The following is a 57,671-nucleotide window of genomic DNA, read 5'->3' as shown; positions in this document are numbered from 1 at the left end:
TGCTGCCCGATTAAATAGCGCACCGTTACGCACTTCTTCGCAAAACCATTTGAACATCTCATCATTCCAAGAGCGATTTTCCGCTAGCTCTTTCACAATGCCAAGATGCCAGCCAATCGATAATGCTGTAGCCCCGCAGCCTTCTGCGATTTTCTCTTGAAATAAAACGAAGTCATATAAAGAAATCGCACTACCACCAAATTCCTTCGGTAACGTTAATTTCGTATATCCGATATCTTTCAAATCACTCATATTTTCATACGGAAATGATCCTAATTCACTTAGTTGATGCTCCCTTTCCATGAACTTCGGAATCAATTTATTTATTTGTTCAATAATGAAAGATTGTTCTTCTGTTTCAACAAATGAGAGTGCCATACTATAATCTCCTTTATGTTCGATTCATCAACCGCTCACTTTTTCATTATGATTATATGAAGCTACCTCTCTATTGTTTCACTATTCCGATAAAAATACAATGTTTTTGACAAATAAGAAAAGCTCCTATTTTAGATGGGCTCTTTTCTTATATTAGTCTCCCTTCAATGCCTTTAATGGCAAAGAGGTTACATATCCAATATACGAGAATAATTCTTTAAAGAAGAATGGAATTTCTGTATCTAGCGTTTTATATGCTGATGTCGGTGTTGGTGAAGCATATGCTTCAATATTAATATGTTTTGCGATTCTCATTGCGCGTTTCATATGAAGTGGATCACTTACAATCGTGTATGTGCGTATTCCGTTCTCTATTCCAACTTCCTTCGCATTCTTTAAATTTTCTTCAGTGAAAAGAGATTTTGTTTCAATTAAAATATCTTCTTCTTTTACACCTTGTTTCATAGCATACACTCTAGCAGTACTTGATTCCTCAAGCTCTGTCTCAAACTTCGTACCACCTGTGAAAATAATCTTTTTAATGTTGCCATTCTTATATAAAGAAATCGCATGATTTATTCTTTCTTTAAATACAGGAGATGGTTTTCCGTTCCAGGCAGCTGCCCCTAATACAATACCAGCATCCGTTTTCACGTCATCACTTGTTTTAAAGCGATAACTCCAAATATCGTAAGCTGCGTAACTTACATATAAAATAGTAGAACAAATCATTAGTAAAAATACTTGAAAGATTCGTCTTTTCTTACTCTTCTTATTTTCTTTCATTTGTAATTGCCTCCGTACATCATCCATACTTCTATAAAAAACATTTATATCAAATCGTTTTGTTTGAGTTTGTTTACAAGAAGGAATTTTACTTGTTATTTATATATAAAAGGGTTTTCATTTAAAATTGAGGATTATCAATTCATTTTTATTTGCGGTTTTCATTACATATTTTAAATTCATAAGTTTATTACCATACAACTACATTGTAACGAATTTTTTCTCAGAAGGGAACGATGAAACAAAAGTAATTAAAATAAAGTAGCGTTTTGTAAGAAAAAAGGTATATTTTTCTTACATCTCGAACAATATACCTTTCAAAACACGAATTATAACTTTTCTTTATACAATTCTAATTTTTCCAATAAACGAGCTTTCACTACTGGCCATTCGCTTGCGATAATACTATACACAACTGCATCTCTCACATGACCACTTGGCAATTTTCTTTCATTTCTAAGCACCCCTTCTTTAACTGCACCTAACCTTTCAATTGCTCGTTGTGCTTTTTCATTTCTTGCATCCGTCTTAATTTGCACCCTCAGCATATGCAGTTTTTCAAAAGCATACTGGAGAAGCATATACTTACACTCTGTATTGATACTCGTACGTTGCACACTTGGATGATACCATGTTTGCCCTAACTCGACTGTTTTATCTTCTACTGAAATATTATATAAACGTGTACTTCCTACAATCGTATTCGTCTGTTGATCCACTACAACGAAAGGGATTTGAGTCCCCTTTCCATAACTCTGTATCGCTTTTTGCACATATTGCTGCATATCTTGCGCAGTATCCATTTTAGAGATTAAATACGCCCAAATATCCCGATTTCCTTCTACAATCGAAAACAAAGTTTCGACATCATTACTATCTATTAACCGTAACTTTGCTCTTTCGTGAATGATTTCCATTTGAAAGACCCCCTTTGTTGTTACTATAACATACGAAACAGAAACGTTTTATAAGAATAATAGAATATTTTTAAAAGAATTCCTTTTCAAATATAGTCTTCTCGTATAAGGTGGGAAGGCTCATCAACAACATTTAAACAGGAAAATTTTGATAATTCCCAATAAATGCTATATAATGATGAACGGGAGGGGATAAAAATGCTAGATCAAATTACTTGGGGAACGCCAGGCAGCTTATTATGTTTAGGATTCTTTTTTGCAGGGTTAGGAATTTTCTTAAGAAGCATGACGTCATATTCAAAAAATAAATAAAAGCATCCCAAAAACAGAAAATAGTACATTTTCATGTTTTTGGATATTTGATTTTCTTAGCTTGATAGTGAAATGGGAATACCTCGCTTTTAAACAAAAGAAGCCTTTCTTTTACAGAAGGCTTCTTTTGTTATAGATTTATCTTATTAAAACTTTAAAGCAACAAATAAGCAATTGGCGTAATAATAAGTAACGTTAATATCGTTCTTTGTACGTAGAGAATAATAAGTTCCGATACTTTTAACGGAATGTCTGTCGATAAAATACAAGGAATGGAAGCTGAGAAAAACAATATAGATGATACCGAAACAACCGCAATGACAAACTTTGTTACGAGCGGTGCACTTACAACTAAAAGAGAAGGTAAAAACATTTCTGCGATACCAACGGATGCCGCTTTAGCAGCTAGTTCTGCTTCTGGAAGCTGTAAAGCCCACGTAAATGGATAGAAAATATAACTAATCCAATCAAATATTGGCGTGAATTTCGCTAAGACGATACCAATTAATCCTACTGACATAATGGATGGCAAAATTCCCATCGTCATAATAAATCCATCTTTTAAATTCACTGCGATATTTTTCATAATACTCGGTGCAGATTTCGATACTTCTAACGCATCTTCCCAAGCGCGTTCTAGCATTTTTTCTTTATACACAGGTTCTGGGAACCCTTCTTCTGTTACATATGTATCTGGTTTTCTACTAAGTGGTGGGATTCTTACGGTGATTGCAGTTACGATGAATGTTACAACGAGAGTAGTCCAAAAATAAACATTCCATAAATGCATAATGTCTAATGTTTTTGCGATGATGATCATAAAGGTTGCGGATACTGTAGAAAAACCTGTAGCGATAATGGCAGCTTCTTTTGTCGTATACTTTCCTTCTTTATACACGCGATTCGTAATAAGAAGTGCAAGCGAATAACTCCCCACAAAGGAAGCGACCGCATCGATTGCTGATCGTCCAGGTGTTTTCCATAACGGTCTCATAATCGGACGGCAAAACGTACCGATAAATTCAAGTAATCCGTATCCGACTAATAACGCTAAAAAAGCCGAGCCAATTGGAACGAGTAAACTTACCGATATTACTAGTTTTTCATACAAGAACGGCCCTACATCTTGTGCAAAGAACCAAGCTGGCCCTATTTTCAAACAATATAATACACCAAAAACGACGCCAACTACTTTTAAAATAGAAAAACAAATGTCTACGATAGATGCATTCCACTTTTTCGTATAAAATGGATAAATCGCCCCCATTATCATAACGAGTAGAGCGTAATAAGGTACTGCGCTCGGAACCGAAGTCCTGATCCATGATACGATATGATCAATCATAATGGAAGAAGCACCATTTATCGTAACTGGTACGAAAAACATAAACACCCCAACTAGACTAGCGAGTATAAACCGAAGAATAATCCTCTTCTCACTCCCTGTCTTAATTACATTCCTTTTTAATTCAATTTCACTCAAAATTCGACACCTCCTATTATCTAAATATTCTGTATAATTATGTTAGATTCCTTCTTTCCATTTCTATATTTAATCATATAAAAAAAACCTATTTAAAAAATAGGCTTTTTCTACTACCTCTCATAATCATCCACAATTACTTGAATAACACGATACGATTCTTCTGCCACTATTTTATTACTAGTCTTATTCGCATCATATGTAATTAACGCTTTCCAAAGTGCCCATCCTCTCGCTCTATTCCACGTTTCTTCATCTATGCACAATACTTCTTTAAATACGTTTCTACTACTTTTATCAAAAAACGTCCAAGCCATCGCCGCATCGCAAGCAGGATCCCCTACTCCTAAAATACCAAAATCAATTACGGCGCAAAGCTTTCCGTCCTTAACGAGTAAATTTCCTGGTGCAACATCTCCATGAATCCAAACTGGTTTACTATCCCACGTTGACTGAAGTGCTACATCCCAAAGATGCTTTAATACTGTTTCATCAAAAACATTCTTATTATTTACAATAGCACCTCTCGCCTCTTCATCATATACAGCTATAAGCCCGCCTCGGTAAAAATTATGTGCTCCAGCTATCGGTCCGTTACTCGAATCAATGGATTGCAATTCTACTAAAAATGCTCCTAAGTCCGCCGCAAATTCATTTAAGTCACGGACATTTTGTTTCGTAACCGTTTCTCCTTCTATCCACTTATTAATAGACCAAGGCCATGGATACGATTCAGATGGATTACCTTTTGCAAGTGGTGTAGAAATCGGTAAAGAAAGTTCCTTACTTAATATAGGTAGCCACTTATTTTCTTTCTCTACTTGCGGTGCATATGCTGCATCACTTGGCAATCTGACACTCATCTCCTTCCCTAGATGAAACGTTCGATTATCATGCCCACTAAACTTTACAGGCTTCACTTCTAAATGTGCCCATTTTGGAAACTGTTCTTGTACTAACCTTTTAACTAACTCTGTGTTAATTAAATTCATTCACTTACCCCCTTCTCTTTTGAAACTTACTAAGTCCATCTGTACTCCCAACATATTCAAAACCATTTTTCTTATAAAAATTATTCAACGTACGATTATGTCCCACACAATCTAGCTTCAAAAACTCTTTTTCATGTTGTACATTCTCATCTACCCACTGTAAAATCCATTCTCCAATTCCATTTCCCTTATACTTCCGTTTCACCGCAAATCTATGAATATATAATGAATTAGAAACTTCCTCTTTACCAAAAATATGTTCATCCCAATCATTTTGTTTAGGAGATGCTGTAACTGTACCGACAATTTCATCTCCTTTCGTAACCACATATGTATATTTCCCTCTTATACCTTCTAATATTTCAGCCGTAGCCTCTCCACCTAACAAATACTGCCATTGATCTACTTCTTTATGTTGTAACCACTGTGCTACTTCTTTTAATAGAGTGATGATGCTATTGCTTTCCTCTTCAGTAGCAGTTCGAATTGTATATTCTTTAACTGTGTTTCTCTCCATATTGCCGTCCCCCGTTCAAATTACTACCATACTGATAATCGCGTTCTACCGTCATTTTCGTCTGTAACGTATTCTACATAAAAACCTTGATTCCGTGCGTTTTCATACATCAGTTCCATCGCTTTTTGGTCTTTCGCATAAATGTGTATGTAATCACCATCCGCTACTAAAACGACTACTTCACACTTGCTTTCTTTAAACTCTTCATATGTTTCAATCTCTTCTAGTACTTCTCCTTTTGGATATGCTTTTAAATCTGCAAAAACAAGATAATATATGTTGTCTTTAACTAACCTTTTTAACTCTAATCCTTCCACTACACTTGGTTCTTCTGGAAATAATGCCTCATCCAATCCACCACGTGCTACCAAGTATGACTCCTCACTCCCCACCCACCAATCAAATGAAGAAATATGAATTGTCTTTAATACTTTCCAAAGTAAATTATCATATTCATTTGGAATTTCTACAAAGATTCCTCTTTTCATATGTTTACTCCTAACGTATTTGTTTTCATTTTCGTTTCATACATTATATACGAAATTTAGCTACTATATATAACTTGTATTTCATCACAAAAACCGCTTCACTACTAGTGAAACGGCTTTTCTTTTTAAGCATGTAATTCTGTTTCATGTTCCTTTATCGTACTACGCTTCAATGCCGTTGCTAGTATAATAACCATACTTACTACGCCAATCCAAACGAGCACTGTTACAGGTGTACTCCAGCTTAACCCTTTTCCGAAGAAGAATATTTCTCTCAGCCCTTCAATCATAAATCGCATTGGCAACCATGCGTACACCCAGTCTTGGTAAAATGGCGACAACATTTCAGGTGCTAATGATAATAACGGTGCCCCGAAGAATAGTAAGAGTGCGAATACACCAATTCCTTTTAACCCAACTATTGAAAGTACCGCCGATATCATTAAGAAGAAACTAAAGGACGTAATAGTTAAAAACAGTGCCGTATCAGTGAAATTAGAAATATTTAATCCTACCATTCCATCCGCAATCCATGTAAGACCGAACCCAATGACAAATGCTGCGACAGCCCCTGTTATGATTTGTTTTAGTTTTAATACGAATTTTTCTTTTCTTGTACCTACTGGCATTTTACTGATCGCAATAAAGATAATTGCTGCGCTCGCTAAACTTGCAATCCATAACGGTTGGAATAAAGAAATTGGCGAGTTACCGTTCGCACTGTTTTTGCCAATTTCATTTACATTTGTTACTTTCTTTGCAATCGGTGTGACTACATTTGAAACTTGATCTGCTGTTAACGTAACTCCTTTTGCTTTATATCCTTCTAATAGTTGCGCGCGAACAGTATTGTTCATATTATCAACTACCCCATTTAACATTTGCCCTGCCATAGTTGATGCTACTGTATTCATTCCTTGATTTATAAATATTTCTACCTCTGGCGAAGATGGCTGTGGTGTTCGTAATGATGATTGTTTTGCGCTAAAGTCTTTCGGAATGACTAATGCTGCGTAATACTCTTGATTACTTAAACCTTGTTGCACAGATTCCTTATCTTTTACTTCTACCCACTTGACCGCAGGTTCTTCCTCTAATTTTGATGTCTTTTTCATATTATCAACAATCGTTTGCCCCATATTCATTTTCGGTTGATTCGGGATTTCTACTCCTTGGTCCTCATTTACGATTGCGATTGGTAAGTTTTTCGGCTTAGGTTGAACGGTTGGAAATAACGTTAATGAAAAAATAAAAACTACGAGTAGTGCAATAACTGGTGAGAACAATAAAAGTTTATTTTTTAACATTTTCTTTTCTCCTCCTAGAATTTGATTTATAATAACCAACAACGTGTTGTTTATTTATATTTGAATTATATGTTCGAGTTGAACCTTATACAATAATCAAAAATCGTGAATGTGTCGGTTATAAGACACATCCTTGAAATGTGTTGGCTAAAATGAAGGAGAGACATGCTTTGCGCGATAGTAATTTAGATTTACGTGTCATTCGTACGAAAACTGCCATACGAAATGCATTTGTCGAACTAATTGAAGAAAAAGGCTTTGACGCCATTACAGTCAAAGATATTACAACGAAAGCAAACATTAATCGTGGTACTTTCTATGCACACTATCAAGATAAATTTGATTTAATGACGAAGTGCCAAGAAGACATTATGTATGAGTTTTCCAGCATTGCCAAAAGGAGATTTATCTTTCCAAACAAAACTGAAAGACTTTATGTGGAAAACAATATTTGAAGATACGAATGGCGCTCTCATAAATAAAGAGAATTTACTTGTCCCAAGCCAATATCTAGCTTCTTATATGGCATCTGCTCATATTGGTGTTATACAGCAATGGTTAAATAACGGACAAAAAGAAACACCTGAGGAAATTGCTCGTATTTTATCAACAATCGCTGTTCATGGGCCTTTTTATGCGGCCGGTTTAAAGAAATAAGTCAACTATATAATAAAAGATCATCCACGATAATAGCGGATGATCTTTTGTTTCATTACAACACTTCAATATACCCTTCTGTTCCATGTACCCGAATTCGTTGTCCGTCTTTTATTAATTTCGTAGCATTCTCTACCCCGACGACTGCTGGTAATCCGTATTCACGTGCGATAACTGCGCCGTGTGTCATAAGTCCGCCAACTTCAGTGACTAACCCTTTTATAGACACAAACAATGGTGTCCAGCCAGGGTCAGTAAAGGCAGTAACTAATATATCTCCCTCTTCTAAAGTCGCTTCTTCCATGTATAAAATAACGCGAGCTCTTCCCTCTATAACTCCTGAAGAAACAGGCAAACCTACAATTGCGTCAGCTGGGAGGTTTTCTCGTTTATACTTACCTGTAATAATTTCTCCATCAGACGTCATTACACGAGGAGGCGCTAGTTTTTCATATAATTTGTACTCATTTTTTTGTTTATGAATAACCTTGTAATCTAGTTTATTCGTGCGGACGACTTCGTGAAGCTCTTCAAAAGTTAGATAGTATATATCATCGACTTCATGAATGACACCGCTCCGCACAAGTTGCTCAGCTTCTTTCAATAATGCCTGCTTATATATGAAATAACGATTAATCATGCCGTATTTTGGATATTCACGATAACCGATAAAATTACGGATGTTACGAATCATCTGCTTCGTCTCTTCTACTTTTTGTGTACCATCCGGCAAATGCTGCAATCGACCTACTAATTCTTCTTCTTTTTTCAAAGCTTCTTGCAGTCCTTCTTCAAACTTCCTCTTACTCGCACCGTATTCAAAGTCTCTTATATTATTTAAAATCATCGGGATAATGGTTGTTGGCTTTTCACTCCAGCGCGTTTTCGTAATATCTATTTCTCCGCTACATCTCATTCCGTATTTTTTTAGAAAAGTTAGAATGGCATCTCGAGCTTTTTCTCCGCCTTTAAACTGAACTAGTTCATCTAAAAAGCTATCATTTTCTACATGTTGTAAATACGCAATAACTTCTGGGTATGGCCGAATCACATCTGCAACATCGAGTAATGCTAGCCCCATTTCAGATGTAATATTATTTTGTACGGATTGAGAAAGTGTGTCTGCTGCATTCTTTTCGCCTAGCCATTGCTCCATTTTTTCATTCATCCATGTTGAAGCATTCATACCTGCCATAATGACAGCCATACTTTGCGGATGAAATAATATTTTCTTTAATTGCTGAATATCTTCCAAAATAAAATCAAGTACATCCCCCCCTGATTTCATTTGCATATTTCGTTTTAATTCTTCGATTGATGCTTGATTCTTCTTTATTAAATCCGTAACGATTGCTGGATTGTTTTCGATTTGTGGTTGCGAACTTGCAGGTGGACCACTTTTACCAACGCTCTTTTCTTTTTCACCATCTGGTAACAATTTAATAAAATCATCTCGCTCGATTATAGTCGTTAATGCATCTCTTACGAGCGGATCAGATTTTCCTAAAGTGTTTATTAAGTAATCTCTGCTAGCAGGTGAAGCTAATTGTTGCGTAGCATCAACAAATAGCCTGCCCCCCGCTTTACGCATAGGAGCACTAGTCGTTAACAGGAAAAAAGATAATCCTAGTGGTTTCATCGCATCGGTCATCATTTGCTGGTGACCAACCGATACATACACATGATTCTCCCCATCATTTGCTTCAGGTATTGGATATAAAGTCGTGATTGGGCGACTTTGAACAATATAAAATGTAGCATCCACTAAACACCATTCAATATCTTGGGGACAACCAAAATAAGCTTCAATCTGTCTTCCAATCTGTGCTAGTTGTAATATTTGTTGTTCAGACAATGTTTGAGTTTTTTGCTGAGCCAGATCAATCTGTTTCGTTTCTGTTCCGCCCTCTTTCAAAGCATAAATAGCTATTTTTTTAGTCGCTATCATCGTTCCAGTAATTTTTCCTTCTTTTACTTTATAATTATCGGCAGAGACCAGTCCTGATACTAATGCCTCACCAAGTCCAAAACTGGCATCGATTGATAATACCTTTCGGTTAGAAGTAACCGGATCAGCAGTAAATAAAATTCCCGAAGCCTCAGGGAAAACCATTTTTTGAACGACAACACATATAGAAACTTGATTATGTTCAAAACCATTTTGCATGCGGTACGTAACTGCTCGCTCTGTAAATAAAGACGCCCAGCATTTTCTTACATGCTGCAAAATTGCTTCTTCTCCGATAATATTTAAATACGTATCTTGTTGACCAGCAAACGAGGCATACGGTAAATCTTCAGCCGTAGCACTAGAACGCACGGCATACGCATGTTCATTTCCGAAACGTGAGAGATAATGAGCTACCGCTTCCACTACATCAATAGGGATTTCTACTGCCATAATGACTTCCCTAATCTTCTTACTAATTTCACCAATTTTATTTCGCTCTTCCATTTTTAACTTTGTTAACTGTTGCAACAAAGTTTGAAACTTTTTATTTTTCTCGATAGCCTTTTCATATCCTACCGTTGTAACACAAAATCCTTCTGGCACTTGTATACCTTGAATTTTGGATAACTCCCCTAAATTCAAACCTTTTCCACCGACAAGTGAAAGCTGCATGTTTTCTATTTCCTGAAAATCGAGAACGAAAGAACTCAAGTAACATCTCTCCTTACTTTGCATGTATTCTTGATTGTAGCAGTAGTCAATACGAATAAACAGTCTATTTCGAACTTGATTTACATGATATAATTAAGTTAGGAAGAGATAATTATTTATTTCTCTCCCTCTAATTCACTTCAATTACCAAAGCAATATTATTAGATAAAATCTGGTTCCTCCAACATTATATAAAAGTACAGAATAAGCATATTTATTCTATAGGCGAATATCTTATTGCAGGGGCAATCTTTATTTAAATGGAGGAGTCTGCATGGGATACTTTATTACTGTAGAGCCAGGTGTAAGAATAAATGTAGAAGATGTAAACCCAAAGGGAAATAAAACAATTCTATTTATACATGGATGGCCTTTAAACCATAAGCAATTTGAATATCAATTTAATATTCTTCCTGCGATGGGATATCGATGTATAGGCGTTGACTGGAGAGGCTACGGTGATTCCGATAAACCATTCAGTGGTTACAATTTCGATAGATTGGCAGATGATATACGTGTAGTAATTGAGACGTTACAGTTAAGAGATTTCACACTTGCAGGACACTCCACAGGGGGAGCAATTTCCATTCGATATATGGCTCGACATCAAAGTTTTGGCGTATCCAAACTAGTCCTTATAGACGCTGCATCTCCGACCAGTGTTGAAAAAGAAGTGGCAAATAAGTTCATTACAGAAACACTTAATGATCGTCCTAAAATGTTGCAAGGTGTAACGGACCTCTTTTTCTTCCAGAAAATCACTGAACCATTCTCAGATTGGTTCTCCCAACTAGGATTACAGGCCGCTAGTTGGTCGACAGTTGCAATCATGACCTCATTAAGAGATGAAAATGTATACAATGATCTTAACAAAATATTTATACCTACGTTAATTATTCATGGTATCCATGATAAAATCGTTCCCTTTACCAAAGGTCAAGAAACAAAAAAACTAATAGCAAACTCACAACTTGTACCATTTCAATACAGTGGTCATGGTCCATTTTGGGAAGAACGTGATAAGTTTAACCAGCTATTAATACAATTTATTGGATAATAGAACACTCTAGATAACAGTACTTGAATTGAATAATTCATTTAAAAAGAACGTACATTTTAGACATATCTATTATATACGTTCTTTTAATTTTTCTATTTTTATTTACATGTGAAACACTTTTCAACGACTTTCCTAGCGTTCAACATGATAAAAAGTAAAATAATTGAAATTATGGTAAATAAGAATCTTTCTTTTTTATCAAATATAATTTAGTATACTTATATTTAAAGAAATTATTAATGATAGATAAAGAAAGGAATATAGAGAGTGAAAAAATTATTTCAGACAAAAAAATTGTTAATATCAGTTCTAACATTAACCATAGTAGTCAGTCTTTATTTTGTTCTGCAATCCACTACTTCACTTGCAAAAGATATAGAAAATCAAGACAATCCAATTCAACTTGTAAGTGAACAACCAAATGTGGAGTTAAGAAAAACAATTCCTAATCAGTTTAATGGTCAAGTAAGAAAAGTGGCATATCTTACATTTGATGACGGACCAGGAAAGTATACAGCCGAGCTTTTAGACATACTGAAACAACATAACGTTAAAGCAACATTTTTCTTAACTGGTAATCCTGTAAAAAAATATCCTGATTTAGTAAAACGGGAAAAAATCGAAGGACATTACGTTGGTATGCACAGCATGACACATGATTTCAAAAAATTATATACAAATGGTGACTATGTAAATGAAATGAAAGCAAACCAAAGTTTAATAGCTGACCTTATTGGTGAAAAACCACAATTAACAAGACCTCCATATGGTTCCATGCCTGGATTAAACGAAGGACTTCGTAATAAAGTTGTAGAAAATGACTTTAAAGTATGGGATTGGACAATTGACTCTTTAGATTGGAAGTATAATAACGTACCATTAGAAATAGCTTCCAAAAACATTGCTCAAAATGTACTTACTAATGCAAATAAGTCCCAAGAAGTTATACTAATGCACGACATTCATCCTCAAGCTGTTGCAGCTGTATCAGCCATTATAGTAGGATTGAAGGAAAAAGGGTATGAATTTGAAGCGTATCACGAAAGCAATCACTTCCCTTTAAATTTTTGGCAAGATCCACGCATTTAACTTTTAAAGAAAATTAAGTTGTATTTAAAAATGTTATAAAATTAAAAGCGATAAAGACTCACCAGTAATCTAAGAAACTCTAAAGGCCTCTGACTTATACACCAATACATTGTCAGAGGCCTTGTAATATACGTATTTTATGATGTGGTACTACTCTTTATCAATACACTAAAGAAAATGTAGAGCCTAAGCACACAATAACATTAGGTATCCTGTAAATTTTTAAAATTCAATATTCCTGTTACAGAAGCAAGTATGTCGACATTTATAGATACATTGTAATCATTCCAGATTTTTTTACCAAAACTAATTTTCTAAATCCTAAGCGTTATTTAACCTCTTCAACTATTTTTTTTAAGCAGTGTGTGAAACCTTCGAAAACTCTTTTATGTTGTTCTCCAATGATAAGCAAATATAATCATCACGGCACCCAAAATAGCACAAATCATATACATAAATGAATAAGAAGAGAAATCAGCTATCGGCCCCATAATAACACTACCTAGCGAAACACCTAAATCAGCCATGGCAATAAATAAACCAATTAACACATTACGACTCTTTTCAGGCAAGACAAATGTCAAATATGTTGTTAATGTAGGATAGAGAAGCGCTTGAGGTATTCCCATTAAAATTGCACCCATATAGAAAAAAACTGCTCCACCCGTTATCGAAAAGCTTACACACTGTGCACCTATTGCTAATAAAAGCATAGTTCCCATAACAAAAGACGCATGCCATTTACCATCTGAAGGAATCTTTTTTCTTAAAGAAAAACGAACGAAGACAACAGTAGCCGCTTGAAGCATGAGATAAATTCCAGCATTACCACTTTTTAATTGGGAAGCGTATAGTGGTATAAAGGTAGTTATAGCTCCAAATACAATTGAAGCAACTAACATTAACACACTACATTTGAATAAAATTGGATTTTTTACTAACTGTTTAAAAGATTTAAAAATACTTACTTCTTGCTCAGCATTATCTGAAACAGGTTGACTCTTTATTTTTTCCATTTTAGCACTATATCCAAACATTGCTGTAGAGATCGCAATTGATATTAGTACCACTATAAAATAATCCATCCCTCCAGCCTCCCAAATGCTGTATGCCACTACGGGCCCAATAATCCCTGGCATATTAGCAAATAAAGAGTATAGTGAAATCCCCTGAGAGCGATCCTTATCTGGCAGTGCATCAATTATACCCATCTGTAATGTCATTGAGAAAAAAGCTGTTGAAACTCCTTGTAAAATACGTGCAATTAAAAACCCACCTAACCCCGTAACAGTATAAAGTATTAAAGCAAAACCATTAAGGATGAGAATAATACGTAATACTTTTACCGGACCGTGCTTTTGAATAATATGACCTGCCCATGGGCGAAAGAACATAGTTGTAAATAAATATCCCCCCATAATCAAACCAATTGTTGTATTGTTAGCCCCTAATATTCCACCTTGTAGAGGAATAATAACGTTTAATATGGCATTCGCACTAAAATAAAGAAAAACTAATATATACAAACGTAAAAAAGGCCAAGACATAGCTCCATTCACAATTTCTCCTCCTAATTCTATAACTCTGAATATCGCAAGATACTTATTTTATACTTACAATATAGTAATGAAGTATTTTTATCGTTAATACTGTTAAAACGTTACTACCATCTCTAGTAATTTCCTTGCATATTCTGACCGAACATCTTTTAATTGTTCAATCTCGGCTATTTCTTCAATCTGACCATCTTTAAAGATTATAATTCTATCGCATATGTAGGCAGCAGCCTGAATATCATGCGTTATAAATATATAACTCGTGTTATATATTTTTCTTAATTTTTTTAATAAATCAAGTACTTGTTTTTGAACAGATACATCTAAAGAGCTAATCGCTTCATCTAATAAGATACATTTCGGTTCTATTGATATAGCTCTTGCAATACATACCCTCTGAATCTCTCCTCCTGATAACTCATGCGGATATTTCTCTCTATACAATGGATTTAATCCAACTTGAATTAATAAATTATCAATCTTGCTATTGTATTCTTTTCGATTCTTTTTTTGAGTTTTTAATGGCTCCATAATTGCTTCTTCAACAGTATAAAACGGATTAATGGAAGAAGTATAATCTTGAAAGACAGCGCTCATATTACCTAGATTTACTTTTCTGCTCTCTACACGCTTCCCCTCAAATAAAATTGTTCCACGATCAGGTTTTTCTATTCCTAATATCAAACGTCCTAACGTTGATTTTCCACTGCCGCTTTCTCCGATAATACCAAGGCATTCACCATTCTCACATTCAAAACTAACTTCTTTTAAGATTTTCTGTTTTTCTTTAGAAAATAATCCGCCTTTATTATAGGACTTATCAACGCGATTAACTTTCAACAATTAGAACTCCTCCCCACTATTTTCTTAAAGTTATTACTTAGTGCTAATCTAGTAGACACTAAATATCTTGTATATTCATGTTGCGCTTCTGAAAAAATAGTTTGGGTATTTCCCTTTTCAATAACTCTCCCATCTTTCATTACTAAAACGTTATCAGCAATTTTTTTTACAATACCTAAGTCGTGGGAAACAAAGATCATTGAACACCCCATTCTTTCTTTTAATTTAATAAATTGTTCAACGACCTCAAATTGTGAAATTGTATCTAATGCTGTAGTCGGCTCATCGGCAATAATAACATCAGGTTCTAATACTAATGCCAACGCAATCATAATTCTCTGTAACATCCCACCGGATAGCTGATGTGGATACTTATTCATAATCTCTATTGGAGCTTTTAACATGACACTTTCCATGGCATGTTTCATTTCTTTCTCTATTTTGCTGTTATTCCAACCAAAATGTTGAGCAAGTGTCTCTCTTAGATGGGTACCAATCACACATGAAGGATCAAATGCCCCCATGCCATTTTGTAGAATCATACAAAGCTGTTTTCCTCTTTTTTTTCTCATCTCTTTCTCAGAAAGACTATTTAAATCTTCCCCTTTAAATAGAATATCTCCTGATTGATGAACCCAAGATTTATTCAATCTCATAATTGAACGACAAGTTACAGACTTGCCACTGCCACTTTCTCCTACAATTGCTAAACAGCTTCCTTGTTTTAAATGAAACGAGACATTATCAACAATCACTCTACCATTGTTATTGTCCCAAGTTCTCAAGTTTCTAACTTCTAACAGGTTCATAAATTTATTTTGCCCCCTCTTTTTCTTTGAGCTTATTTTTAAAGATATTCCCGTTTTCTTGAGCGTGATGATTAGAAGCTCTTAGTGTCGGATCTAAAGCAACCTGGAGTGCATCCGATAAAAAATTAAAAGCCGCTACGACAATAATAATAGCTAACCCAGGTGCTAACATTAGCTCTGGTTTTGAAAACATAATCCTTCTCGCCTCATTTAACATCATTCCCCATTCAGCATTTGGAGCTTGAACTCCCAAACCTAAAAATGAAAAACCAGATATTTGTAAAATCATTGAGCCAATAGAACTACTTGAAATAACTACTATATTAGGCAATGTAACAGGAACAATATGCTTACATATAATTTGCATATCACTAATACCCGATACTTTAGCAAACTTCACATAGTTTAATCCCGAATACTGCATAACAGATGTTCTAATTACTCGAGCAAACCATGCCCATTTAATTAAAAGAAACGCGATTAATATATTCTTAAAGCCCACGCCTAAAATCCCCACAACTGCCAATGCCATAACGTACCCTGGAAAAGAAAGCATAATATCACAAACCCTCATAATAAAAGCATCTACTCGGCCTCTAAAGTAACCGGCTATAAGGCCTAAAATAGTTCCAATTAAAACAATTATCAATAGCACAACTAAAACCCATAGAATGCTAGGACGAACTCCATAAATCAATCTAGATAAAACACATCTTCCTAAGTGATCATTACCAAGTAGGTATTCCCACGATGGGTTCGCATACCTAAGTTTCATATTTACTCCCTCAGGATCATGTGGTGCAAGTAAAGGCGCAAAAATACCAGCAACAATTGTCATAACAATGACTACTAAAGAAATAATAGCTAACTTATCTTTACTTAAAGCTTTTAATATTTTCATTTAGAGATCATTCCTTAATTTAGGATTCATTACAGCATTTATAATGTCAGAAATCATATTAAACAATACAAATGCTACTGCTAGTATGAGGACATATGCTTGAATAACCGGTAAATCTCGACTTAAAATAGCTTTCACACTCAGACTTCCTAACCCCGGCCATGCAAACACATTTTCTATCACTACCGTGCTTCCTAATATAATAGGTATAGACATACAAAATATTGAAATGACAACTTGCAAAGAATTTCTTAAAACATGTAGAGTAATTTGTCTCTCTGTTAAGCCGCAAGCTTTCCCATATAGTACGTAATCTTCATTTAAATTACTTAACATTGAGCTTCTAACAATTCGAAAATAAATGCCTGCATAACTTATTGTAATAACAAGAACTGGAAGAAAATAACTTTTACAGGAATCCATCCCACTTGTTGGTAGAAGATCTAATTTCACAGAAAAATACCAAATCATAATAGCAGCAAGAAGGTATGACGGCATTGCTGTTAGGAAAAATAAAATCCCTCTTATTGATTTATCAATTCCCCTGCCTTCTTTCATTGCACAGATAACACCTAATACTATTGACAAAATAATAATAGAAACAGATGACACTAAGGTTAGTTTTAATGTATTAAGAAAAGCAGGTCCTATTAATGACCAAACTGGTTTTCCTGTGACGTATGAGTTCCCAAAATCTAATTGCAAGCAAGCTATGGTCCAATGTAAATATTGTTCTATTAATGGTTTATCCATACCTAACTTCTCTTTCGTTTGTGCAATTAATTCATTTGTTATTTCTGGAGTATCTTGTGCACGTAGTACCACTTCTGCTGGATCTAAAGGGGAAAGATGAATTAAAAAAAACGTAACCAATGAAATAACTAAAAGCAAAGGAATCGATATTAATAGCCTTTTAATGATATATCTTCCCATAGAAACTCTCCTTTGAATAAAAAATTAACCAATAAAAAGGGGGGAATCCCCCTTTTTATCCCTATTTAAAGTTCATTCTTTCAAATGGTAACTCATATTGTGTTTGCTTAAATGAGATACCTTTTAAATTTTTAGGAGAAACTACAGTAACACGTCCATATGATACTGGAATAAAGACTGCTTCATCATGAACAGTTTTTAAAATATCCGCATACAATGATTTTCGTGCTTCCTCATTAGTAGATACCATAACCTCAGCAATTTTATTGTAAAGCTGGTCTGCCTCTGCAATACCACTTGTAGTATGCAAATAAGAAGCATTGGAAGTAAAAGCAGCTATTGTGCTTTGTGGATCATACGCCAATCCCCATGTTTGATTAAATAATAAGTCATAGTCCCCAGTTGACCTTCTATTAGCGATTGAAGTGGATTCTTCACCAATAATTTTCAATTGAATACCTATACTTTTTAACGAACTTTGGATAAACTCAGCTTCTGCTTTTTGAGAAGGAGAATTACTATCATAATAAAGGTTCATTTCTAGTTTTTTACCTTCTTTCGTTCTAACGACAGCATCACCTTCCAATTTCCAGCCAGCTTCTTTTAAAATTTCCTTTGCTCTTTCTAAATCATAGCTACGCTTCTTCAATGGAACATCTGCGTAATTAACATTAGAAGAAAATAGCGTATGAGCTACCGTTTCCGTATTATTTAAAATATCCTTAGTAATTGTTTCTCTATCAATAGCGTACCAAATGGCCTCACGAATGGCCTTTTCGCTTACTGGATTATCAGTTTTACTACTATTAGCCACAATCATCTTCGTATTCATTGCTTCACTTCTAGTAATTTGATATTTACCAGAATCAATCAATTGATTCATTGCCTCGATATCGATACTATCTGCCCCTCTATCATCTGTGAAAGCAAAATTAACTTCTCCTTTTTGTAATGCTAAAAATGTTGTTTCCCCTGCTGGCAGAACTTTTGAAGTAATCTTCTTAATTTTAGGTGAGCCACCCCAATAGTTTTCATTCGCTTTAAAAGTTGCAGATTCATCGGTTTTATGTTGATCGAGAATATATGGACCTGTACCGTTATAGCCATTTACGCCACTTTTTGTGCCTCCATTAACAAAATTTTTAGGCGATATAAATACATAAGGTCTAGTCATGGATAATTCAACTAGCGTTGGATAATATGCTTCTGATAGTACTAATTCAATTGTATATTCATCTATCACATTACAAGATACTATTTTGGTTGATAGTTTAATCCAAGAATGCTTTTGTGCATTATCTTGCACAGCATCAATATTTTTCTTCACTGCTTCTGCATTAAATGGTTCACCATCATGAAATTTCACATCTTTTCTTAGATGAAAAGTATATATTTTTCCATCTTGTGATATCTCCCATGATTTAGCAAGTAGAGGCTTAATGCCTTCTTTAGTATTTTCAACTAATGATTCATATATCATTCCTTGAGCAGACATGGAACCTGTATATAAATGCGGATTCATATCATTAATATCTTTAGATACTGCATAAGTTAATGTGTTTTTGTCACTTGTTGAAATATTACTTTTCTTCTTGCTATCTGAGCTTTTTAACATTGCAAAGCAGGTAGCTAGAACGCATAAGAAAAGAAAAACTAGAGTCATGATTTTAAATCTTTTAGTCAACAAATTATTTTCCTCCTTTTGTTCTTCTTACTTTTGATATAATTTACTTCGGTTATTTAATACTGTTAGCTGTTTCAAATATATTAAAAGATTAATTGAAAACAGTAATCATTACGATTTATATATTGTAGTAAGGTCAAGTTTATTCCACTATTTTCTCTCTACTATCTTTTTCTATTTCACTACAAATCATATTTAAATCCTCCTCGAAACTTTGAGCATAATATGCATTCGATAATAATTTACCTTTACAAGATTGAGCAATCTTTTCAATTTTATTCTCATAAATCTTAATAAATTTATCAACTGTTGGACAATGTACACCTAATTTTTTTGCAATTCCCTGTATTATTTTAATACGATAATAGTCTTCCTTTGGCATTCTAGGAATATCCCAATACCCTGAACTGTTGACAAATATTTTTCTAAACGGAACAGCAGAAAAATCAAAATACTCCCCTTCCTTATTCGGTTCAGAAAAAGGGTCAATTAATAGTGAAGTATAACGAATATATAATAAATATTCTTGATGGATATTTTCTAGATGATTAAAGTTTTCTATATCATGCCGAGATAGATTTTCCAATCTTACTGGATAATTATCATCTGTCATAAATTGCAACAGATTAAGTCTTTTAATCTTCATTTTTTCTAAAACATTCATTATTTCCTTCCATTGTGCCAACATATCACGTATTAAATATTGTGTAATTGGACCCTCAGGATAAATTTTATATACAAATTTTTGCACATCGAATTCTCCGAATATCGCACTTAAAGAAAAATCATTCATAAATAATGGTGGATGAACATATAAAGAAATATTTCTCGTTTCCGCCTCAAGTGGAGATTTCATGACTTCAAGAGTAATTTCTAATTGTTTATACACCTTACAGAGTATATCTATATTTTCAGATGGACACTCTGTCGATCCTATATAAATTTTTTTCTTAACTGCTGTTGTCAAAACATGATTAGAAGGACTACCTTGTATCCATCGTGTATCCCCATAATATGTAGAAAAACTAATAATTTCTGCTTCTGGATTAATACTGTTCATATAATTACTTATTAGGCTGTTTGAACCAAAAGTCGGAGAAATTAAAACAATACACCTTACTTGTTTCAAAAAATCTTTATTAATCTTCTTTATTACTTCAATATACGCATCCGCTGTTACAGAGAAAATAATGGTATCCCAATTCCCTTTAATCGTTTCATATCCTTTAAAGACTTGATCGACGGAGCAAACACCTTCCATATTTCTATGTTTTTCATTTTGAACGCTTACATGAACTAGATGATTACTTTGCTTAATAGCTGAAAATACTTCCTCTGAACGAGCAGATTCTCTTCCAGCAATCCCAACCTCACTTTTCAATTGCCTTTTTAAATTTACAGCAAGCTGGATCGCAGTAGGGCCAGTTCCTAACACTAAAACACGCTTAAAAGCACTCATAAAACCCTCCCTTTCTCATAAGAATGTAGGTTATACTTTTCTATATAACTCAATATCAAACACATCATTTGGGCGCAATATATCATCAATTTTATTCCATTTTTGTTTATCAACTTCCCTCGAAGGATAATTAAATAGAGACTTTAACTGATTACCATATCGTATAGCTACCACTACATTATCATTTGTTAACGTATGTAATTGCTCTAGTATGTTATATTTCTCTTTCACGGTTGAACTAAAAATGATATGAGTCGCGTCTTTTGTAAAATCAAGATTTTCTACTGGTACTTTTTCCAATCTAATATTTAATCCTGTACCTAGTCTTTCTACAACGCTTACTCCCAGTTTAATAGCTTCATCATCAATATCTATGCCAACAACCTCCGCTCCAGTTCTCTGAGCAACTAATAATGGTGTCATTGGAAATGAACCTGATCCTACTAGTAATACTTTTGAATTAGAAGTAATTTGAAAACTACCAAATTCTTTTTCAATACATGATTCAATATTCTTAAAGTAATCTGTTATTTCAGCAACCCCACTTAGCAATTTCAATGCACGATATTTTTCCATAATAGCTACACAATGTGATGATTTTTCTCTTAAAGATGCTATAAGTTGATTCAAATCACAGTTTTCTTGTTGCTGCAATTTCTCCCACATTTCTTGGTTCCTTGTGTTTACAATGAAGTTTGAATAATCATCTATCAAGCTCTCTAACTCCAAATAATTATTGATAGTGTGATTATATTTTCCTGACAAAGTATTAAACTTCTCTAAATAATCATTCAAAAATTTCAAAAAAACATCTAAATCATTCATTCCTTTTTCTCTCCAATACAATGTAATAGTTAAACAGTTATAAAAGCTTTTCCTTGTGCTACTATCTCAACACCCCCTTCAATTTTAAGACTTGTTATCTCTTCTTTATGACATTTGGCGAAAACAGTAATAGTTCCACCAGGCTGTTTTACATGTGCAACCACCTCCTCTTGATTTTTCCAAGCTAAATAAGCTCCTAAAGAGGCAGTACCTGAACCGCATCCCCGTTCCCATACCATACTATTAAGATGTGGAACATAGATTAGTGGTTCTAATTCATTAGAATTTGATTTATACAATAGGATACCTACCAATTTAGTATCTAGAGTTAATGCCAATGATTTGGCTAATGTTTGGGCTTTCTTTCTCATTGCTTCACTTATTGCCTCTACTTCTATGACAATATGGATAGAATCATGATAATTTATCATAACAATGTCCAAATCATTTCCTTCATGCTTTATAGTTTTCTGTTCTATCTCTTTAGGAATAGGCATCGTAATTTGGCAATAATATTCCTCTAACTCTCTTCTCACCTGACACACTATGAGTTCGTCTGTTCCTGAAACTTCTAGTAATATTTCTGTTAAGTTATTATGTTGTGGTGCTTTTTTAGACGTAATAAAAGCAGCCAATGCCATACAAGCATTCCCACAAAACTCTCCCCCAGCCATTTTTAAGTGTGCATCAGCCTCCTGCCTTGTAGATTCCTCTATAAACCCTACTTGTTCTGCATACACGTTGTCATATGACATAATTTTTGTTGCAATCATCTTATGTTCTGTAACTGGATGATTAGTGTTTACAAGAATCGTCATATTTTGAGTTGGATTACATTTTATAAAATCTATCTCCTGTATCATCACAACTATCCTTTACAATGTTTTTTATTTCCTTCGTTTAATTTAAAACGTAATCATTACGATTTACATTACATGAGATAGATTATATCATAACGTTTAATGGCGTCAATACAATTTTATTCTTTTTAAACTATTTCTTTTTCGATTTAAAAGCAGGATTTTATACGTACTCGTATTTTACTCCTAGATGTATCTTCATCGGTTGATCCAGGTAGAAAAGTAACTGCCCTACAGTCGGGATAAAATTTCAACTTGAAATTCAATAAATTAACTATTGCACTCTCCTTTTTTGAAATCATATAGGATACATACTTCCATCATAGAAATCTACCGCAACATATTTTTTGGATTCTACATATATATGAAAAGAAAAGGAAGCAATTACTGAATTTTAATTATTGTCATCCTGTTTTATTCTTGAGTCTACAAACGCTTTTTCTTGTTGATTTCAAAAGAAATTGATACTTATGATCCCTCCTATAGTAAATAAAGCCAAGGGCAATTCCCATTATTTTATATTTTTAAACTCTCTTACCTTACTCATTTCCATTTCATTAAAAAGTCGATTCTGCTGCAATGTTGCTTATTATTTAAAACTTGAAACGTTATAACTATATGGTGGCTATAACTCTTTAAATATGAAACGAAACTTAAATATACCTTACAAACTCGTGTTTTATGTAAAAAAACATTTTGAAAAAATGTTCAAAATCGATTTATCTTCAGCAGTGTAGCGATAATAATGTTATTTAATTTCCCTCTAAAAATGTAACAACCACCTACGGATTAACAGCGTAGATGGTTTTAAAATCATTTAAAAATGTAGTTAGTATTCTATAACCAGAACTTCAAGAAAATAATAAAATCGTTTAATTCACACACTCTTCAAAATAGTACATTACTATATGAGGTACCGCCAGCATTTCGGAAAAAAACACGCTAAGCAAATTCATATAAGAAAATGGCCGCATTTTACCCCGTTAAGAGTAAATCGGCTCTTTATATCAAAAAGAAATGTGGTCATTAATCATTATAGCAATTGAATTTTATTCCTTTAATAAGAACCATTAATCCTATTATATAAGTTGTTCCCTATAATCATGAGCAAACTGCTTTAAGGTGATTGGTTTTCTTCCGAGTAACTGTTCTAAGTCTAGTGTAATTTTTTTAGCCAAACCTAATCGCGCTGTAGTATAAATGCCAATCATCACCATAATAAAATCATTTTTTAAACCTTTTTGAATCATTCTTTTTCTGAAAGTAAAAATATTAGGGTTTGTATATATGATATGTTCGTTCGTTTCCTTTGAAATAATTTCAGCAACTTCATAATATGTCAATGCTTCACTTCCAGTTAAAGCATAAGCTTTGAATCTATGTCCATCTTCAGTTAACACTTTTGCAGCAACTTCTCCAATATCCCGCACATCTATAAAGCTGGTTTTTCCTCTACCAGCAGGTACCTCAATTATTTTATCTTTCCTTAATTCATCACCATGTTGAGATAATAAATTTTGCATAAAAAAACTTGGTCTTAAAAATGTATAAGGAATTCCAGAATCTTTTATGATTTTTTCAATTTTAGCATGAGGTACGATTAGATTTTTTTCTACACCTAACAATGATAAGAATACGATATGTTTGATACCTACTTCTTTTGCAGCATCTATAACAGGTTGAAAATACTTTTTGGCATCAGCAAGATGAGGTGGACGTAGAAGAAATAATTTCGTAACACCCATTAAAGCAAGTTTTAATGATGAAGGGTTTTCAAAATCAAAATAAACACCTTTGCTTTCTTTTCTATGAGTTGCAACCTGAAAATTAGCACTTCTTTGTATTAACGCCTTTACAATCTCTTTCCCAACATTTCCTGTAGCACCTGTGACTAAAATCATTTTCATCATCCTTTATTTTCTTTTAAATTTTGAATCATATTTTTTAAAACACACATTGTTATTTCTACCTCATCTTTTGGAATATTCATTACAGCAATTTTTATCACATTATCACTTACATGCTCTATCTCATGTAGTAATGAACTTGCTTTATCAGTTAAGAATACTAGTTGTGAGCGTTTATCACTTGGATTATGCTTAGTAACAATCCAACCTTTTTGCACTAATCGTTGAATGATTCCTGTTACTGTTGGCCGATCAGCTAATAATCTGTCTGCAATCACAGCAGGTGTTGTTCCATTAGGGTAAAATGATATGTCCTTTAAAACTGACCATTGTTGAGCGGTGATATTATATTCTTTTAATTGATTTGTTAATTCTGTTTTCGTCATTACACTTATTTTGTGTAACAAATATCCTAAATTATCCATATTACCCTCCAAATAGTTAGTACACTAATTATATAATTAGTGTACTAACTATTTGATTGTGAATCAACTTAATTACATTATGTGGATTGGAATATACAAATACCTTTAAAGGGCTAGTGACATGGGTACTTTCGTAGAATGTAAGGTAAAAACATGTGTATGACGACGAAGGTAATGTTAACCGACATTATTACGAACTTGCAGCATTAACAGAGTTGCGAAATTACATAAGATCAGGAGATATATTTGTTTCAGGAAATAGACAGTATAAGGCATTTGATGATTACTTAATATCTGAAGAGGATTGGAGAAACATAAAAAATGTGGAAAATTACTTGGCAGTTCCTTTAACGGTTAAGGAGTACTTAACAGAAAGAATAACTTCGCTAAACGAACGTTTGGACTGGTTATCAAAAAACAGTGAAAAATTAGAAGGTGTTGATATCAGCCAAGGAAAACTATATGTGGAGAGGTTAGATAAAAGGACTCCAGAAGAAGCAAAAGCATTTAGTATGCGCCTACATAATATGTTACCAAGAATAAAGCTCACAGATTTACTAATAGAAGTAGCCAGATGGACTGGGTTTCATGAGCAATTTATCCATACTTCAACGAACAAATCTCCTGATCAAGAAGAGAAGAATATAGTATTAGCAACTCTGATGGCAATAGGGACCAATATTGGTCTTACAAAAATGGCAGAGGCTACTCCTGGAATCTCTTATAGACAAATGGCAAACACAGCACAATGGAGAATGTATGATGATGCTATGGTTCGATCTCAGTCTGTTCTAGTTAACTTTCAACACAGGAGACAATTAGCAACATATTGGGGAGACGGTAATACATCGTCCTCAGATGGAATGCGGGTACCTATTGGCGTTCGCTCTTTACATGCTGATTCAAACCCGCACTATGGGCCAGGAAGAGGAGCAACTATCTATAGGTTTATAAGTGATCAATTTGCTTCCTTCTATTTAAAAGTAATTAATACAAATGCCCGAGATGCACTATACGTCCTTGATGGTTTACTTTATCATGAAACAGACCTCATGATTGAAGAACCTTTTTATAACCAATCATCTTAAAATTCCTTTCTGTACATCTTTATGTTCCTTTTCAATCATACTTAAGGCATATCAAGTTTATATCAATTTGAAATGAATTTTACTTTTTAAAAATAATAAATCCGCAGTTCAATCGTTCTGTTATTAGTAGCTTCGTAATAACACAATCAGTAAACAAAAAAGGTGCGAAGCCTTAAATTAGACTTTGCACCTTTTTTGTTTACTACAACTGTATTATATTACTGTTTTCCATCCCACTTTTCTAAACGGAAGTAGAACAACACACCGTCTTCAGTGTTGGTCACACCGTATTTCGCATCATGTAAATCAAATATATTTTTTACAATGGACAGCCCAAGACCCGTTCCACCACATACTCTTTTTCTTGATTTATCGCCCCGATAGAACTGATCCCATATTTTATCTATATTCTCTTCTGCTATATGTGAACCTTTATTCTCAAACCCTATATATACGTCATGTTGTTCCTCTTTTACATCAATCACAATGATTTGTTTTGCATCTGTATAACGAATCGCATTTGCAAACAAGTTTGTTATAACCTGTTCCAATAAATTCGTTTTCCCCTTCACGCACACATCATCTATATTTAATTTGATTTGTAGTGATTTTTCATCAATTTGAACTTGCAAATCTTGTTTAGCCTTTTGAATTAAATCACCTATATTAACTTGCTCCATCTGTATTTGATATGTTCCTGATTCATATTTAGCTAAATTTAGCATTTCATCAATTAGTACATTCATTTTCTCTATTTCTTTTTCTAATGCTTCCCAATAATATTGATTCATTTCAGGTGCAATACCATCTTGCAGCATGGAAGCAGATATTTGCATCACGCTGAGTGGTGTTTTTAATTCATGTGAAACGCCTGCAATGAAATCTTTTCTTGTTTGTTCTAATTTCTTCTCTTTCTCTAAGTCCTTTTTTAACTGATTGATATACCCTTCCATTCTTTCTGAGAGCTGATTAATGTTAGAGGAAAGCTCTCCAATTTCATTTTTCGACTTGATAGAAAGTTTGTCTTTAAACTGGAATTCCATTATTTTTTTCGTTGCTTCATTAACCTTTAATAATGGCTTAGTGATAATTCTCGAGTAATAAAAACATACAATAAGCGACAGAACCAGTACAAATACTATAATATATATATAATAATCACTCATTACATCTGTTGCTTTTGTAATTGGTTGTAACGAAGATAATGTATAAATAAATTCCTTTACTTGGCCATCTTCCATAAGTGGTTTTATCGTTTCTAGATACTTGATTCCATTTATACTAATTTCATTCTGTACCCATTCTTCTCCGCGTAATTTTACTTTATCGCTAATCCAATCCGATTGAAATTGCAAAATACGATTTGCAAATACTTCATTACTATACAACGTATTATCGTTATCTACATCACTGTACTTCGGAAAGCTAATCTCTGTTACGAGTCCTTCTAAGTAATAATATTTATCACTTTCCTCTCTTGAGAAAATTTCAACTCCCTTTTTAGCACCTAACATCATATATTTTTTTATCTGATGGTATGTAGGAGCTACAAAGTTTCCATCGTATCCTTTTATCTTTAGTGTTGTAGGAACGACGATATCTTTATTTGGCCCTTTACTCACTGTATCCATGATAGCTGTTTTGGTCGTTTTATTGATTAAACTCGTAATTAAAATGCTGAAGTTAGAATCCATATCTCTCTTTGCGTTAATTAAATTATTAAATACGACTTTAGATGTTCGACTTGGATCATTTTTATCAACCGCTTTTATATAGTAATCTCCTGATGGTAATTTCTTTATGTTTGCTACCTCATCGAGCCTTGCAATCATAATACCTTGCTGATTCGCATATGATAGTTCTTTACTCTGGAGTTTATTTTCATCCTGTTTATGTTCTTCATAAAATGTATAATATTGTTTTAATTGTTTGTGAACATTTTCTTTTTCTTTATCTATATACAAGTATTTCATCACATACATTTGTCCAAAAAAGATAGTCGCGATGATCATGCAGCATAGTAAAAAGGTAAGAGAAAATAATTGAAATACAATTTTCTTTCTCATTATTTCTCTACCTCAAACTTATATCCCGTACGCACAACTGTAGTAATGTGCTTTGCTTTCTCACCTAGTTTCAAACGTACATTACGCATATGTGCAGTTAATGTTTTATCATCTCCATCATAATCATATCCCCAAATATTTGTGATTAATTGCTCTCTCGTTAATACTTGCTCCTTATGCTCCATTAAAGATTGTAAAATTTCATACTCTGTATGTGTAAACTCTACTTTTTTTCCATCTATCGAAACAGAACGTGCTGATTTATCTAAGTGAATACCACATAAATCAATGCAGTCCTGAAATTGTACATTTTGATTTGTATCTTTGAACAAACGTTTTGCTCTCGCTAATAAAATTGCAGGTTTAAATGGTTTCGTTACATAATCATCTGCCCCTAGTTCAAATCCAAGTAATGTATCATCCTCATCACTTCGAGCTGTTAATAAAATAATGGGAACGTTAGAGTTCTTGCGAATACGCCTACAAATTGACCACCCATCCATTACTGGGAGCATAATATCTAGTATGATTAAACTGATATCATGATCATGTGCAGCAAACAACTCTAATCCAATTTCGCCATCTTCTGCTGTTATCACATCATATCCATCATGCGAGAAATAATGCGCTACCGTCTCTCTTATAATTTTTTCATCTTCTATAATTAAAACTTTTTTCATTTCTATTCTCATCCAATCTACGTTCTCTTTAAATCGAAATGGTCATCGCTTGTCTTCCCATCTGAATCCAAGACTGTTCAAAATTATTTCGATTAATCGCTCTATGTTTGTCCGTCTTTAGTGGATCGTTAATATATACATATTGGTCATCATAATCTGTCACAACGACACTATGTTGATGATATGTCACTTTCATTTCCCCTGTATCTGTTCTCCATGTATAAAATTGATTATCAGGTAACCGTTTAAAACGAGCATTTGTTAATACCCATACAGGGCGACCTCGATCTATCGCTTCATAAATTTGCTCAGGTTCTTTGTGACTTAGATTCATCACTGTTTCATCTGGAACATACAACTTTGCCAATTCTAAAATCGGCTCCACAAAAACACCTAATCCAGGTTTATCAAAAGTAGCCATATCTCCGATAAAACCTTTGTGCATATTTCCCTTCAAACCATTACTTTGAAATGGTACATACTGTATCTTTGAAGCCAATTCCATTTTATCCACTTGCACTCCTGCAAATTGTAATACCATAGCGAGACTTGTTACTTCACAACCGCGCATCAATTCTGGTTTTTGTAAGATAAGCGGAACATCTAATGGCTTTATTACCTCTTTTTCTATTGTTATATTTTCCTTTTCAACTACTTCTTGTTCTTGCTGCACTTCTTGCACCATGACAGGCTGTTTTTGTTCTCTTATAGGACTTTCACTATTAGACATACCTATACATATACCTAATCCTGCGATAGTTAATAAACAAAATGTTTCTTTCTTAATATATTTCATAAATACCTCTCCTCACTTCTTTCTAAGGAGAGTGTAGCTATTTCATATTTAGATAATCTCATGTTCATAGAAAGATAAAGAGAAATCTATATCAAGATTATATAAAGTTACTTACAGTTCTGCTCATCATTCATAGGTTTAGCAAGTTTCATAAAGATAAATACTATCCTAAATAATCGTATGGGTAATACATTGTGCTTTCAAGAAGTAATATTTAACTATTTTACGTATGTTCGCCCGTAACATCACAAACACTATATTTGTACAAATCTTCTCGTGCAGATTATTGTAAGGCTAAACTCATTATATAAAAAAGAAAAATCGTACAAGGTTTTCAATCTCAAAATAAGAATATTAGTTCCTTCTATCAAACTTTAAAAATCTATTTAAGAAAAACTTAAGAAATTCCCCTCTATATTCATAAGAATCTTTTTCTATACTGAATCATGTAAATGAACAAGAGGAGAAATGATCATGAAGAAATTTGTAATTTGCATACTAGGAATAGGCCTACCTATATACTTACTACCTTTCATATTACGCGGGGATTTGGACAGATTTAATCCGATTGCTGAAGAAAAAAATGTATACGCCATAGCGAAGGGGTATGGTGTTCCCGATTATCATCATAAAGGAAGAGCTATGTACGCACTAAAAGCTGTTGATGAAGCAAGAAATGAGAACGAATATACAGTAGGAACGAATACTCCTAATGATTTCATTAGAGAAACATACTTGAAAATTCACGTAAAAGGCAAGTATGTGTATTCTTACGATGTTATTTCTGAAAAAGATATTCCGGAGAAAATAAGAGGACAATTGAAGATAGAAGATAAATAAAAGAGCCTACTCGTATGAGCTGGCTCTTGAGTGCCTCTCCCACCTATCATTAGGCTATCTTAAGGAAGAAGCATTTTTTTGATAAATTTATTAAATTCTTTATCATTGTTTTAATAACCATTGTTCAATTACTTTCACTGTTTCATCTCGTTGTGCTTTTGACGTAATTAAGCTTGCATTATCACCTTTTTGCTCACCATACATGCCGAAATGAGCATGGTTTCCGCCTTTTATCATGTGCATAGTAGTATTCTTTGACATTAACTTTTTACTGTTCTCTATTTTTTCTACAGTTGCTAAAGCATCTACTTCCCCATAAATTGATAACATCGGAATCGATTTAGTAGAGAAATCCTCTGCAGGATACGAACCTAAGAAAATGATCCCGTCTACCTTACCTTCATGTTGAAAGGCATACTTAGAAATCATAGCTCCGCCCATTGAATGCCCCGCAACATACCATTTTTGAACTTCAGGATACTGTTCCATCACACTGTCTACCGCATTGATTCCAAGTATCGCTAAGTTTAATGGTAACTTAGGCATTACTACAAAATGCCCATCTTTTGCAAGAGCTTCCCCTAAGTAACTATAAGCCTCAGCTTCTACTTTAGCTCCTTGGTAAAAAATAATCCCTACCTTAGCATCTTTCTGTCCAAATACTATATGATCTTCATCTTTTTTATCATCCACTAACAACAAAGCCTCTTTCGTTGGTTTATAAGTAAACTGAGACCAAACAAAAAACGTAATACTTCCCATAAGTAAAATACCTAGTAAAGAGTATAGAACAATTTTTATCCACTTCTTCACATATATGCCCTCCCTAAGATGTTTATATTCTATACTTTAAATTATTATGAATATACTTGTCGAATAATCTTTTATTGTTATTCAAAAAAATGATGTTAGGACAAATAATAAGAGCTCTACATGCATAATCAACCTTTTAATTGCTGTAGGTGTAGTTTTTCATTTCTCCTTTAATATCTCTACAAGATAAAATTAAGTTCATAAACAAATAAAAAGAAAAGCAAGCGACCTCAATTATTAGGTCACTTGCTTTTTCTTTCAATATAGACTTTCTAAACAACTCTATGGACTGTTCTAATTATGTGCTTCACGTTCAAATTTTTGAGTTGCCACTTTTTTAGGCATGAAACATGCAAAGATTAATGCTACGAAAGATAAAAATAACATGAATAGATACGCATCACTTGAGCCGAAAATAGAGGATAATTTCGCTAGTTGAATAGCTGTAATGTTTCCATTTTCCGAAGATAACTCCGAAGCATGTGAAGTTGCTTCAGTCGTATATATAGTAATAACAACTGCTGTTCCAATAGCACCGGCTAATTGACGAACCGTATTATTTACGGCTGAACCATGTGAACCTAATTCTCTAGGTAAAGCATTTAGTCCTGCTGTATTTAAAGGCATTGAAATGAAACTTAACCCAATTCGTAAAATAATAGTACGTACCATCAAATATATATACGTTGTGGATTCAGTTAAATCAATTACACCCCACATCGAAATAATGATAAATATTAACCCTGTAATAAAGAGTGGTTTTGCCCCGTATTTATCATACATTTTACCTGTAATTGGTGATAAGAATGCATTAATAACAGCTCCAGGTAATAGAAGTAAACCTGATTCAAATGCGGTAAAGCCTCGGCCGTTTTGTAAGTATATCGGTAAAAGAATTAAATCAGCATACATAATCATCGTGATGAGTACATTTATCACGGATGTAAGAGTAAAAATTTTATACTTAAATACGGATAAATTTAATAGTGGATCATTAGATTTTATTTGACGTAAGCAAAGTAGCGTTGTAACAATTATCCCGGTAATAATTGTTGTAATAACAATCGGATGATCCCATCCCTTACTTCCCGCACTACTGAATCCAAATAAAACACAACCAAAACCAACTGTTGATAACATGACACTTACAATATCCAAACTTGCTTTTGTCGTATCTGCAACGTTGATCAAATATTTCAGTGCAAGAATAATGACGATGAATACAAATGGAGCTAATCCAATAAATAACCATCTCCATGATACATATTCAATGATAAAACCAGATAACGTTGGAGCGATCGCTGGCGCAAAAATTATGGCAAAGCCGATGGTTCCCATAATACTCCCGCGCTTTTCACTAGGGTATAAATATAAAATAACTGTCATCATGAGCGGCATAATAATTCCTGCCCCAATTGCTTGAATCATTCTTCCTGTTAATAACATGCCAAAATTGATGGCACCGGCACATAGTAATGTTCCGACGAGTAAAAAGAACATTGAGCTAGTAAACAATTGTCTCGTTGTAAAACGTTTCATTAAAAATGCCGTAATTGGTACTAACACACCGTTTACGAGCATAAATCCTGTTGATAACCATTGTACAGTTGCAGCTGTAACATCAAATACCTCCATTAAATTACTCATCGCTACATTGAGTAATGTCTGGTTTAATGTCGATAAAAAACAGCCAGCAATTAGTACAAGTAATAAAACTTTCTTATTTCTTTCTGTTATTCCCTTCTCCATTTGTAAACTCCCTTTTTCTATAGTTGCATTATCGACACAGTGTCGATAAAATTCATAGTAACAAAGATACATATTCCTGACCATGAACAATTTTGTTGAAAATGTTCATTAATCGACATTGAAAATATGCTATGTCGAGAAAGTCAAAGAAAAATCTATAAAGGAGTTTCAAAATGTCTACATCTAAAAAAGAGGATCCTCGTACACTTCGTTCAAGAGAAATGTTTAAAAATGCCGTCTATTCCCTTTTACAAGAAGAATCCACCATTTCAAATTTAACAGTCCAAAAAATCGCAAACAGAGCTGGATTAAATCGGACAACATTTTACTTACACTATCAAGACATTCAGGATTTACTCATGCAGCTCACTAATGAAATTTTAAACGAACTTTCTAATAAAATTACTACTTTAATACACGTAAGCGATTTATCAGAAAAACAACAGTTAACACAATTGCTCGATTATTTATATATTCATCGAAATTATTTATCCATTTTATTTAATATGAATCATTTTGAAGAACAATTATTTCTATTAATAAAGCGATTAGTAGAAACGAGAAGGAATAATAGTGAGACAGAGTTACCCCCAGATTATGTCTCTATTGAGATTAAAACCGCCTCATTGGTAGGAATCATCATGTGGTGGATAAGAAATGGACTTCATTTTAGTTCAGATTATATTACAAACCAAATTTATTTCATGTACAGAGGACAATGAGGTTAGAGCATGTAAGTCCTATTTCGCTATGTAGAAAAATGCGAATTTCGTGCGCTAAGAGAATTTGAATATAAAAAATGCCCCCGATTGTTAAAATGTGCTTAACAATCGGGGTGCACTTCATGGAAATCGACTTTTGTTTTAGATATTGATTTAGCAATAAAAAATCACAATATAAAAACATTTTTATTTAATCCCTTGTTTTTCAAATCTATATTACTTCAAACTTTCATCGAACGTTTTTTCAATTTTATCAGCATCTTTTGATATTGCTAAAAGGATATAATTATCTTGTGTTTTTAAGACATGTTTTTCTATTAAGAAATACTCTTCTGGAAGATAATCTTTAAAACTTTTTGATTTTTTTTCAATCCTATTTGAAATTTTCTCTTTAATGCTTTCTACATTTTTCGTGTCTTTTACTTTCATTACAGCAATTTCATCAGCTTTAATATTTGTAGGAGCAGTGTATAGTACAAAACTTTCGACTTCATCAGCATTTATATTATATAGCTTTTGAAGTTTTTTACTATCCCCTTCTTTCATTTCTTCTAAGTTAGTAACATGTTTAATTTTCTCCCCTATTTCTGTAGCTGAAAGGCTATTAGCATTTTCTTTTTTTCCAAAACAACCACTTAAAGCTCCTAAAGTGATCGTACAAATAATAATAGTAATAACGAATTTTATATTAAAAGGTTTCAACAAATTTATCATTAGTTTACATTCTCCTTTTCGTTTATTTGGTTCAAACATTTAATTTGAACCAAGGTTGTAACGATTTATATTTAATGCATACCGCCATTAACATAAATGAATTAAACATAATTAATTCATTTATTCAGATAAATTATTTACAGATACATCTTCAAAGAAAGTATTTCCGTTATAAAGCACTAACATATCATTGATTTTATTTTTCTGTACCAGCGTATTTAAACTATCTGTATAGTACCTAAGATCGACTATATGGATTTCACTAAAATGTGGTAGTAAAAACGGCAGTAAAGAATTTGCATACGAATCTTTGACAACTAATAATTTTTCCCCATTCGTATTATCAGTTTTTATTTTTATTAATGGATGATTTCCATTGAAAAATACGGTATATTTATCTTTTTTCTTAATGTTCTCCATCTCATAAAGAGAGGTTGACGTTTTATTTTCATCTATATACTCTACTGTATATTTTGGAGCTTTCTTTTGCTCATATAATTCAATGCTATCAGGATCTATATTTTTAAAGCCTACTTTTGAATATAGGGATCCATAAAAGCTATTTGTAATTTGTTTCATGTTAAATGAACTATCTTTATTAGGAGTAAAATTCATATTTTTACCTAGCTCTTGATAGGCATAATATGCACCTTTAGTAGTCCAATGGTGATCCGTTTTATAATATATATATTCATCCTTTTTAGAGCTCAATGAAGGATATACATCAATAAAGTTTATATCCTTATTTAAAGATTGTTTTACTTTATTAATATACGTACGCTCATCACTATGAGAAACATAGTTTGGGAGTTTATTTTTTAAAATACTACTTGCTGTAGGTACTAACATGACTCGCATTTTCACATTAGGATTTGCAATATGAAAATCATTTATTGCTTCTATTTTGCTTTTTACATCTTGTTCTTTAGGCTTACTAAACTTTTGAAGTAAAAAACCGTCTTTACCGATATACACACCATTATTCTCTTTCTTGCCTAGTTTGTGGTCCATATCAGATTTCACATTTATCCAAAAATCTCTGAATGCAAACTGATCAGAAATATATTTTTCGTAGTTAGAAGTGAACTTTTTTTCTATAAGATTTTGGAAAGAGAAAGCCGGGAACTGTTCTAGCTTTCGATTCTCTTCATCTGAAAATGTTTTATTGGGAGTTAGTAAATTTATACTGAACATTCCCCCTATAAAGAATGTCAATAACCCTGCCATTGTGTGTTTATATATTTTTTCATACTGATTCAAGTAACTCACCTCTTTCAAGCTAAATACAATTTCATTGTTCTATAGCCTATCATTAAAACCTAAAGTATAAGAATGGATTATATGTGTCATTCACTAAATACGCGGTTGAAAGAACTGCAAGTATGACATACAAAACTGGAATTCCAATAGCACCTGGTAACTTTAGCTTTTCTCTCATATATACAATTACCCTTTTTGGGAATGGTGTTGAACACATTGCTAAGACAATAAACAGTATACAATTAGTTGTTACATAATATAGAGTTGTATTATCCAAGAAAACGGATTGATTAAAACCAAACATTGTTCCTATGAAATTCATTGCTACCGATAAGTTTTCAAATTCAAAAAATACCCATCCGATTAAAACGATAATAAGTGTATATATATGTCCGATAAAGCTCATTCTATTTTTAAGCCATTTTAAAAGAAATAGCTTTTCTATTGTTACAAATACTCCAAAATACAATCCCCAAATAATAAAGTTCCAGTTCGCTCCATGCCACAATCCTGTTAAGAACCAAACTATAAGTAAATTTCTAAGTTGTTTGATTAATCCTGCTCGATTTCCGCCGAGAGGAATATATACATACTCTCTAAACCATGAACCTAACGATATGTGCCATCTACGCCAAAACTCGGTTACACTTTTTGATATATAGGGATAATTAAAGTTTTCTGGAAAATCAAACCCAAACATTTTTCCTAACCCTTGAGCCATAGCTGAATATCCTCTAAAGTCAAAATATATTTGGAAAGCAAAAGCAATAATCCCAATCCATGCTGTAAGGACCGTAAGTTCTGATATAGAAGTTGTTTTTACACTTGTCCAAAGAAGTCCTATATTATTAGCTAAAAGTACTTTTAACGCAAGGCCTCTAATAAACAATTCCATTCCTTCCCCAAAACGATCAAATGTTACTTTTCTTTCTTGTAATTGTTTGTCAATATCACTGTATTTTACGATAGGTCCTGCAACAAGTTGAGGGAACATCGTAACATAAGTACCAAATGAAATAATATTTTTTTGTGCTTGTACTTTCCCTAAATACACATCAATTACATAAGACATCGTTTGGAAAGTATAGAATGAGATGCCCACCGGAAGAGGAAGCGTCTCGAACTGAATATTTAAATTGCAAAGAGTATTGATATTCTCTATTACAAAACCATAATATTTGAAGAATCCCAAAATTCCTAAGTTTATTACAATGGAGTTAATAAATATTGCCTTTTTAATACCTTTACGATCTCTATACTTATCGATAAGTATGCCATTAGCATAATCAAATATAGTGGAAAATATCATAATAACTATATAAACAGGTTCACCCCATGCATAAAAAATGAGACTGATAATAAATAACACCAAATTCCGAAGAACTTTAGGTGATACGTAATAAACAATAAGTGCTAACGGTAAGAATATGAAAAGAAAAATCAAACTACTGAACACCATTGTTTTTTCACCTCCTACAATAGTTTTATGTTGTTTATTTAAAATTTACAGTCCTTGCATAAGAACTGTAAATTTTAAATATAGTTACTACTTAACAGAACCTTTTAATTGTTCCAGTAGTATCTTGTAATAATCAGCTTTAAAATGCACACCATCTGAATCGTGTAAATCTTTGTTTTTTTCAAAGATTGAAGATAAATCAATGTACTCAACTTTTTCAGCTTTTGCTAATTTTTCAAGTGCCGAATTGTATTCATTTATATGTTTATATTGTGGCTTCTCCTCCACATTCTTATCTGTAACTGGTGTAATAGATAAAAGGTGTATCTTTACATTTGGAAGTTGTTCCTTTATTTTTTGTATTAATTTAGAATACTTATCTATTGAAAACTTAACTGGATTCTCGATAGGTTTTCCTTCAAGATCCATAGGAAGCAATAAATCATTACTTCCAAAATTCATGAAAATATGTTCAGGTTTTCTTTTTACTACATTTTCTACTTCATCTAGAGCGAACATTGTAGCTCCACCTGCTGATCCTAATACATTTTTATCATCTAAAAATTCATAATGAGATATAGCTTCTATCATTGAATCTCCAAAGAATAAACTGTTTTTAAAGGTCGATTGATACGCGCTATTTTTCGATTTTTTTTCTTGTGTAGTATTTTGCGTAACCTCATTTGATTTTTTTTCGCTCTCATTATTTACACAAGCTGCGGAGGTAATTGTAATGGCCCCCGTAAGTAGACAAACACATACTTTCTTTAACATTTCTATCTTCCTCTCAAGTCATTATTTCGTAAGCGATGGTGTATATAGCAATGTTATTGTTTCAATGCAAACCTTTCGTTTACAAAATATAGATTAAGCTTTATAGGTAAAGATGAGATGCAGATTATATAGATATAATTTAAAGAATCCACAACTTGAAAATTAGTTATGAAATAATGTAACAGAAGAATAATCTGATTGAAGAAATATGTTTAATAATCCATAAAATCGGTTGTTAATAGTCGATTTCATAGTACGGAATCTGAATTGATATAAATAAAAAAGGAAGTGAACTGTTGCTAGTTGCAATAGTTCACTTCCTTTTCATATAAACATTACACATATTAAAAGTAGTAACTTAATAATAAAAACACATTTTTATTTTAATTGATTTTTCAAATATTCTAACCAAATCGGATAAAATTCAGGCTTAAAATGTATGCCATCCTTAACATAGAGATTTGGATTTTCTTTAAATATTGGGGACAAATCGATAAAATTCACTTGTTCTTTCTTTGCAAGCATTTTAAATCCTTCGTTAAAATCATTAATATTTTTATAGCGCTCTTCTTTTTGTGTACGTTCCAGTGTAACTGGTGTAATCGACAGGATATTTATTTTTGTATTAGGTAATTTTTCTTTTATTTTTTGAATCAGTTGAGAGTATTGGGTAATTGCAAATTCTTTTGCTTCACTAAGATTACCTAATCCAAGTAGAATAAATATATGTTGCGGTTTTTGATTGGCTATTTGTTCTATATTTTTTTGAGCATCTCCAATTGATTTCCCAATACCGCTTACAATGTTTTCTTCGTCTAATATATCAACATCATGAAGGCCATCTGTAATCGAATCCCCTAAAAATACACTTGTTTTAAAAATAGATTTAAATGCCGAAGTATCTATATTAGATGAAGAAATTTGTTCTTTTCCAAAAGCTTTAGAAGTAGATTCTATTTTAGAGACTGAACTAGATGTATCTGTCTTACTATTTGGATTCCCGCAAGCTGATAGGACAATGATACTTATCAATGGGATTGTAATTATTTTTTTAATCATATATAATTTCCTTTCTTATAGTGCCTTTATATACTATAGACGTTGATCTTTCTGGAAGTTTAGACGAAAATGATCTTCATCATTATATACACCAAATTCATACCCTTGCTCTTTATAAAATTTAATAATTTCCGGAAGTGCTTGTAATGTTTGCGCCTTTTCATGCATTAAAACAACTTCTACTTCTTCTGTTGTTTGTTTCTTTACATTTTCGATAATCTGAGTTGGATTATCTTTTAATTTCCAATCATTTGAGTCTATTGTCCAATCCCAAACTTTTATTGCTGCTTCTACAATTTGATTACGAATTTCCTCCCCCTTTAACCCTGGTGCAGATCCATATGGCGGACGAACTAGTTTAGGAGTTGTACCCGTAATATTATGGATAAGAGCTAACGTTTCTTTCATCTCCGGTACAAATTGTCCTTTTTTGTATAGCTTATCACTGTTATGTGTCATACTATGAGCACCAATATAATGTCCTTCTTTTACCGCTCTTTTTACATTTTCCTGAAAACCTGTATGTTGTAAATTACTACCTTGCATAAAAAATGTCGAAGCAACATTTTGCTCTTTTAGTACATCTAAAAATTTTCCAGTTAATTCGCTAGGACCGTCATCGAATGTTAAATACACAACCTTGCCTACCGGTTTTCCATCAGGTCTTTTCTGTTTTGCCGTTGGTGTTTCTTTTTTCTTTTCTTGTTGTTGCGTATTAGCTTGATTACTACTTTCATTAGCTACTCCCTTCGCTGAGGGAGAGTTCCACCCCCCAATTAAAAAGAACATGAAGAAACTCGTTGCTAAAACAACTCCTAGAGATATGATTGCCTTCGTTACTACACTTGTTTTTTTCTTACTTTGCGATTCTTTCATTATTTTTCGATCCTTTCCCTATTCATTTTCATATTTATTATTTAAAAGCCTGAGCCTTTACTCGACTGAATCGTTAGTTTCAACCGGTGTTTACAATAAATAGATTAATAGAGATGAATAAAGATAAAATGCAGATAATGTCGAAATCAGTTAAAGAATAATAAATTGCATTCACTAATATTTGTTGCTCTAATGCAGTTATTAAGTTAATTCTTGAATTTGACAACTAGTTGTATAACGAAAAAACAGCAAAAAACCAGGATGAATTCACATATTTATCCTGGTTTTTTAAAGCGTTACATTATAACTTTTATTTTTTTATGATCGAAACTGTATCAAATGAGTTTACCTGTTCCTTCATATCTTTAGTAACCTTTTCCCATTCCCTCCATTCTTGCATAGCTTCTGCATCATCCCCATTAAACGCTATATTTTCTCCATAAGACTTATGGAAATGTAATATGTCCATATAAGTTTCTGTTCCTGGTAAGTCCTTAAATGTTGTAGCGTCTACAATCAAAATTATATCTTCATAAGTTGAAGCACGTACACGTCCTAGCGAGATATCATCTTCGTATTGTACATTGATTTTTTTATCATTTACTTTAATCTCTTTTATCTCTTTATTTCTGTTGCTGGTAAACATCACAACTTTCCCTTTTGGAATGGTTGGTAACGAGGTAATTGGACCGTCATTAGTAACACCCTGATGATCCGTCTTTCTTAATACCCCTTTCTTCATAACACCTTCTGCTGTTTTTTGATCTATAATTAATACTTGCTTCCCATCGCTTTCTGCTCTTTTTATCTTATATAAATCATTGGATTTAATTTCACTTTTATGTTGAGCTACTATATCTTTTAATCGTTGTTCTTCTCCAATAATAACAGCCCCATTCCTTGGTTCTTCTGTCTTTCCAAAAGAACATGCTCCTAATACCGAAATGGAAACGATTCCTACCATACATAATTTCATTACTTTTTTCATGTTTTATTCTCCTTGTTGTTTTATACATAAACTACATAATTTTTTTGTATAACTTTTGTAAATAACGCCTTCGGACCGTGAAGAAGTATACGCTTTGAATGGATAGAAAGGCTAAGAAAACTATGACGGACGTTTTTAAAACCGAAAAATCCACTAGCCGCTGTAACGCCATAAAAGCAACGCCGCTATGAATAGCTGCAAAGATTATTGGTAAGAAGAACATCAATATAAGCTGACGCGTTACAATTTTCTTTAATTCTTTTCTGCTCAGACCGACTTTTGCAATCATTTCATATTGCTTTTGTTCTCTTTCTAAATCTGCGTATAGACGGAAATATAGCAAACTAGCTGCAAAAGTAAAGAATACAATTCCTACCAATATACTCACAATAAGCAAAATACCATTCTTTTGTTTTGAAGAAATCCAATTAGAGTATAAAGATTCAAAAGCATGATGAGAATTTACCATTTCTGCGCTCTCTAACTGCTCTTCTAATTTTTTCGTAATCATTTTTGTTTTTTCCCAATTATCCACTACAAATCCATATTTCTTTTTAACAATAGAACCATCTTCCTCTTCCTCGTCTATGTTCGGAAATTTTTCAAATAAGGAATCAGACACTACAAGCGTGGCACTATTTTGAATAGGAAAAATGAGGTGTGGTATAGCTTTTTTCACTTTCAAAGTCATATCAGAGTTTCCTTGTACTATATCTAGTTGTGGAGGAATCCCTTTTCCTTTTGCATACTTTTCTTTTTGTGTAACTGATGTTGGTACTAAAATAATTTCTTGATCATTATCCAACTTTTCTGTTGCACGCCCAAAAAGCTTCGCAAACTGGTTGTATTCTGTTATCTTAATAAGTGTGTAATTATTCTCAGTAAATTTCGGACTTATAGCTTCAACATGATAAGAAAACTTTGATGCAGTTAACTGTTTTTTGATTTCCGCAATGTGCTCTTCTTCATGCTGATTTCCACTTGTTGAAGTATAGGTAAATGCAAATGGATTTGTCATTTCGATTAATCCCTTATTCCCCATCGCTAAACATGTACCAATTCCAGTGAAGGCCACAGCGGAAATAATCGCTAGCATAAAGAACATAGTTGCATTATCTTTCATACGATAGGCTAATTCTGAAATAGTAAGAAGATTTGTCTTATTAAAAAAGACAAGTTCTTTCTTCTTTAACATACAAATTACATACACACTCAACTGTGAAAATAAAAAGTACGTTCCTACAACCACACAAATCACCCCGGCAACTAAATAGGGCATTTCAAAGTTTCTTTCCAAGGTAAAATAGAATACGAATGCATATCCTAACCCAATTAATACAAGGGAAAATAGCGCCAGTCCTTTAGATGCTTTTGGCTCTGGTTTAGGTTTTTCCTCCGACCTCATTAGTTCAATCAAGTTATTTACCTTTACCATTTTGGAAGTAAACAACGAAATGCATAGAAATAAAATCAAAAATGCACCAGTTGTCATGAAAATCGCCTTAATTGGAATATAAAATGGCAGTCCATTATCAATTGCTAATATATTTGCACTCAGTAATAACATTAACTTTGAAAAAATCAATCCGATTAGGGTACCAGAAACAATAGATGCGATTCCAATCAACATATTTTCTAAAAATATTAACTTATTTAATTGAGAGGGAGTCATTCCATGTATCATTAATATCCCGAATTCTTTTTTTCTTGTTTTTAAAAAAGAACTAACAGAATATAAAAGGAAGAAGAATGAAAAAATAAAAATGAGATATTGAGAGATTTGCATCCCCATTGTTCCTAATTTACTCATGGTTTTACTGGTAGACGCCAGTTCCCCTTGTAAACCAGGATGAAAAAGTAATAACGCATATGTGAAAAATACCATTACAGAAAATGTACTACTTAGAAAATGCGCAGCATAGGTTCGTTTACTGCGCATGATATTATTAAACGCGAATTGTTGAAAAGTCATGCTTACGTCCTCCTAATAATGCAAGTACGTCTATAATTTTTTGGTAGAACGTTTGACGATTATCTCCACAATATACTTCATTATATAGTTCGCCATCTTTAATAAATATAACGCGGTCACAATAACTTGCGGCCATTGGATCATGCGTGACAAGCATCATTGTTGCTTCTTGTTCCTTGTTTAATCGTTGTAATAACTCCATTACATCATCAGCCGCTTTTGAATCTAAATTTCCTGTTGGCTCATCCGCAAGTAATAATTTCGGGTTATGAATTAGAGCACGTGCGATGGCGGTTCTTTGTGCTTGTCCTCCTGATATTTCATATGTCCTTTTATCTAATATGGATTGAATTCCTAATTTGTCTGCGATAACACTAACACGATGATTCATATCCTCGACTTTCGTTCCATCTAGCGTCAGAGGAAGAACAATATTCTCTTTTACAGTTAACGTATTTAGAAGATTGAACGACTGAAATACAAACCCTAATTCACGTCTTCGAAATAAAGCCAGCTCATTCGGAGATAACTGATGTGGATTTTCTCCGTTAATTAGCACTTCTCCTGATGTTGGAGAATCAATAGTAGAAACCATGTTCAATAAAGTTGTTTTTCCACTTCCTGAGGGGCCCATAATTCCCACAAACTCCCCTTTTTTGATACTTAAATTAATATTTGAAAGTGCTTCATAAGATACCTTCCCTGCATAGATTTTACTCAGGTCACAAACCTTTAATATGTCCATATTTCTCCACTCCTTATTATCTTGTTTGAATATAACCCTAGTTTAACTAAGATACTCCCTTACTCATATTGATTAACCTTTCATTTACCTAACAGGTTTGTAACCTTTCTGAAAAATTAAAAGAGATTGTTTTTAATGACTAGCATAAGGGAATATAATACGGATTTTCGTTCCTGTTCCTACTTCAGACTCTATTTCAATATCATGATTCATTCTTTCTATAATATTTTTCACAAGATACAATCCCATACCAGTGGATTCTTTAAATCTCCGACCGTTTTCTCCCGTGTAGAAAGGGTGAAATACTCTTGGAAGGTCTTCTTTCGGAATTCCTACACCATGATCTTGAATTTCAAAGACTATAGAACGCCCCTCTTCAAACGTAGCCATTGTAATGTTCTTTCTACTTCCTGCTGAATACTTAATAGCATTTGATACAACTTGATTAATTACAAATCGAAGCCATTTCCCATCCGTTTCAACTATTAGATTTGGATTTACTTTCACTTCTGGGTAGACATAACTACGGATAAATAGACGTTTATTTTCGCGGACCACTTCTTGTACAATATCCTGCAATGATACTCTTTCTACATAAAAATCCTTCTCAAATGTTTCTAAACGTGCCGTATATAATACCATTTCTAATCCATACTTCATTCGATCTACTTCTTCTACAATACTTTCAATGCTCTCCCCATTTTCTTCTTGTGTAATGAGTTCAATAACTGATAAAGGCGTTTTCATCTGATGTACCCACTGATTTAAAAACGTGAGATGTTCTTTCTGTTTATACTCCCATGTCTTCAGTTGTTTTTGATAGTAGTTGTACTGCGTTGCTAATACATCCTGAAATGCTACTGATAATGGAGTAGAGTCCATCTCTTGTATGGATTCATGTGACGTCTTTGAAGGAGTGGATAATTTGTTATATAATTTACGATGACTAAAATAGCGATATGTTAAATACCCAATTAATAAGCAAATCCCTAAAAATACACTGTATAAGGCTGTAGGTAAATTTTGATATCCATCTAGCCAATACACTGAGAGTGTGACAAATAGTTGCATAATAGAAAAACAAATAAAAGGTATTTGCTCACTTAAAAATAACTTCATTACAATACCTCATCATTCTTCCATGTTATTTTCAAACGGTACCCTGCACCCCGAACTGTTTCCAGCGCATTTTTTATTCCGATTCCTTCTAATTTTTTACGAACACGTGTAATATTTACACTTAATGTATTATCATCTACATATGTGTAATCATCCCAAAGCTTTTCAAGAATTTTCCCCCGGCTGACAATATTGGGCGCCCGTTGCATGAGAATCTCCAATAATACCGCTTCCTTTTTCGAGATCGTACAAGTAGTATCGTTTAGCTTTAACTCCATTCTTTCCGGATAAAGTGTTAAACCAGATTGTTCTATAATTCTCGCTTCTATCTTTGGAGCATATTCACCATATATACGTCGAAGATGACTTCGAACTTTCGCCATCACAACTTCATAGTGAAACGGCTTGGTAATGTAATCATCCGCGCCGTTTTCTAATGCCATAACTTGTTCCATTTCTCCACTACGTGCTGATATAAATATAATGGGACAAGTAGATACAGTTCTAATTTGACGACACCAGTAAAAACCATCAAAACTTGGTAAGTTTATATCTAATAAGACTAAATCAGGTTGAATATTCTCGAATTGTTCCAGAACGTGGTCAAAATCTTCAGTAACAATCGCTTCATATCCGTACTTATTGATATGAGATTGAAGTAACTTAGATATTTTTTGATCATCTTCTACAATCATAATTTTATGCATATATTGTGCTCCCTTTACTTCAAATTTTTTTTATTATCTGTAAGAATACGAATAATATTTTTTATCTTTGTTAGTATAAAGAAAAGATTTCATTACTCATATTGAAGAACCTAACAAATAACTAACAACTTTGTAATGTTTCTGAAAATAACAAAGATAAAACGGTTTATATTGACTATATAAAAATGATAAAAACGTGTAGAACGAAAATTCTACACGTTTTTATTTAAATAGAAATAAAATAATACGCCATCTTCTGTATTCGAAACACCATATTCTACACCATGCATCTCTAATATATTTTTTGAAATAGCAAGGCCCAATCCAGTTCCACCTTTGGAGCGTTGACGAGACGTATCCCCTCGATAAAAACGATCCCATATTTTTTCTAAATGTTCTGATGCAATATGAGCCCCTTTATTTTCTACACATACTTTTACACATTTATTTTCTTCTATTGTAGAAATAATAATATTCTCATGTTCTGGTGTGTAACGAATTGCATTCGTAATAAAGTTTGTTATAACCTGTTCTATTCGATGTTGGTTTGCAACAACTTCAATTTTAGAAAGTTGTTTATGAACATGTAATTGCTTAGCTGTTATATCCGAGATTAATTGCTCACATATGTAATCAATCATCTCATCAATATGGAAAACACCCATTTTCATTTTATATGTACCAGATTCGAATTTCGCTAACTCGAGCATATCAATAATGAGCATATCCATTTTATCTACTTCTTTTGACATTGCTTTAAAGTAATACTCCTTTTTATTACTAGCAACCCCATCCTCCAAAATTGAAATACAGCTCTTCATAATACTTAAAGGCGTTTTTAACTCATGTGAAACACCAGCGATAAATTCTTTGCGTGTATTTTCTAATTGCTTTTCTTTTTCTATATCTTGCTGCAATCGATGAATATACGAATGCAAAGCTTTAGAAAGTGTATTAATATTTTGTGATAAATCACCTATTTCATCCTTTGTAGTAATAGGGATCGTCTCTGAGAAATCTAAACCCGCAATTTTTTTTGTAGTATCATTTATTTGTAATAATGGCTTGGCGATTTTTTTTGAGTAATAGAACGATATTAAAACAATTAAAATCAGTACAAAGAGAATTAAATATACATAATAATCCTTAATCATTTGCACCGCTTCATCAACTGGTTGCAATGATGTCATAGCAAATATATAGTTTGTCTTACCATTTGCATCTTTTGTTGGCTTGATTAAAAGTTTATATTTAATATCATTTTCTTCGTAATCCATTATTTCTGTAGAAGTAACATCATTCGATTTTTGATTCAATAATAAATCAACCTGAAATTGTTTTATTGTATCTATAAGCACACGATTTCCATATATAAAGGTAGTTCCTACAGTCTCCTCCGGTAATTGCACGTTTTGAATGCTTCCTGTTAAATATAATTGTGAACTTTCTTTTGAAGATGCGGCTTTTGGCCCATACAATCTTTCTGACAGTTGCTTGTTCTCCAGCCCAACATTCTTCTCTTTTATTGTTAACATCGCAGGGACTACTATATCCCCCTTCTGTACTCCATCGATAATAATATGACTCCCTTGTTCTAAACTATATTTCATCCTTTGTATATCTTCTAAATTGATAAAACTATACAACGGTATGTGAATGGAACGTTCAGAAAACCTCTTATTTTCGTTAGAGTCTAATTGAATTTCTATAGAAAAATCATTTGCATATTTTATATTTCCTACACGATCTAACGTTGTAATCCATGTCGCATTCTCTTGATAGAAATTTTGTTCCAACTCTTGAATGGCTTTCGCATTATCTCCGGCTTTTACATATGCTTTTTCAAAGGATTGAATATTTTTTTTAATATCATTCACTTTTCGATTTGCATAGTATTGCTTAAAAAATATAGTTTGTCCAATAAAAATAGTTGCTAAAATAAGTGTGCATAATGCTGTTGTTAATATAAATAACTTTAATACAATTCCTTTTTTCATACTTGTCCCTCAAATTTATAACCAGCTCGTACAACAGTTACAATACAAGCTGCTTTTTGTCCTAATTTATGACGCAAATTACGAATATGACTATTAATAGTGCGATCATCTGCTCCTAGTTCAAATCCGAGTAGAATATCATCCTCATCTACCCAAGCCTTTAACATAATAATAGGTACATTAGATTTCTTACGGATTCGTCGACAAACCGCCCAACCATCTAATTCTGGTAACATAATGTCTAAAATAATTAAATGCACCTCATGCTCTTCAAATATAGATAATGCTTCTTTCCTATCAATTGCCTCTAAGACGTTATACCCTTCGTTTAATAAGTAATCCTTCATAATTTCACGTAAAATATGTTCATCTTCTACAATTAATGTTGTTCTTTGCATCTTTCATCTTCTCCACGATTTATTTTATTGTTAGGAAGAAATAGTTCATTTTATATGTTAACCAATTAGAAATCTTTCACTATTTCCGTCACTACTACATACAATATAGTTATATCCAGATAATAGCATGACGGTATAAAGATAAAATGCAGAGATAGCCTTACTATTGAAATTCCATTATAATTTTGTAATTGGAATGGATTTGAATCACATAAAGAACCAGAAGAAATAATATTATTTGGAGGTATCACGATGAGCCTTTTAATTAGAGCGTTAGAAACAAATGATTTAGACAATCTCCCGGATATTGATGACAGTTTTATAGTGAATGCTCGGTTAATTCTTTCTCTTTCGAAAGTAAATAGACGCATAGAATATACAATAGAAAACGTTCCGAGTTATGAAAAAAGTTATTTACAAAATGATAATGAAGAACTGGCGTACAATGAATATATAAATAAGCCCAATCAAGTAATTTACATAGCACTGTTACATAACCAAATCATCGGATTCATAGTATTGAAAAAGAATTGGAATCACTATGCTTACATAGAAGATATAACGGTGGATAAAAACCATCGTACACTCGGGGTTGGTAAAAGGTTAGTTGATCAAGCAAAGCAATGGGCAAAAGAAGGCAACATGCCCGGTATCATGCTTGAAACGCAAAATAATAATGTCGCAGCATGTAAGTTCTATGAAAAATGTGGATTTGTAATAGGTGGATTTGATTTTCTTATTTATAAAGGTTTGGATATGACAAGTGATGAAGTTGCAATTTATTGGTATTTTCACTTCGAATGAAAATGTTCTTAACGTTAAACAAACTCAAAATAAAACCCCAATCTCTCTACATTAAAATTGAGAAATTGGGGTTAAGTTATTTAAAACAGGTAACTAATTAATAATCCTGCTGATAATAAGAAGCCGAAAATCGTATTTGTCATCGCTGTCGATTTCATTGCAATACGCATATACCCAGGATCCTTTGCTCCTTTTTGGAAACTTTGAATGGCAGAGATTGGCTTTCTCAAACCTAGGAACATAACTAATGCCCAAGGGCTTATATAACCCATCAATACAATTACGACGATCCATACATAAGCAATGAAAAAGGCTACAGCTAGTGTTACTATTGCTTTTTCTCTCCCAAGGAGGATTACTAATGTCTTTCTTCCACCTTTAATATCTTCTTCGATATCTCGGATGTTATTCGACATGTTGATTGCACCGACTAAAATTCCAATTGGAATGGAAATCAATACACTTTCAATCGTTATCGTATTCGTTTGAATAAAGAAAGCAATAAGTACAAAGCATGTCCCCATCAACAATCCAGAAACTAATTCTCCAAACGGAGTGTACGCAATTGGTAATGGACCACCTGTATATAAATAGCCAACCGCCATCCCGATTAAACCAATGACGACTAACCACCAGCTGCTATTCATACAAATATAAACTCCAATAATTGCTGCTACTACATACAATAAAAGTGCAACTGTTAACACATTTTTTGGTTTCAAACCGTGACGGACAATTCCGCCACCAATCCCAACAGAATCAGCGGTATCTAATCCACGTTTGAAATCATAGTACTCATTAAATAAGTTCGTTGCGATTTGCAATGCTAAACATGCAACCATCATCGCAATAAATAAAAGCCAATCAATTTCGGCAACATAAAGTGATGCCACCGTCCCTAAAATTACAGGAGAAAACGTCGCCGTTAATGTATGCGGGCGCGTCATCTTCCATATTAATTTAGCGGAACTAATTTCTTTTTCATTCCCCATAACTCTGTTCAATCTCCCAACATTTTAAGTATAAATTACTAGCAGTATCTTTCTATCTATGTTCTGCCACGCATCTATTATATCAAAAAAAGAATTGGTGATAGAACTGTAATGCTCTTGCTTATCCCTCTATCACTCTTGAATTCAGTTTTTCAAAAGAAAGTCCGTTGCTCACATTCGAACAACGGACTTTCTTTATATGAACCATTTTAAAACATCTTCAGCAATCTCTTCCGGTCTATCCCAATGCATTAAATGCCCTGTATCTGTATAAAGCTTAGTCGTAATATCAATACGCTTCTTAAATTCCGCAATCTGCAATTCTCTTATTTCTAAATAATCATCTGGAAGATCACAATACAATAATAAAATATCATTTTTAATTTTATGAGATTCCAACGTTTTATACACCGTATATTGAAACTTAATTACACTTCTAGCGGTATCGCCAGTAGCATGCCATTTCACTTTATTATCTTCTTCTCGCATTAAATCATAAACCGCACATTCTATTAATGGTGACCACCTGCTGTAAACCATTTTTTCTGATTGGATGAATGCTTCTTTACTGTCAAAAATATATTCATCAAAATCGTTTTCGTAATGAGTAATTTCTTCTTCTAATGATCGCGGTGGACAATCTCCTTCTTTCGCATCTTTATATAGCTGCGCAAAATAATTTGCATTCATTTTACCATGATGATAACCACCATCTAACAAAACCATTTTATTCACTTTTTCTGGACATTCTGCTGCATAGTGAAGCGCAACACTTGCTCCCCATGAATGTGCTACTATATGAAATGTTTCTTTTCCTATCTGCTCAAGTAATGCTACTACCCAATTTGTTAAATGGGATGCACCGTAATCTTCATCCTTCTCAAAACTTGGTGTTTTCCCATGTCCAGGTAGATCAAACGATACAATATGATAGTTATCTTTTAAAAGTTCCGCTATTTCAATAAAGTGAAACTTTAATCAGTGGGGGTTTTCTTCATCCCCCACCGATTATTAGTTGAACCAATCGGACTTTTATGGGCAGTTGATCCCCCACCTAACTTCTTTGCTTTCGCTGAATTTTGATGTGGGGGTCTTACTGCCCATTAAAGTGGGATAAAACTTAATTTTGTACTTCCTAAACCATGAAAACAAATGATTTGAGGATTACTTTTATCTCCCCATTCACAAACACTTGCTTCATATTCGCCAAATTCTACAAAAAAGTGATTCATTTTAATCTCCTCTAATTATCAGATATAAATTAGTTTGAATGCGAAATTGTTTTTTCAGAATAAATGAATTCGACAAAATTATCCAAATCCCTTTTTCGTAAATGTTTTTTATAGAATGCGAGAGTTAACTCTCGTTGAAAGCACGAAACGCTTATCATTTAATTTAATGGTTAAACTACATCTTCACACCTATGAAATTAATATAGTTTAATAATTGTAATATACGTCTATCATATGTGTGATTTTTCAAAGTCCTATCCAGCCCATTTTTTGCTATACGTTTTCTTTCTTGTGCATGTTCCAAATAATACTCCGCTTTTTGTATAAAATCCGATGCATTATAAAAAGTTTCTATTTCAACACCTGGTATGTAATGCTTTGCTACATCAGGACGTATATCAGTTAATTGAAAAGAACCTACAGCATTAATTTCAAATGTCCTATTATTTACTGAATATGCTTGTATGTTTGCAGAATTACAATTCAATTCCTTATCATTGGGTGAACGATGTAAATTTATATTGATTTTAGTCGATACGTAAAATTGTAACGCATCTTCATACTTCGCAAGTGGCAAGACTTGTATTTTATCCTTTAATCGTTCATAATTTTTTAACTTCTCCCAACCGAACCCCACAATTTTTATGTTTTTTTCTGCTACATACTCTGAAATAGAATCAATAAAGGTAAGTCTATTTTCAAATGCTGTGCCTATAAAACTAAGATCATACTTATATGTATCTTCTTTGTGAGAAGGTTTAAACACATCTTGATTTGCTGCTAAAGGAAGATGAAACACATTATTACATCCTATCCCTCTATAAAACTTAATACAATTTAAATCTTGCGTAAATATGTAATCATAATACGGCACAAGATGTTGTGTTACATCCGTATAATAAGGATCATCTGTCAGCCAAAGTCCAGTAGTAAAACCCGCACTCTTTAGTACTGGCATGACACTAATAATTCCCTCACTTAAACCACTTAGTACCAAAATAAAATCCGGTTTCATTTTTAATGCGGTTTCTATCGCTCGTTCTGGTTTCACCATAATTGTATTACTGTTTACCTTTTGTAAACTATTCAAAATTGCTTCTTCGATCATTGGGTAATAAAAAGGAATTCCTGATTGAATAAATAAGATTTTCTTAGGAGTATTGTCTTTCATGTTGTTCCCCCTATTTCTACATAATTAAAGCGTACGAAAATTAACAGTCTTTATTCATTTTTATGCCATCTTACTTTACATGTATAAGCAACGTTTATGTCCATTATGTTGAACTTCTACTGATTCACAGACTAGCGGTGGATGATTCTTATCATATTGTTTCATCTTCTTTAGCAGCTGGTATTTCAACCAAATTATTAATAAAACATGATACATAAAAGAAAGAGCCAATTCACATGAGTTGGCTCTTTCTTACCTTATAAAATTTCAATAGTTACACTAGCTAGATTTTACTTTTGTAACCCTTTAATAATGGTATCTGTATTCCATTTCATCATTTTCAAGTAAGTATCTCCATCCTCACCTGATTTACCTAGTGAATCTGTAAAAATTGTACCTGCAATTGGTACGTTTGTTTCTTTTGAAACAGTTTCCATGCTGCGTCGATCTACACTAGTTTCTACAAATAAAGCCGGAACTTTGTTTGTTTGAATTAAACTTACAACATCTCTAATTTGATCTGGCGTACCTTGATTTTCTGAGTTGATTTCCCAAATGTATCCCGTCTTAATATCATATGCTTTTCCAAAATATTTAAATGCACCTTCACTAGAAATTAAGAAACGTTTTTCCTCTGGGATTTGATGAATTCTGTTCACAGTTTCATCATGTAGCTTTTGAAGTTCCGCTACATACTTATCAGCATTTTTAGTATAGAACTCTTTATTTTTAGGATCTTCTTTAATTAATGCTTTCTTCACGTTTTCAGCGTATACAATACCATTTTTAATGTTCATCCATGCATGTGGGTCTGGTTCTTTTTCTAATCCTTTTGTTTCTAAATAAATAGCTTCTACACCTTCACTTACTTTATAAACCGGTGCGTCTTTCTCTGATTTATTTGCCGTTTTCAATAACTTTTTAAACCATGCGCCGCCCTCTTCAAGGTTTAAGCCATTGTAAAACACCATATCTGCATCTGTCATTTTCATAACATCTTTTGGTAGTGGATCATATTCATGCGGATTAGCCCCAATTGGAACAAGACTATGAATCTCAACTTTATCCCCACCAATTTGCTTCACCATATCATATATAATAGAGTATGTAGTTACAATTTTTAATTTCCCACTACCCTCTTCTTTCCCATTTGTGTTACTAGAACACGCTGTTAATGCAAATACGAAAATACAAATTACCGATAATAAAACATTTTTAAATTTCATCTTTATCCTCCAATCAATTATGACAACTCTGCTCTATTTTTTCTAATTTTAATAGCTCTCCAAAATAAACCTTGTGACGGTGAGAAAAAGAATGCCAATGCGAACAAGAATGTTGCAACAAGAACAATCGTTGCACCTGAAGCAAGATTATAAGAGAAACTAAAATATAGCCCTACTACAGATGAAAGTGCACCAATGCCTGCTGCTAAGTAAATCATGACCCATAAACGGTTTGTTAATAAATACGCTGTAGCCGCCGGTGTAATAAGCATAGCGACAACTAAAATAATCCCTACAGTTTGAAGTGAAGCAACTGTAACCATTGTAAGAAGAATCATTAAGCCGTAATGAATCCATTTGTTCGGCAACCCATAACTTTGCGCCATCGTTGGATCGAAAGTAGACACGAGTAGTTCTTTATAAAACAGAATTACAAGACCAATAATGACAACTCCAATAATAAGTGTCATCCACATATCAGAAGAACGAACTGATAGAACATTCCCAAATAAAATATGGTACAAATCAGAACTACTCTTCATAAACGTAATTAAAATAATCCCTACAGCGAAAACAGATGTAAACATAATTCCTATCGCCATATCATGTTTAATACGACTATTTTGACTTACAAACCCAATTCCAACTGCAGTAATAACACCTGTTAAAACTGCCCCTATGAAATAGTTCATACCAATCATATAAGAAAGTGCTACCCCTGGAAGAACAGCATGTGAAATGGCATCCCCCATTAAAGCCATACCTCGTAAAATAATAAAACATCCAATTACACCGCAAATTACTCCTACCATAACGGAAGTTAATAATGCCTTCTGCAGAAAACCGTACTGCATTAATGCATCTATAAATTCTACAATCTTCATGATGAATGTACCTCCGCTGCATTATTAAAGAATATCCCTTGATTCACATACGCTTTTGACATAACAGTTGGTTCTAATACTTGCCTTACTTCTCCGTAATGAATTAAGCTCTTATTCAATAATAGTAATTTATCAAAATAGGACTCTGCTTTACTTAGATCGTGATGTACAACAACAATCGTTTTCCCTTCTGTACGTAATTCTCTAAGAATTTTAATAATTGTCTCTTCACTTGTTACATCAATTCCAACAAATGGTTCATCTAAGAAAAATATCTCTGCCTTTTGTGCTAACGCTCTCGCTAAAAAGACACGTTGTTGTTGTCCGCCTGAAAGCTCACCAATTTGACGATTTTTAAACTCTTCCATTCCGACCTTTTTTAAACATTCAAAAGCCCAATCCCGATGTTCTTTCTTCGGTCTTTTCATCATACCTAAAGATGGATACGTTCCAATTAGCACGACATCTATAACTGTGATCGGGAAATCCCAATCTATATCACTCCTTTGCGGTACATATGCAACATGTTTTCTAGCGCTCCGAATATCCTCTCCAAGAACTTGAACGTATCCCTTATCATTTGGGATTAAATCTAAAACAGCTTTCATTAAAGTAGATTTTCCTGCTCCGTTTGGACCAATAATTCCAACGAGTTTCCCTTTTTCAATATCGAAGGAAACATTTTGAACTACTTGATTCCCTTGATAAGATACATACAAATCTTTGACAATTATAGCCTCATCCATTTTTCATGCATTCCCCTTTCTTTTTTTCATCTATGTAATTATTTTGCACTAAGGCAACTTCCAAGCAAAAAAATATAATGCGAATGTAAATTCACACCAAAGTTTCCCTGAGGAAACTTTTTTCCATGAGTCAAATTATATAAGCTAGATACAAATTTGTAAACTGCTTTTTATTACTTTATGAATATATTGAGAAAAGTTGCCTCTAAAAAACAAAAATATCAAACTTTTCTCAATTCATTTCGACACACATATTAGTCAATGCTAATATGAATAAAGAATAACATATTAGTAATTGCTAATACGAATGGAGAGGATACAATTGTGCAACTCAAATGATTCAGATGTAAAAGCCAAGTTCATCCGTGGCTTTGCTGATAAAACAAGATTACAAATTCTTCAATGTATGATGGATGGTGAAAAAACAGTATCTGAAATTGTGGAAATCACTCAAGGAAATCAGTCAAACGTATCTCAGCACCTAAACTGTTTAAAAGGATGCGGAATCATTTTAGGCAGACAAGAAGGAAAATACGTCCACTATTCCTTACGCAATAAGCAAATTGAACAGTTACTCACTATGTTTGATGTCGTTTTTCATGAAGTACAAAATGAAGTAGCGTCATGTGATAAAAACGATGCTTGTTTATCTCAAAAAGGAGAAAACACTCATGACAGATAAGGACGAGAAGGAAAAGAAATGATGGTTACTCCAACACCGATGCCAAGTGCTTAATATAACCAAAATATCAATTACACTAAAAAAACAGCCATATTGATGGCTGTTTTTTAGTAATTGATTGTTGCTATTTTCTCAAACTATAAAGAGACTACTATAGACAGTCGTAAAAAGTTTATTTGTTCCATATTTTCTTCGTATTATGAAACAACCTCAAATTTCAAGGTATTTCGATTTACTACGATATATTCACCTACTGTTTTATTCATTACTAGAGAGACTTCCTTAGTATGTGTGATTTCAAAACTATCTTTTTGTATATCCACTAATAATTTTACTTCCACATCACTTTCTCCATATTTTAAACCACTATAAGATAATTTTCCCATTAATCATCATCCTTTTTTATATTAACTATCTCTATTGTATTATATATTATTGAAACCTATAAAAAAGCAACAATCTTTATAATCTGTATCCTTTGTAAAGGACATTTTACATAAATAGGTTCTTTTCATTATAGAAACGTGATAACTTAATATTCGTACCCTTTCTCAATAGCATTAGTTTTGAATTCTGTTCAATATACGGAGGTCCTGTCTTATCACTTTTCTTTAATTGAATTAATAAATTTTATAAACTCTTCCCGTTCTTTTTTCTCTGATTCAAGCATAGCGGTTAAATGCTTTAGTGATTTTTTTGAAATCTCATTTTTCTTATCCGTGAGTATATTAATCAGAGTTGACAAAAGTACAAGCATAGCGTAGTTATCTACATAGGTAATATTTAAAGCTTGACCACCCTTCCCTCCTGTTCCACCGGCTCCACCTGTAGCTGTTACGTTAGCACTAGCACTTGTCTTCCCCTCTTTATCAGCATGCTTTTCAATAAACTTTAGTTTAATTATTTCATTTATTTGGTTTTCAGGTATAAACGTTCCTTTACCATTTTGAGGTTCTTCAATCAATAATTACACCCCCCTTTTCTATTTTAAAAACTACATTGATTCTTATTAATTTTTAAAAATCAATGTAGTCACATTTATAATTATTTTTTGATTTTCGAACCCCCACCAGCACCACCTTTAGCAGCTCCACCTGTAGTGTCGCCATCAGTCGCATTGCCACCACGTCCACCTGTTGCAGCTCCACCTGTAGTGTCACCATCTGTAGCATTGCCACCACGTCCACCTTTAGCAACTCCACCTGTAGTGTCACCGTCTGTAGCATTGCCACCACGTCCACCTTTAGCAGCTCCACCTGTAGTGTCACCATCTGTAGCATCGCCACCACGTCCACCTGTTGCAGCTCCGCCTGTATTATTACCGTCTGTTGCAGCTCCACCTGCTCCACCGTTACCACCATTACCACCTGTTGCAGAGTTATTATTTGCTTGTGCATTCGCTGCGGCTGCTGCTGTTGCTGTTGCTACTACAGTTGCAACAGCACCTGCTCCACCTGCTCCGCCTGCCCCACCTATTGCAGGAGCATCGTTTGCAGCACCTGCATTTCCAGCAGCACCTGCTCCACCTGTTGCAGGGGCATCGTTTGCAGCACCTGCATTTCCAGCAGCACCTGCTCCACCTGTTGCGGGAGCATCATTTGCAGCACCTGCATTTCCAGCAGCACCCGCTCCACCTGTTGCAGGGGCATCGTTTGCAGCACCTGCATTTCCAGTAGCACCTGCTCCACCTGTTGCAGGGGCATCGTTTGCAGCACCTGCATTTCCAGTAGCACCTGCTCCACCTATTGCAGGGGCGTCATTTGCATTTCCACCATCCCCCCATCCTCCTTTTCCGCCAAATTTATTATCATCTATTTCAATTTTATTTTCTTTTTCAAATTTCCTTTCTGTCTTTCTAGCCGTTTTTCCGCATTTTTTCTCCATTTCTTACTTCCTTCCATTTTTTAGTTTACTATTTTAAAAAATTATTAAAAAACATCTTAGCAAGATCTATATTAATAGATACACCTGGGACGTTTATTTTAATAACATTTTCATTCACTACGGTGCTGATATTATCAGCCTCTTCTTTGTTTTCCACTTCATTTTCACTTTCTACTTCTTCTTCGATTTCTACCAGTTCTTCACTTTCTACTTCTTCTTCGATTTCTACCGGTTCTTCACTTTCTACTTCTTCTTCGATTTCTACCAGTTCTTCACTTTCTACTTCTTCTTCGATTTCTACCGGTTCTTCACTTTCTACTTCTTCTTCGATTTCTACCGGTTCTTCACTTTCTACTTCTTCTTCGATTTCTACCGGTT

Annotated in this window: 53 protein-coding genes and 4 pseudogenes (1 of these 57 running past the window's edge); 8 read left to right on the top strand and 49 right to left on the bottom strand. The window is 33.3% G+C overall.

What is annotated here, in order from left to right; all coding sequences use genetic code 11:
- From ACTFOB_RS17855 to ACTFOB_RS17820, 8 genes are all read right to left on the bottom strand, one after another.
- Positions 1-378, bottom strand: the beginning of a protein-coding gene (locus tag ACTFOB_RS17855) for an acyl-CoA dehydrogenase family protein (protein ID WP_440028116.1). The gene continues 771 nt to the left of window position 1, outside the view; 378 of the gene's 1,149 nt are visible here — the first part of the coding sequence; it begins with the start codon at positions 376-378; its stop codon lies beyond the left edge, outside the window.
- A 153-nt stretch (positions 379-531) separates the two neighbouring features.
- Entirely contained in the window at positions 532-1,164 is a 633-nt protein-coding gene (locus ACTFOB_RS17850; protein ID WP_440028119.1) for a YdcF family protein, read from the bottom strand.
- 329 nt (positions 1,165-1,493) lie between these two features.
- Entirely contained in the window at positions 1,494-2,081 is a 588-nt protein-coding gene (locus ACTFOB_RS17845; RefSeq protein WP_440028121.1) for a GNAT family N-acetyltransferase, read from the bottom strand.
- 466 nt (positions 2,082-2,547) lie between these two features.
- Complete coding sequence (locus ACTFOB_RS17840) at positions 2,548-3,876, bottom strand: YjiH family protein (RefSeq protein WP_440028123.1); 1,329 nt, start codon at positions 3,874-3,876, stop codon at positions 2,548-2,550.
- A gap of 113 nt (positions 3,877-3,989) precedes the next feature.
- The gene (locus ACTFOB_RS17835) at positions 3,990-4,868 is read right to left on the bottom strand and encodes an aminoglycoside phosphotransferase family protein (protein ID WP_440028126.1); all 879 of its coding nucleotides are present in this window, start codon (positions 4,866-4,868) and stop codon (positions 3,990-3,992) included.
- Positions 4,869-4,872: 4 nt separating this feature from the next.
- The gene (locus tag ACTFOB_RS17830; RefSeq protein ID WP_440028128.1) at positions 4,873-5,385 is read right to left on the bottom strand and encodes a GNAT family N-acetyltransferase; all 513 of its coding nucleotides are present in this window, start codon (positions 5,383-5,385) and stop codon (positions 4,873-4,875) included.
- A gap of 23 nt (positions 5,386-5,408) precedes the next feature.
- Entirely contained in the window at positions 5,409-5,873 is a 465-nt protein-coding gene (locus ACTFOB_RS17825; RefSeq protein ID WP_440028131.1) for a DUF2691 family protein, read from the bottom strand.
- A gap of 125 nt (positions 5,874-5,998) precedes the next feature.
- Positions 5,999-7,219 (bottom strand): YhgE/Pip domain-containing protein, encoded by a 1,221-nt coding sequence (locus ACTFOB_RS17820; RefSeq protein ID WP_440028256.1) that lies wholly within the window; start codon positions 7,217-7,219, stop codon positions 5,999-6,001.
- Between the two features lie 131 nt (positions 7,220-7,350).
- Here ACTFOB_RS17820 and ACTFOB_RS17815 point away from each other — a divergent pair.
- Positions 7,351-7,837, top strand: a pseudogene (locus ACTFOB_RS17815) (TetR/AcrR family transcriptional regulator).
- A 55-nt stretch (positions 7,838-7,892) separates the two neighbouring features.
- Here the strand turns inward: ACTFOB_RS17815 and ppsA are convergent.
- On the bottom strand, positions 7,893-10,499 hold the full coding sequence (gene ppsA / locus ACTFOB_RS17810) for a phosphoenolpyruvate synthase (protein WP_440028134.1): 2,607 nt from the start codon (positions 10,497-10,499) through the stop codon (positions 7,893-7,895).
- A gap of 274 nt (positions 10,500-10,773) precedes the next feature.
- Between ppsA and ACTFOB_RS17805 the strand changes: the two genes are divergently transcribed.
- Both ACTFOB_RS17805 and ACTFOB_RS17800 read left to right on the top strand, forming a co-directional pair.
- The gene (locus ACTFOB_RS17805) at positions 10,774-11,556 is read left to right on the top strand and encodes an alpha/beta fold hydrolase (RefSeq protein WP_440028137.1); all 783 of its coding nucleotides are present in this window, start codon (positions 10,774-10,776) and stop codon (positions 11,554-11,556) included.
- 270 nt (positions 11,557-11,826) lie between these two features.
- Positions 11,827-12,648: a peptidoglycan-N-acetylglucosamine deacetylase gene (locus tag ACTFOB_RS17800; RefSeq protein ID WP_440028140.1), complete on the top strand. Its 822-nt coding sequence runs from the start codon at positions 11,827-11,829 to the stop codon at positions 12,646-12,648.
- A gap of 386 nt (positions 12,649-13,034) precedes the next feature.
- On the opposite strand, the gene cntE is transcribed toward ACTFOB_RS17800, so the two are convergent.
- The 11 genes from cntE to ACTFOB_RS17745 form a co-directional block, all read right to left on the bottom strand.
- The gene (gene cntE, locus ACTFOB_RS17795; RefSeq protein WP_440028143.1) at positions 13,035-14,207 is read right to left on the bottom strand and encodes a staphylopine family metallophore export MFS transporter CntE; all 1,173 of its coding nucleotides are present in this window, start codon (positions 14,205-14,207) and stop codon (positions 13,035-13,037) included.
- Between the two features lie 93 nt (positions 14,208-14,300).
- Positions 14,301-15,047, bottom strand: a complete 747-nt coding sequence (locus ACTFOB_RS17790; protein ID WP_440028146.1) for an ABC transporter ATP-binding protein — start codon at positions 15,045-15,047, stop codon at positions 14,301-14,303.
- Complete coding sequence (cntD, locus tag ACTFOB_RS17785; protein ID WP_440028149.1) at positions 15,041-15,856, bottom strand: staphylopine uptake ABC transporter ATP-binding protein CntD; 816 nt, start codon at positions 15,854-15,856, stop codon at positions 15,041-15,043. The genes ACTFOB_RS17790 and cntD overlap by 7 nt, the downstream gene beginning before the upstream one ends.
- A gap of 4 nt (positions 15,857-15,860) precedes the next feature.
- Positions 15,861-16,757, bottom strand: coding sequence for a staphylopine uptake ABC transporter permease subunit CntC (gene cntC, locus ACTFOB_RS17780; RefSeq protein ID WP_440028152.1), 897 nt, complete (start codon positions 16,755-16,757; stop codon positions 15,861-15,863).
- Positions 16,758-17,690 (bottom strand): nickel/cobalt ABC transporter permease, encoded by a 933-nt coding sequence (gene opp1B, locus ACTFOB_RS17775; RefSeq protein ID WP_440028155.1) that lies wholly within the window; start codon positions 17,688-17,690, stop codon positions 16,758-16,760.
- A gap of 61 nt (positions 17,691-17,751) precedes the next feature.
- Positions 17,752-19,353, bottom strand: a complete 1,602-nt coding sequence (gene cntA / locus ACTFOB_RS17770; protein ID WP_440028259.1) for a staphylopine-dependent metal ABC transporter substrate-binding lipoprotein — start codon at positions 19,351-19,353, stop codon at positions 17,752-17,754.
- A 163-nt stretch (positions 19,354-19,516) separates the two neighbouring features.
- The gene (locus ACTFOB_RS17765) at positions 19,517-20,833 is read right to left on the bottom strand and encodes an opine metallophore biosynthesis dehydrogenase (RefSeq protein WP_440028157.1); all 1,317 of its coding nucleotides are present in this window, start codon (positions 20,831-20,833) and stop codon (positions 19,517-19,519) included.
- 30 nt (positions 20,834-20,863) lie between these two features.
- Positions 20,864-21,658, bottom strand: coding sequence for a class I SAM-dependent methyltransferase (locus tag ACTFOB_RS17760; protein WP_440028160.1), 795 nt, complete (start codon positions 21,656-21,658; stop codon positions 20,864-20,866).
- A 29-nt stretch (positions 21,659-21,687) separates the two neighbouring features.
- Positions 21,688-22,521 carry a diaminopimelate epimerase gene (locus tag ACTFOB_RS17755; protein ID WP_440028163.1) on the bottom strand — a complete coding sequence of 278 codons (834 nt, stop codon included), beginning with the start codon at positions 22,519-22,521 and terminating at the stop codon, positions 21,688-21,690.
- Between the two features lie 1,076 nt (positions 22,522-23,597).
- Positions 23,598-24,419: an SDR family oxidoreductase gene (locus ACTFOB_RS17750; RefSeq protein ID WP_440028262.1), complete on the bottom strand. Its 822-nt coding sequence runs from the start codon at positions 24,417-24,419 to the stop codon at positions 23,598-23,600.
- A 5-nt stretch (positions 24,420-24,424) separates the two neighbouring features.
- Entirely contained in the window at positions 24,425-24,850 is a 426-nt protein-coding gene (locus tag ACTFOB_RS17745; RefSeq protein WP_440028166.1) for a MarR family winged helix-turn-helix transcriptional regulator, read from the bottom strand.
- Between the two features lie 149 nt (positions 24,851-24,999).
- Between ACTFOB_RS17745 and ACTFOB_RS17740 the strand changes: the two are divergent.
- Positions 25,000-25,920 (top strand): annotated as a pseudogene (locus tag ACTFOB_RS17740) (Tn3 family transposase); the annotation flags it as partial.
- 236 nt (positions 25,921-26,156) lie between these two features.
- Here ACTFOB_RS17740 and ACTFOB_RS17735 read toward each other — a convergent pair.
- From ACTFOB_RS17735 to ACTFOB_RS17725, 3 genes are read right to left on the bottom strand one after another with little or no spacing between them, the layout of a single operon-like run.
- Entirely contained in the window at positions 26,157-28,004 is a 1,848-nt protein-coding gene (locus ACTFOB_RS17735; protein ID WP_440028169.1) for a HAMP domain-containing sensor histidine kinase, read from the bottom strand.
- Entirely contained in the window at positions 28,004-28,684 is a 681-nt protein-coding gene (locus ACTFOB_RS17730; RefSeq protein ID WP_440028173.1) for a response regulator transcription factor, read from the bottom strand. The genes ACTFOB_RS17735 and ACTFOB_RS17730 overlap by 1 nt, the downstream gene beginning before the upstream one ends.
- A 28-nt stretch (positions 28,685-28,712) precedes the next feature.
- A complete protein-coding gene (locus ACTFOB_RS17725) occupies positions 28,713-29,480 on the bottom strand; it encodes a C39 family peptidase (RefSeq protein ID WP_440028176.1) in 768 nt (255 codons plus the stop codon).
- 474 nt (positions 29,481-29,954) lie between these two features.
- On the opposite strand from ACTFOB_RS17725, the gene ACTFOB_RS17720 reads away from it, so the two are divergent.
- A complete protein-coding gene (locus ACTFOB_RS17720; protein WP_440028178.1) occupies positions 29,955-30,320 on the top strand; it encodes a YxeA family protein in 366 nt (121 codons plus the stop codon).
- 102 nt (positions 30,321-30,422) lie between these two features.
- Here ACTFOB_RS17720 and ACTFOB_RS17715 read toward each other — a convergent pair whose 3' ends face one another.
- Entirely contained in the window at positions 30,423-31,133 is a 711-nt protein-coding gene (locus tag ACTFOB_RS17715) for an alpha/beta hydrolase (RefSeq protein WP_440028180.1), read from the bottom strand.
- Positions 31,134-31,427: 294 nt separating this feature from the next.
- Positions 31,428-32,882, bottom strand: coding sequence for a DHA2 family efflux MFS transporter permease subunit (locus ACTFOB_RS17710; protein WP_440028183.1), 1,455 nt, complete (start codon positions 32,880-32,882; stop codon positions 31,428-31,430).
- 173 nt (positions 32,883-33,055) lie between these two features.
- Here ACTFOB_RS17710 and ACTFOB_RS17705 point away from each other — a divergent pair, with 173 nt between their 5' ends.
- Positions 33,056-33,604, top strand: a complete 549-nt coding sequence (locus ACTFOB_RS17705) for a TetR/AcrR family transcriptional regulator (RefSeq protein WP_440028186.1) — start codon at positions 33,056-33,058, stop codon at positions 33,602-33,604.
- A 216-nt stretch (positions 33,605-33,820) separates the two neighbouring features.
- Here the strand turns inward: ACTFOB_RS17705 and ACTFOB_RS17700 are convergent, their stop codons facing one another.
- The 13 genes from ACTFOB_RS17700 to ACTFOB_RS17640 all read right to left on the bottom strand — a co-directional run bounded on the left by ACTFOB_RS17700 (position 33,821) and on the right by ACTFOB_RS17640 (position 47,672).
- Positions 33,821-34,318 carry a DUF4358 domain-containing protein gene (locus ACTFOB_RS17700; RefSeq protein ID WP_440028265.1) on the bottom strand — a complete coding sequence of 166 codons (498 nt, stop codon included), beginning with the start codon at positions 34,316-34,318 and terminating at the stop codon, positions 33,821-33,823.
- A gap of 120 nt (positions 34,319-34,438) precedes the next feature.
- Positions 34,439-35,578 carry a DHHW family protein gene (locus ACTFOB_RS17695; protein ID WP_440028188.1) on the bottom strand — a complete coding sequence of 380 codons (1,140 nt, stop codon included), beginning with the start codon at positions 35,576-35,578 and terminating at the stop codon, positions 34,439-34,441.
- A 52-nt stretch (positions 35,579-35,630) separates the two neighbouring features.
- Entirely contained in the window at positions 35,631-37,037 is a 1,407-nt protein-coding gene (locus tag ACTFOB_RS17690) for an MBOAT family O-acyltransferase (RefSeq protein WP_440028191.1), read from the bottom strand.
- An 87-nt stretch (positions 37,038-37,124) separates the two neighbouring features.
- Positions 37,125-37,811: a GDSL-type esterase/lipase family protein gene (locus ACTFOB_RS17685; protein ID WP_440028193.1), complete on the bottom strand. Its 687-nt coding sequence runs from the start codon at positions 37,809-37,811 to the stop codon at positions 37,125-37,127.
- 378 nt (positions 37,812-38,189) lie between these two features.
- On the bottom strand, positions 38,190-38,870 hold the full coding sequence (locus ACTFOB_RS17680) for a GDSL-type esterase/lipase family protein (protein WP_440028196.1): 681 nt from the start codon (positions 38,868-38,870) through the stop codon (positions 38,190-38,192).
- Between the two features lie 33 nt (positions 38,871-38,903).
- On the bottom strand, positions 38,904-39,746 hold the full coding sequence (locus ACTFOB_RS17675) for a polysaccharide deacetylase family protein (RefSeq protein WP_440028198.1): 843 nt from the start codon (positions 39,744-39,746) through the stop codon (positions 38,904-38,906).
- 310 nt (positions 39,747-40,056) lie between these two features.
- A complete protein-coding gene (locus ACTFOB_RS17670) occupies positions 40,057-40,734 on the bottom strand; it encodes a lipoprotein BA_5634 family protein (protein ID WP_440028201.1) in 678 nt (225 codons plus the stop codon).
- 31 nt (positions 40,735-40,765) lie between these two features.
- Positions 40,766-42,706: an FtsX-like permease family protein gene (locus ACTFOB_RS17665; protein ID WP_440028206.1), complete on the bottom strand. Its 1,941-nt coding sequence runs from the start codon at positions 42,704-42,706 to the stop codon at positions 40,766-40,768.
- Positions 42,681-43,451, bottom strand: a complete 771-nt coding sequence (locus tag ACTFOB_RS17660) for an ABC transporter ATP-binding protein (protein WP_440028209.1) — start codon at positions 43,449-43,451, stop codon at positions 42,681-42,683. The genes ACTFOB_RS17665 and ACTFOB_RS17660 overlap by 26 nt, the downstream gene beginning before the upstream one ends.
- A 132-nt stretch (positions 43,452-43,583) precedes the next feature.
- Entirely contained in the window at positions 43,584-44,570 is a 987-nt protein-coding gene (locus ACTFOB_RS17655) for a sensor histidine kinase (protein WP_440028212.1), read from the bottom strand.
- On the bottom strand, positions 44,570-45,277 hold the full coding sequence (locus ACTFOB_RS17650) for a response regulator transcription factor (protein WP_440028217.1): 708 nt from the start codon (positions 45,275-45,277) through the stop codon (positions 44,570-44,572). The genes ACTFOB_RS17655 and ACTFOB_RS17650 overlap by 1 nt, the downstream gene beginning before the upstream one ends.
- Before the next feature lie 212 nt (positions 45,278-45,489).
- A complete protein-coding gene (locus ACTFOB_RS17645) occupies positions 45,490-47,274 on the bottom strand; it encodes a sensor histidine kinase (protein WP_440028220.1) in 1,785 nt (594 codons plus the stop codon).
- On the bottom strand, positions 47,271-47,672 hold the full coding sequence (locus tag ACTFOB_RS17640; RefSeq protein WP_440028223.1) for a response regulator: 402 nt from the start codon (positions 47,670-47,672) through the stop codon (positions 47,271-47,273). The genes ACTFOB_RS17645 and ACTFOB_RS17640 overlap by 4 nt, the downstream gene beginning before the upstream one ends.
- A gap of 252 nt (positions 47,673-47,924) precedes the next feature.
- Between ACTFOB_RS17640 and satA the strand changes: the two genes are divergently transcribed.
- On the top strand, positions 47,925-48,476 hold the full coding sequence (satA, locus tag ACTFOB_RS17635) for a streptothricin N-acetyltransferase SatA (protein WP_440028226.1): 552 nt from the start codon (positions 47,925-47,927) through the stop codon (positions 48,474-48,476).
- 80 nt (positions 48,477-48,556) lie between these two features.
- Here satA and menA read toward each other — a convergent pair whose 3' ends face one another.
- The 7 genes and pseudogenes from menA to ACTFOB_RS17600 form a co-directional block, all read right to left on the bottom strand.
- Positions 48,557-49,468 (bottom strand): 1,4-dihydroxy-2-naphthoate polyprenyltransferase, encoded by a 912-nt coding sequence (gene menA / locus ACTFOB_RS17630; protein ID WP_151634825.1) that lies wholly within the window; start codon positions 49,466-49,468, stop codon positions 48,557-48,559.
- 195 nt (positions 49,469-49,663) lie between these two features.
- A pseudogene (locus ACTFOB_RS17625) lies at positions 49,664-50,443 on the bottom strand (alpha/beta fold hydrolase); the annotation flags it as partial.
- A gap of 152 nt (positions 50,444-50,595) precedes the next feature.
- Positions 50,596-50,700, bottom strand: a pseudogene (locus ACTFOB_RS17620) (alpha/beta hydrolase); the annotation flags it as partial.
- A gap of 175 nt (positions 50,701-50,875) precedes the next feature.
- Positions 50,876-51,871 carry a CgeB family protein gene (locus ACTFOB_RS17615; RefSeq protein WP_440028230.1) on the bottom strand — a complete coding sequence of 332 codons (996 nt, stop codon included), beginning with the start codon at positions 51,869-51,871 and terminating at the stop codon, positions 50,876-50,878.
- 290 nt (positions 51,872-52,161) lie between these two features.
- Entirely contained in the window at positions 52,162-53,097 is a 936-nt protein-coding gene (mntA, locus tag ACTFOB_RS17610) for a manganese ABC transporter substrate-binding protein/adhesin MntA (RefSeq protein WP_440028233.1), read from the bottom strand.
- A 17-nt stretch (positions 53,098-53,114) separates the two neighbouring features.
- The gene (locus ACTFOB_RS17605; protein WP_098662346.1) at positions 53,115-53,981 is read right to left on the bottom strand and encodes a metal ABC transporter permease; all 867 of its coding nucleotides are present in this window, start codon (positions 53,979-53,981) and stop codon (positions 53,115-53,117) included.
- On the bottom strand, positions 53,978-54,727 hold the full coding sequence (locus tag ACTFOB_RS17600; protein ID WP_151634817.1) for a metal ABC transporter ATP-binding protein: 750 nt from the start codon (positions 54,725-54,727) through the stop codon (positions 53,978-53,980). Before ACTFOB_RS17600 ends, ACTFOB_RS17605 begins: the two co-directional genes overlap by 4 nt.
- Before the next feature lie 322 nt (positions 54,728-55,049).
- Here ACTFOB_RS17600 and ACTFOB_RS17595 point away from each other — a divergent pair, with 322 nt between their 5' ends.
- Entirely contained in the window at positions 55,050-55,409 is a 360-nt protein-coding gene (locus tag ACTFOB_RS17595; protein WP_440028268.1) for an ArsR/SmtB family transcription factor, read from the top strand.
- Between the two features lie 197 nt (positions 55,410-55,606).
- Here the strand turns inward: ACTFOB_RS17595 and ACTFOB_RS17590 are convergent, their stop codons facing one another.
- The 4 genes from ACTFOB_RS17590 to ACTFOB_RS17575 all read right to left on the bottom strand — a co-directional run.
- Complete coding sequence (locus ACTFOB_RS17590; protein WP_151634813.1) at positions 55,607-55,795, bottom strand: hypothetical protein; 189 nt, start codon at positions 55,793-55,795, stop codon at positions 55,607-55,609.
- Between the two features lie 215 nt (positions 55,796-56,010).
- Entirely contained in the window at positions 56,011-56,373 is a 363-nt protein-coding gene (locus ACTFOB_RS17585; protein WP_440028238.1) for a hypothetical protein, read from the bottom strand.
- An 80-nt stretch (positions 56,374-56,453) separates the two neighbouring features.
- Positions 56,454-57,293 (bottom strand): hypothetical protein, encoded by an 840-nt coding sequence (locus tag ACTFOB_RS17580; protein WP_440028241.1) that lies wholly within the window; start codon positions 57,291-57,293, stop codon positions 56,454-56,456.
- A gap of 28 nt (positions 57,294-57,321) precedes the next feature.
- A partial coding sequence (locus tag ACTFOB_RS17575) for a hypothetical protein (protein ID WP_440028244.1) occupies positions 57,322-57,671 on the bottom strand: 350 nt, incomplete at its 5' end.

This window comes from Bacillus cereus group sp. MYBK79-1, from assembly GCF_051915365.1.
Taxonomy (GTDB): domain Bacteria; phylum Bacillota; class Bacilli; order Bacillales; family Bacillaceae_G; genus Bacillus_A.
Note: the sequence above shows the minus strand (reverse complement) of the source record. Positions and strands in the feature narration are given on the sequence as shown.

What these genes read in the sequence shown, in the direction of transcription:
- opp1B (WP_440028155.1), bottom strand. Translation starts at nt 17,690, where the DNA reads ATGGGAAGATATATCATTAAAAGGCTATTAATATCGATTCCTTTGCTT.
- ACTFOB_RS17690 (WP_440028191.1), bottom strand. Translation starts at nt 37,037, where the DNA reads ATGGTGTTCAGTAGTTTGATTTTTCTTTTCATATTCTTACCGTTAGCA.
- ACTFOB_RS17650 (WP_440028217.1), bottom strand. Translation starts at nt 45,277, where the DNA reads ATGCATAAAATTATGATTGTAGAAGATGATCAAAAAATATCTAAGTTA.
- ACTFOB_RS17710 (WP_440028183.1), bottom strand. Translation starts at nt 32,882, where the DNA reads ATGGAGAAGGGAATAACAGAAAGAAATAAGAAAGTTTTATTACTTGTA.
- ACTFOB_RS17675 (WP_440028198.1), bottom strand. Translation starts at nt 39,746, where the DNA reads ATGAAAGAATCGCAAAGTAAGAAAAAAACAAGTGTAGTAACGAAGGCA.
- ACTFOB_RS17590 (WP_151634813.1), bottom strand. Translation starts at nt 55,795, where the DNA reads ATGGGAAAATTATCTTATAGTGGTTTAAAATATGGAGAAAGTGATGTG.
- ACTFOB_RS17760 (WP_440028160.1), bottom strand. Translation starts at nt 21,658, where the DNA reads ATGAATGATTTAGATGTTTTTTTGAAATTTTTGAATGATTATTTAGAG.
- ACTFOB_RS17605 (WP_098662346.1), bottom strand. Translation starts at nt 53,981, where the DNA reads ATGAAGATTGTAGAATTTATAGATGCATTAATGCAGTACGGTTTTCTG.
- ACTFOB_RS17645 (WP_440028220.1), bottom strand. Translation starts at nt 47,274, where the DNA reads ATGAAAAAAGGAATTGTATTAAAGTTATTTATATTAACAACAGCATTA.
- ACTFOB_RS17725 (WP_440028176.1), bottom strand. Translation starts at nt 29,480, where the DNA reads ATGAAATATATTAAGAAAGAAACATTTTGTTTATTAACTATCGCAGGA.
- ACTFOB_RS17705 (WP_440028186.1), top strand. Translation starts at nt 33,056, where the DNA reads ATGTCTACATCTAAAAAAGAGGATCCTCGTACACTTCGTTCAAGAGAA.
- ACTFOB_RS17680 (WP_440028196.1), bottom strand. Translation starts at nt 38,870, where the DNA reads ATGATTAAAAAAATAATTACAATCCCATTGATAAGTATCATTGTCCTA.
- cntC (WP_440028152.1), bottom strand. Translation starts at nt 16,757, where the DNA reads ATGAAAATATTAAAAGCTTTAAGTAAAGATAAGTTAGCTATTATTTCT.
- mntA (WP_440028233.1), bottom strand. Translation starts at nt 53,097, where the DNA reads ATGAAATTTAAAAATGTTTTATTATCGGTAATTTGTATTTTCGTATTT.
- ACTFOB_RS17825 (WP_440028131.1), bottom strand. Translation starts at nt 5,873, where the DNA reads ATGAAAAGAGGAATCTTTGTAGAAATTCCAAATGAATATGATAATTTA.
- ACTFOB_RS17830 (WP_440028128.1), bottom strand. Translation starts at nt 5,385, where the DNA reads ATGGAGAGAAACACAGTTAAAGAATATACAATTCGAACTGCTACTGAA.
- ACTFOB_RS17600 (WP_151634817.1), bottom strand. Translation starts at nt 54,727, where the DNA reads ATGGATGAGGCTATAATTGTCAAAGATTTGTATGTATCTTATCAAGGG.
- ACTFOB_RS17835 (WP_440028126.1), bottom strand. Translation starts at nt 4,868, where the DNA reads ATGAATTTAATTAACACAGAGTTAGTTAAAAGGTTAGTACAAGAACAG.
- ACTFOB_RS17850 (WP_440028119.1), bottom strand. Translation starts at nt 1,164, where the DNA reads ATGAAAGAAAATAAGAAGAGTAAGAAAAGACGAATCTTTCAAGTATTT.
- ACTFOB_RS17665 (WP_440028206.1), bottom strand. Translation starts at nt 42,706, where the DNA reads ATGACTTTTCAACAATTCGCGTTTAATAATATCATGCGCAGTAAACGA.
- satA (WP_440028226.1), top strand. Translation starts at nt 47,925, where the DNA reads ATGAGCCTTTTAATTAGAGCGTTAGAAACAAATGATTTAGACAATCTC.
- cntA (WP_440028259.1), bottom strand. Translation starts at nt 19,353, where the DNA reads ATGACTCTAGTTTTTCTTTTCTTATGCGTTCTAGCTACCTGCTTTGCA.
- ACTFOB_RS17765 (WP_440028157.1), bottom strand. Translation starts at nt 20,833, where the DNA reads ATGAGTGCTTTTAAGCGTGTTTTAGTGTTAGGAACTGGCCCTACTGCG.
- ACTFOB_RS17805 (WP_440028137.1), top strand. Translation starts at nt 10,774, where the DNA reads ATGGGATACTTTATTACTGTAGAGCCAGGTGTAAGAATAAATGTAGAA.
- ACTFOB_RS17745 (WP_440028166.1), bottom strand. Translation starts at nt 24,850, where the DNA reads ATGGATAATTTAGGATATTTGTTACACAAAATAAGTGTAATGACGAAA.
- ACTFOB_RS17720 (WP_440028178.1), top strand. Translation starts at nt 29,955, where the DNA reads ATGAAGAAATTTGTAATTTGCATACTAGGAATAGGCCTACCTATATAC.
- ACTFOB_RS17640 (WP_440028223.1), bottom strand. Translation starts at nt 47,672, where the DNA reads ATGCAAAGAACAACATTAATTGTAGAAGATGAACATATTTTACGTGAA.
- ACTFOB_RS17685 (WP_440028193.1), bottom strand. Translation starts at nt 37,811, where the DNA reads ATGTTAAAGAAAGTATGTGTTTGTCTACTTACGGGGGCCATTACAATT.
- cntD (WP_440028149.1), bottom strand. Translation starts at nt 15,856, where the DNA reads ATGAACCTGTTAGAAGTTAGAAACTTGAGAACTTGGGACAATAACAAT.
- menA (WP_151634825.1), bottom strand. Translation starts at nt 49,468, where the DNA reads ATGGGGAATGAAAAAGAAATTAGTTCCGCTAAATTAATATGGAAGATG.
- ACTFOB_RS17735 (WP_440028169.1), bottom strand. Translation starts at nt 28,004, where the DNA reads ATGAGAAAGAAAATTGTATTTCAATTATTTTCTCTTACCTTTTTACTA.
- ACTFOB_RS17655 (WP_440028212.1), bottom strand. Translation starts at nt 44,570, where the DNA reads ATGAAGTTATTTTTAAGTGAGCAAATACCTTTTATTTGTTTTTCTATT.
- ACTFOB_RS17730 (WP_440028173.1), bottom strand. Translation starts at nt 28,684, where the DNA reads ATGAAAAAAGTTTTAATTATAGAAGATGAAAAAATTATAAGAGAGACG.
- ACTFOB_RS17755 (WP_440028163.1), bottom strand. Translation starts at nt 22,521, where the DNA reads ATGATACAGGAGATAGATTTTATAAAATGTAATCCAACTCAAAATATG.
- ACTFOB_RS17660 (WP_440028209.1), bottom strand. Translation starts at nt 43,451, where the DNA reads ATGGACATATTAAAGGTTTGTGACCTGAGTAAAATCTATGCAGGGAAG.
- ACTFOB_RS17670 (WP_440028201.1), bottom strand. Translation starts at nt 40,734, where the DNA reads ATGAAAAAAGTAATGAAATTATGTATGGTAGGAATCGTTTCCATTTCG.
- ACTFOB_RS17700 (WP_440028265.1), bottom strand. Translation starts at nt 34,318, where the DNA reads ATGATAAATTTGTTGAAACCTTTTAATATAAAATTCGTTATTACTATT.
- ACTFOB_RS17580 (WP_440028241.1), bottom strand. Translation starts at nt 57,293, where the DNA reads ATGGAGAAAAAATGCGGAAAAACGGCTAGAAAGACAGAAAGGAAATTT.
- ACTFOB_RS17615 (WP_440028230.1), bottom strand. Translation starts at nt 51,871, where the DNA reads ATGAAAGACAATACTCCTAAGAAAATCTTATTTATTCAATCAGGAATT.
- ACTFOB_RS17750 (WP_440028262.1), bottom strand. Translation starts at nt 24,419, where the DNA reads ATGATTTTAGTCACAGGTGCTACAGGAAATGTTGGGAAAGAGATTGTA.
- ACTFOB_RS17845 (WP_440028121.1), bottom strand. Translation starts at nt 2,081, where the DNA reads ATGGAAATCATTCACGAAAGAGCAAAGTTACGGTTAATAGATAGTAAT.